Genomic DNA, 56491 nt, shown 5'->3' on the forward strand with positions numbered 1-56491 from the left:
TCAAGGGCCGCTTCATCGGCCCGTTCCTCGCGCCTGGCGAAATCAACGGCAAGATTTACGGCCTGCCGATTGCCGCCTCCGCGCGCGCGCTCTACTACAACAAGGACATGCTCGCCTCGGTGGGCTATCCGAACGGCCCGAAGAGCTGGAACGAGGTGATCGACGCCTCGAAGAAGCTCAAGGCGAAGGGCATTGCCGGGTTCGGCCTGCAAGGCAAGGAAATCGAAACCGATGTGTACTACTACTATTCGCTGTGGACCAATGGCGGCGACGTGGTGGGCAAGGACGGCAAGGCCGCGTTCAATTCGCCGGCCGGCGTGAAGGCCGCCACGCTCTACAAGACCATGATCGACGAAGGCCTCACCGAGCCTGGCGTGACGGGCTACAGCCGCGAGGACGTGCAGAACCTCTTCAAGCAGGGCCGCGTGGCGATGATGATTTCCGCGCCGTTCCTCGCCAAGCAGCTCAAGAAGGAAGCGCCGAACATCAAGTACGGCATCGACCCGATCCCGGTGGGCACGACGCCCGCGACCTATGCGGTCACGGACTCGATCATGATGTTCAAGAACTCGAAGGTGAAGAAGAGCGCGTGGAAGTTCCTCGACTTCCTGTTCACCAAACAGCCGCGCGTGGAGTTCACTAGCACCGAGGGCTTCTTGCCGACGACCAAGGCCGAAGCCACCGATCCGGCGTTCCAGGATCCGGACACCAAGGCGTTCGTCGCGCTGCTGCCGCATGCGCGCTTCGCGCCCACGGTGACGGGCTGGGAAGACACCGCCAAGGCCGTGACCAACGCGATGCAGTCGATCTACCTCGGCAAGGCCAAGCCCGCCGACGCGCTGAACCAGGCCGCCACCGAAGCCAACAAGTCGCTCGGCAAGTAAGCGGCGCCCACGGCCGGAACAGCAGCAAGGCGCTTCATCGCCGCAAAATACCGGCGCGTGGCGTAGCATGGAATTCGCTACGCGGCGCGCCGGTTCGTTCATGCAATGACCGCAACGCGGGACGCAGCACGCCATGACCCCCGGTCCCCTGAAGCAAACGCCGCCAGCCGCTCCGGCGAGCGGCAAAGCGAGCGCTCCGCCCGGCCCGCTTCCACGCACAACAAACCGCAGCCACACGAGTCACACGAGTCACATGAGCCGCTCACATCGCGCCATCGCCGCGCCCCGCGCCCCCTGGCTGCTGATCGTGCCGAGCCTGGCGCTGGCGCTATTCATCATCAGCTACCCGATCTTCAACATCGTGTACCAGTCGCTGCACGAGGTGTCGCGCTTCGGCCAGGTTCGCGGCTTCAGCGGCTTGCAGAACTTCTACAACGTCTTCACCGATCCCGTGTTCCTGAGCGCGCTGAAGAACACGCTGATCTGGACGTTCTGCGTCGTGGTGGGCACGGTGGCGATCTCGGTTCCGGTCGCGCTGATCCTCAATCAGGACTTCTATGGACGCGGCATCGCGCGCACCATCGTCATGCTGCCGTGGTCGGTCTCGCTCACCATGACTGCCGTGGTCTGGCGCTGGGCTTTCAACGACGACTACGGCATGGTCAACGTCACGCTGCAGCGCCTCGGCATGATCTCGGCGCCGATCCACTGGCTCGCCACGCCCCAATATGCATTCCCGGTGGAGATTGCCGTGGGCATTCTCGTGTCGATCCCGTTCAGCACCACGATCCTGCTGGGCGGGCTCTCCTCGGTGCCCAGCGACATCTACGAAGCCGCGCGCATCGACGGCGCGAGCGCCTGGCAGCAGTTCCGCCAGCTCACGCTGCCGCTGCTCAAGCCCTTCATTAACATGGCGATCCTGCTCAATGTGATCTACGTGTTCAACTCGTTCCCGATCATCTGGGTGATGACGCAAGGCGGCCCCGACGACAGCACCCACATTCTCGTCACCTACCTCTACGAACTGGGCTTCCGGCTCGGCCGGCCCGGCGAAGCGGCCGCCGTCTCGCTCGTCATGCTCGTGATCCTGTTCGCGTTTTCGGTGGCTTACCTGCGCGTACAGGCAAGGCGTGGCGGCAGCGCCGAAGGAGACCTCGCATGAACCGCAAGCTCAAACGCTCGCTCTGGTGCTGGCTCGCGCTCTCGCCGCTCGTGGTGGCCGTGCTTTTTCCGTTCGCGGTGATGTTCTTCACCTCGTTCAAGCCCGCCTCCGAGGTGTTCGTCTATCCGGCGCGCTGGCTGCCCATGCACTGGCGCTGGGAAAACTATGTCGACATGTGGCAGGCCGCGAACTTCGGCGTCGCGCTGCGCAACAGCATCGTGATCTCGTGCCTTTCGACGGCGCTCGCGCTGGCCGTCAGCCTGCCCGCGGCCTACGCGCTCGCGCGCTTTCCGTTTCGCGGACGCGGGCTCTACCGGCAGTTCCTGCTCGTCACGCAGATGCTCTCGCCCATCCTGCTGGTGGTGGGCCTGTTCCGGCTCGCCGCGATGATCCCTTACGGCGACGGCAATCTCGTCGATTCGAAGATCGGTGTGATCGTCTCGTATGCGGCGTTCAACATTGCGTTCGCGGTGTGGATGCTGTCTTCGTACTTCCAGACCGTGCCGCGCGACCTCGAAGAGTCGGCCTGGCTCGAAGGGTGCAGCCGCAGCGGCGCAGTGCTGCGCGTGTTCCTGCCGCTTGCCGTGCCAGCCGTGGTGGTCACGGCGATCTTCACGTTCATCAGCGCGTGGAACGAGTTTGCGGTGGTCTACACCCTGATCCGCTCGCCCGAGAACAAGACGCTCACCGTGCAGGTCACCGACATGGTGGCCGGCAAGTACACCGTGGAATGGGAACTGGTGATGGCGGCCACGCTCGCGGCCACGCTGCCGGTCTCCGTGGTGTTCGCGTGGCTGCAGCGCTACATGGTGAAGGGGCTCGCGCTGGGGGCGGTGAAATAAAGCGGTGAAACCGGCGGCGGTCGGCTGGCCATTCGTGTAAGACGAGAAAGTTTTGCAAGAATCCAGGCGAGCAGCTATTCGATGATGAATGGGGCCACTTGCCAACCGCGCCATGAAACGACGGCGCCCGGGCCGTCGTTGCGAGACGCGCATTCCGGATCACGCGTCGTGTTCGCTGCGTAAAGTCGTGCGGGCGCCTACTCGCCGAGTTCGTGTCCGATCACACCACCCGCAACGGCGCCGCCCACCGTGCCCACGGCACTACCGTTGGTCGCCCTGTTGCCAATATAGCCGCCTGCCGCGGCACCGCCCAGCGTGCACGCGCCGGCACCCAGCATCGAGACAGTGGCGGCAACGAGAACACAGGCCCGCAATGCGCGGCTGCGTCGAAGCCAGATCATCGTTCATTCTCCCAATCAGAACCATGACCGAACTGGCGCAAGCAGCGTGCCACCGCGTCGCGCGCAGTGTGGGTGGCGAGCGCAGCGCCTCCACGGCGTCAGCCGTTGTGCAGATGCAGCAGAATCAGCGTGAGCGTGACGAGCGAGCCGAGCGTCGAATGCAGGATCGTGCGCGACGTGACGTGCGCTTCGCGCCGGTAGTACTCCGCAAGCATGAACGGTCCGGTGCCGGTGGGCAGCGCCGCGAGCAGTACCGCGATGTCCACGAGTTGCCCGGGCAGAGCGAACACGTGCGCGGCCAGCCACCATGTGAGCACCGGCTGCGCCACGAGCTTCGAGAACGTGAGCCACGACGACTCGGGCGGCGCTGCGCTTTTCTCGCGAGACTCGGCGAGAAAGAGTCCGAGACTCACGAGCGCGCAGGGGCTCGCGGCGCCGCCCAGCAGCTTGAGGAAGGTCTGGGCGCTCGCGGGCAGCGTGAAATGCGCGCCCGACACGATGGCGCCCAGGGCGGGCGCGACGAGCAGCGGATTGCGCATGAGCGAGCGCATCACCTTGAGCAGCAAGTGGTGCGGGCGGCGCTCGCTTTGCAGACCCGTTTCGATCAGCACGATTGCCAGCGCGAACAACACGCACACCACGAGGATCGTAGCGATGGTCGTGGGCGTGAGGCTCGACGGCCCGAACGCGATCATGCACAGCGGAAAGCCCACGTAGCCCGTGTTCGGATACGAAGCGGCGAGCCCGTCGATGCTGGCATCGGCGAGCGGGCGCCCGAGCAGGACCCGCACGCCCACCACCGCCGCGAACACCGCCAGCCCCGCGAGACTGAACGCCGCCACGAAAGCCGGCTGAAAGAGTTCATGCCACGTTGCGCGCGCAAGGATGTCGAAGAGCAACGCCGGCAGCGCGAGCCAGACGACGAAGCGGTTCAGCTCGGAGGCCGCCGTGGGGCCGAGCACGCCGCAACGGCGGCACGCGAAGCCGGCAAAGATGAGGCCGAAGACGGGAAGCACGATTGAAACGGCAGAGAGCATCGGGGCAAACGTGAATGTGCCGCGCGAGTATGTCGCGCGGCGCGGCGCGAAACGCGCGAAAAATGCGCTGGGACGCCGGAGATCAGTCCATCGCCGCGTGGCTCGCGTCGACCGCCCCGCTGCCCGCCGAGGGCCGGATCAGCACGAGCAGGGGAATCACCAGCAGCGTCGCGACGAACATCATCTTGAAGTCGTTCAGATACGCAATCATCTGCGCCTGCTGCGTGATCGACAGGTTGAGCACGGCGAGATCGTAGCGCGATCCCGTGGCGAGCATCGGCTGGAGCGCCGGGTTGAACGGCGTGATATGCGCAGCGAGATCCGCGTGTGCGATCTGCGTGCCGCGCGTCACGAAAGTCTGCACGATCGAAATGCCGATACTGCTGCCGATGTTGCGCATCAGGCTGTACGTGGCGGTGCCGTCCGCGCGCAGCGGGGCCGAAAGCGTGGAGAACGTCAGCGTGGACAGCGGCACGAACACGAAGCCGAGCCCGAAACCCTGTATCACGCCGGGCCACACGATATCGGAAGCCGAGAGCACGATCGTGTACTGCATCATCTGCCACAGCGCATAGGCGGACACCACAAAGCCGAACAGCAGCATGGCGCGCGCGTCCACGTGCTTGAGCAGGCGCCCCGCGATCAGCATGGCCAGCATGGTGCCCGCGCCGCTGGGCGCCGTGACAAGACCAGTGGTGGCGACCGGGTAGCCCATCAGGTTCTGCAGCATGGGCGGCAGAAGCGCGCGCGTGGCGTACAGCACCGCGCCGATCACGAAGATGAAGAGCGTCCCGGTCGCGAAATTGCGGTCCTTGAGCAGTTGATAGCGAAAGAACGTGTTGGGGCCCGATGTAGCCGTATGCACGACGAAGAACGCGAATGCGATGCACGAGACCAGCGCTTCGATGCGGATTTCGAGCGAGCCGAACCAGTCGAGCTGCTCGCCGCGGTCGAGCAAGGCCTGCAGCGCGCCGATGGCGAGCGCCAGCGTGGCGAAGCCGAATACGTCGAAGCGCGTCTCGCGGCGCGGCGTGCGCGAGGGCATGAACGTGGAGACGCCGAAGAATGCGAACGCGCCGATCGGCACGTTGATGAAAAACACCCAGCGCCAGTTGTAGCTGTCCGTGAGCCATCCGCCCAGCGTGGGGCCGAGCACGGGGCCCACCATCACGCCCATGCCCCAGACGGCCATGGCCTGCCCCTGGCGATCGCGCGGATTGATGTCGAGCAGGATGGACTGTGAGAGCGGCACGAGCGACGCGCCGAACACGCCCTGCAACAGGCGCGAGCCGACGATCTCGCCGAGCGTTTCCGAGAGCCCGCACAATGCGGAGGCCACCGTGAAGCCCGCAATGGCCACGCCGAGCAGCCGCTTCACGCCGAAACGGTCGGCGAGCCACCCCGTGAGCGGCGTGGCGATGGCCGCCGCCACGATGTACGAAGTGAGCACCCATGTGATCTCGTCCTGCGACGCCGAAAGCGTGCCCTGCATGTGCGGGAGCGCGACGTTCGCGATCGTGCTGTCGAGCGTCTGCATCAGCGTGGCGAGCATGATCGACAAGGTGATCATGCCGCGATTGAGCGGCGCGCCCTCACGCTGCGGGGCGGTGCCGTGCGGGACTGCGGTCATCGTGGGTTCGGGCGGCGCGGGTGGCGTGACAACCAGGTGGCGAAATAATAAGCCTGCTTATTATACGACTCGCCGCACCCGGCACAACCCGAAAGAAAGGCCCGCGCTCGCGAAGCGCGTCGCGGGGCCCCGGCCGCGCGGCGCACCGTATAATCGCGCGATGACTACTGACCTGGAAAAACGCTTCGGCTTTCTCGTCGTCGACGTGGGCAGCCTGTATGGCAAGCGTTACGACGAGCTTGCAAAGTCGTCGCTCGAACTCACGCGCGCGCAGTGCCGCACGATCGCGTATCTCGCGCATTACGGCGACATGAACCAGGCAAGCCTGGCCGAGCGTCTCGAAGTCGCGCCGATATCCGCTGGCAGGCTGCTGGAAAGAATGGAGGAAGGCGGCTGGGTCGTGCGCGCCCCCAACCCCGAAGACCGCCGCGAGTGGCTGGTGAGCCTCACGCCCAAGGCCGAAAGTGCGCTCAGCGGCGCGCGCCGCGTGGGCGACGAGGTGCAGGCCGAAGCGCTGGCCGGCTTCACGCCCGAAGAAGCCGAGCAGTTCAGTCGGATGCTCCAGCGCGTGCGCGCCAATCTGGGCGCGCTCGTCGAGCGCTGATTCAACCCATCACGTGAATCGCTCGCGCGCTTGCGAGCGCCGCCCGCCGGCAAGCTTGCGCCTGCCGTGCGGGCTCGCCCGTCTTTTTTAGCGCAGCCGCACGAGTGTGGACTTCAGCTCCGTGTACTTCTCGAGCGCATGAAGCGACTTGTCGCGGCCATTTCCCGACTCCTTGAAGCCGCCGAACGGGAAATTCATGTCGCCGCCTTCGTCATAGCAGTTGACCCACACGGTGCCCGCGCGCAGGCGGCGCGAAATCTCGTGCGCATGCGTGAGGTTCGCCGTCCACACCGCCGCCGCCAGCCCGTAATCGCTGTCGTTGGCGATGCGCACTGCGTCGTCGATCGTGTAGAACGTAATGACCGAAAGCACCGGGCCAAAAATCTCCTCGCGCGCGATGCGTGCGTCGTGGCGCGTATCGAACACGGTCGGCTCCACGTAGAAGCCGCCGCTCGATGCATTCACGCGCTCGCCGCCCAGCAGCAGCGTGGAATCCTTGCGCCCCGCCTCGATATAGCCGAGCACGCGCTCGAGTTGAGCCTTGTCGACGATCGCGCCCATCGACACATCGGGATCGAGAGGATTCCCAGGCTTGTATGCCTTCGCCGCTTCGAGCAGCTTCGCGAGGAACACGTCCTTGATGTCGCGATGCACTAGCAGGCGCGAGCCCGCTGTGCACATCTCGCCCATGTTGTAGAAGATTGCACCGGCTGCGGCTTTTGCCGCACGATCGAGGTCCGGGCAATCGGGCAGCACGATGTTGGGCGACTTGCCGCCAAGTTCGAGCCACACGCGCTTGAGGTTGGACTGGCCCGCGTACTGCATGATCTGCTTGCCCACGTTGGTCGAGCCCGTGAAGGCGAGGCAGTCCACGTCGCGATGCAACGCAAGCAGCTTGCCCGGCTCGCCGCCGCCCGGCAGCACGTTGAACACGCCCGCCGGAATACCCGCCTCGTGCGCGAGTTGCGCCACGCGAATGGCCGTGAGCGGCGACTTCTCCGAAGGCTTGAGCACGACGCTGTTGCCGGCGGCCAGCGCGGGCCCGAACTTCCACGACGCCATCAGGATCGGGAAATTCCATGGCACCACGGCCGCCACCACGCCGATGGGCTCGCGCGTGACGAGGCCCACGAGATGATGGTCGGCGGGCACGACCTCGCCGCCCACCTTGTCGATGGCCTCGGCGAACCATTCGACGCAATAGGCCGCGCCCGGCACGTCCACCGTGGTGGTGTCGCCAATCGGCTTGCCCGCATCGAGCGTTTCGAGGAGCGCGAGTTCGTCCAGGTGCTCGCGCATGAGCGCGGCCCAGCGCAGCAGCACCGCCTTGCGCTCGCGCGGATTGCGGCCTGCCCACACGCCGTGCTCAAAGGCGCGGCGCGCAGCGGCCACGGCGGCATCGACATCAGCCGCGCCGCAATCGGCCACGCTCGTGAGCACACGGCCGTCAATTGGGCTCACGCAATCGAAGGTACGGCCCGAATACGCGTCGCGCACCGCACCGTCGATGAATGCACGCCCTTCGATCGAAAGCGATGCGGCCTTGTCCTGCCAGTAAGCGAGAGTTCTCTTTTCCATGAGGATGCCTCAATGATTTGCGATCCACTTCGCGTGCCGCGGATGCCGCCGAATTTCAGGCGAAATTCAGCCTGAATTCAACATAAGGGCAGCAGGAAGCGAATCTGATATGCGCGAGTCAGAAGGTGGGCGGCGAATTGGCCGACACCACCTCGCAAACATCGCTCGCGCTGGGATTGCGAAACCGGTGCGGAAGACGGCTTTCGAAGTAGTAGCTGTCGCCGGGGTCGAGCAGCCAGGTGGTGCCGTCCACGCTCAGTTCGAGCTGGCCGGACACCACGACGCCGCCCTCGTGGCCCGCATGCGAGAGCATTTCGGCGCCGGTGTCGGCGAGCGGCTGATACACCTCGCGCATGATGCCCATGTTGCGGTCCTTCACGTTCGCGCCGGCGAGATAGAACTCGATGGACGCGTTGCCGAGATTAGGCATCTCGTTGCGGCGCGACACCACGCTCGCGCCCTCGTTTAGATCGAAGGTGAAGAACTCCGCAAGACTCATGGGAATGCACTCGAGCAGCTTCTTGAGCGAGCCCACTGAGGGACTGACACGACTTTGCTCGATCAGCGAAATCGCGCCATTGGTAACGCCCGCGCGCTTGGCGAGCTCGCGCTGCGACAATCCATAGCGTTTGCGCACGTAGCGCAGACGTGTTGCGACTTCAGTAGAAGCGGATGCGGACTCGGTCACGTTCGAAAGCCGGTTGATCAGGAAGCGCGCCAAAAAACCACTGCGGACGACTGCGAACCGCAATGAGCGACGGACGAACAACAACAAAAACGGCACGTCGGTGTGTTGAATATTCTAATCAGTTTGCAAGATTTTGCGCTAGTGGAAACCCCTGTAAGTAAATCGAAATATAAAAGCATCCGGGCATATTTCGTGTTTGTCGGGGTTCACAGAACGCCCTCGGGAAAGTGCTGACACAAAAAAACGTAAAAAATAATTGACGGCCTTTTTGGCTCGTATATGCTGAAACACAGGTTGATCGAACGATGACCGCAAGCATGAAATGGTCCCGCAATACACCATTCATGCAATGCACATTGAACGACACCAATGTTCAGATTGATGCAGTGCGAAGTATTCATTCCGCACTGAATAAATCGGGCAATTCTTCAACCACCCAGTCGAGTGTAATTGTGAGAGTCCGTGGCCCTCTGGTGAGATGGGAACGAAGTCATGCGAGGTGTCTTCGCAGTGACTGCGCCGCCATCGCCGACGGCGTTCGCGGCAGGCTTGCCTCTCGCCTGCTTCCATCCGTCTTCACCATTCTTTCCCGCCGGTCCGTTCGACGCCATAACGCCGTCTCGGCCCGCGCCTTCATCGCCGTTCATACCGACGAAGTCGCGTCGCTGCTGCCCTAGCGCCTCTCCTTCCTGCGCTGTTCGTTTTCATCGCCGTTTGTGTCGCCGCTTTTATCGCCGTCCATTGCACGCGAGCCGCATTGCTGCGCGCCCGCGGCGCGGTTGCGCACGCCTTTGCACGGTGTCGCCGCATAACGGCCGGAAACGAACCGCCTACATGATCTCCACCCGCGGCGCCATGCGTTAGCAACGCTCGCGCGCCACACCTAAGGTTTGCGGCCTTGCCTCGTGCAGGGTTGCAAGGTCATGTCACGTCCGGGCCTTACTGCAAAATCTTTTTGCATATGCATTGCCCGGGCAAAAGAAGTGAAACATTAGTCATGCGAACCAAGCCATTGATTGGAGTCACCGCCGATCGCACGATGATGGGACCGCACGCGTCGCACGTGGCCGGCGAGAAGTACATCGCCGCCGCCGTGGACGGCTCGGGCGGGCTCGTGGTGGTGCTGCCGGCGCTCGGCGCGCGACAGGCCACGGCCGACCTGCTCGAAGCCGTTGACGGGCTGCTCTTCACCGGCAGCTACTCGAACGTGGAGCCGCATCGTTACGGCGGCGCGGCTAGCGCCGCAGGCACGTTGCACGACCCCGAGCGCGACGCCACCACACTGCCGCTGATGCGCGCGGCCATCGACGCGGGCGTGCCCGTGCTCGCCATCTGCCGCGGCTTTCAAGAGATGAACGTGGTGTTCGGCGGCACGCTGCATCAGCAGGTGCATGCCGTTGACGGCTTCGACGACCATCGCGAGAACAAGGCCGACACGCTCGATACGCAATATGGCCCGGCGCACACCATCGCGCTGGCCGAGGGCGGCTTGCTGCAACGGCTCGCCGGCGGCACAGGCGAGACTCGCGAAGCCCGGGTGAATTCGCTGCACGGGCAAGGCATCGAAACGCTCGGCGGCGGACTGGTTGTGGAAGCAACGGCACCCGACGGCCTGATCGAAGCAATCAGCGTGGCCAATGCGGCGAGCTTCGCGCTCGGCGTGCAATGGCACCCGGAATGGCAGCACGCGCAGAACGCGCTGTCCACCGCGATTTTCCGCGCCTTCGGCGAAGCCTGCCGCGCCCGCATGCTGGCCCGAATACCGTGCGGAGCCGGGCGCCAATCCATGCACGCATGACGCCGGCTCATACAGAACAGAGAGAAATCATGAACGACATCGACGACTTCCTGAAGAAGCACCACATTACCGAAATCGAAGCGATCATCCCCGATATGGCGGGCATCGCGCGCGGCAAGATCATCCCGCGCAGCAAGTTCGAATTCGGCGAAAACATGCGGCTGCCGCAAGCGGTGATGATCCAGACCGTGACCGGCGACTATCCCGAGGACGGCAGCCTCACCGGCGTCACCGACCCGGACATGGTGTGCGTGCCCGACGCCTCGACCATCCGCATCATTCCGTGGGCCGTCGATCCCACCGCACAGGTGATCCACGATTGCGTGCACTTCGACGGCACGCCGGTCGAGATCTCGCCGCGCCGCGTGCTGCGCCGCGTGCTCGAACTTTACGAAGCGAAGGGCTGGAAGCCCGTGATCGCGCCGGAACTGGAGTTCTATCTCGTCGACATGAACAAGGACCCGGATATTCCGCTCACGCCGCCGGTGGGGCGCACGGGCCGTCCGGAAACGGGCCGCCAGGCGTATTCGATCGAGGCGGTCAACGAGTTCGACCCGCTCTTCGAAGACATCTACGAGTACTGCGATATCCAGGGCCTCGAAGTCGATACGCTGATTCACGAAGTGGGCGCGGCGCAGATGGAGATCAACTTCCTCCATGGCGACCCGCTCAATCTCGCCGACCGCGTGTTCCTCTTCAAGCGCACCGTGCGCGAAGCCGCGCTGCGCCATCACATGTATGCAACCTTCATGGCCAAGCCGATGGAGAACGAGCCGGGGTCGGCCATGCACATTCACCAGAGCATGATCAGCGCCGAGAGCGGCCAGAACCTCTTCACGGGCTCGGACGGCAAGGCCACGGACATGTTCTACGCGTACATCGCGGGCCTGCAGAAGTACACGCCCGCGCTCATGCCGATCTTTGCGCCGTACATCAATTCGTATCGCCGTCTCTCGCGTTTCATGGCCGCGCCCATCAACGTGGCGTGGGGCTATGACAACCGCACCGTGGGCTTTCGCGTGCCGTATTCGTCGCCGGCCGCGCGCCGCGTGGAGAACCGCATTCCGGGCGTGGACACGAACCCGTATCTCGCGATCGCGGCCACGCTGGCCGCCGGCTATCTGGGCATGACGCAGCACCTCAAGCCCACCGAGCCGCTCGTGAGCGACGGCTATTCGCTGCCGTATCAGCTGCCGCGCAACCTCGAGGAAGGCATCTCGCTGATGGCCGCGTGCGAGCCGCTCAAGGACATCCTCGGCGAGAAGTTCGTGCGCGCGTATCTCGCGCTCAAGGAAACCGAATACGAAGCGTATTTCCGCGTGATCAGTTCGTGGGAACGCAAGCACCTGCTGCTGCACGTGTAATAGAAAGGAGAAACGAAACATGAGCTATCGAATCGACGCCCCCGCCAGCGCAGTGCAAGAGCTGCCGACGACGCTGCGCGCGCAATCGACGCAAGCGGCACAGCCTGCGCGCTCGACCGCCGAATACCGCGCGCTCGACGCCGCGCATCACATCCATCCGTTCTCCGACATGGGCGCGCTCAACAAGGCCGGCAGCCGCGTGATCGTGAAAGCGAAGGGCGTGTACCTGTGGGACTCGGAAGGCAACCAGATCATCGACGGCATGGCCGGACTCTGGTGCGTGAACGTGGGCTACGGGCGCAAGGAGCTCGCCGATGCCGCCTACAAGCAGTTGCAGGAGCTGCCCTACTACAACACCTTCTTCAAGACCACGCACCCGCCGGTGATCGAGCTCTCGGCGCTGCTCGCCGAGGTGTCGCCCGAGCCGTTCAATCACTTCTTCTATTGCAACAGCGGCTCGGAAGGCAACGACACCGTGCTGCGCATCGTGCACCAGTACTGGCTCACGCGGGGCTTGCCCGCGAAGAAGGTCGTCATCTCGCGCAAGAACGGCTATCACGGCTCGACCATCGCGGGCGGCACGCTCGGCGGCATGGGCTACATGCACGAGCAGATGCCCTCGAAAGTCGAGAACATCGTTCACATCGACCAGCCGTACTTCTTCGGCGAAGCCGAAGGCAACATGACGCCCGGGGAGTTCGGTCTCGCGCGTGCACAACAGCTCGAAGCGAAGATTCTCGAAGTGGGCGCGGAGAACGTGGCCGCGTTCATCGGCGAGCCGTTCCAGGGCGCGGGCGGCGTGATCTTCCCGCCCTCGACCTACTGGCCGGAAATCCAGCGCATCTGCCGCAAATACGACATCCTGCTGTGCGCCGATGAAGTGATCGGCGGCTTCGGGCGCACCGGCGAATGGTTCGCGCATCAGCACTTCGGCTTCGAGCCCGATCTGATCACGATGGCCAAGGGCCTCACGAGCGGCTATGTGCCGATGGGCGCGGTGGGCCTTCACGACCGCATCGCGAAGGCGCTCATCGAAAACGGCGACTTCAATCACGGCCTTACTTACTCGGGCCATCCGGTGGCGGCAGCCGTAGCGGTCGCGAATCTCACACTGCTGCGCGACGAGAAGATCGTCGAGCGCGTGAAAACGGACACCGGCCCGTACTTCCAGCAGCGCCTGCGCGAAACCTTCGGCAATCACCCGATCATCGGCGACATCTCGGGCGCGGGTCTCGTCGCGGGCCTGCAGCTCGCCGAAGATCCGAAGGCACGCAAGCGCTTCGCGAACGGCGGCGACGTGGGCACGATCTGCCGCGACTTCTGCTTCAACGGCAATCTCATCATGCGCGCCACCGGCGACCGCATGCTGCTCTCGCCGCCGCTCGTGATCACGCGCGCCGAGATCGACGAAATCGTGTCGAAGGCGAAAAAGGCCATCGACGCAACCGCGCAACAACTGGGACTTTCGTAACGCTGAAAACGTCAGGGCAGGCGGCGCACGACGGGGTGCGTGCGCCGCCTGCCAATCCTCACCTTCCAGGGATACCAACATGAGTGTCAGTCATCTTCGTCACGCTGTCGCGCTGGCCGCGCTTGCCGCCTGCGCGGGCCTCACGGCCACGTCGAGCGCGCCGGTGCACGCCGCCGATAATCAGCTCAATGTCTACAACTGGTCCGACTACATTGCGAAAGACACGATCCCGAACTTCGAAAAGCAGTCGGGCATTCACGTGAAGTACGACAACTACGATAGCGACGATACCTTGCAGGCCAAGCTGCTCGCCGGCAGCTCGGGCTACGACATCGTGGTGCCCACCTCGAACTACATGGCCAAGCAGATCCAGGCCGGCGTGTACCAGAAGCTCGACAAGTCGAAGATCCCCAACCTCGCGAACCTCGATCCCGTGCTCATGCACATGATCGCCGACGCCGATCCGGGCAATCAGTACGGCGTGCCCTGGGCCTTCGGCACGGACGGCATCGGCTACAACCAGGAGGCCGTCGAGAAAGCCATGGGCGCGAACGCGCCCGTGGACAGCTGGGCGCTCGTGCTCGATCCCGCCAATCTCTCGAAGCTCAAAGGCTGCGGCGTGTCGTTCCTCGATCAGGCCGTGGACGTGTTCGCGGCGACGCTGCAATACATGGGCAAGAACCCGAACAGCACGAACCCGGCCGACTATCAGGCCGCCTATGAAGTGCTGAAGAAAGTCCGCCCGTACATCACGCAATTTAATTCGTCGGGCTACATCAACGACCTCGTGAACAACGATGTTTGCGTGGCTGTCGGCTGGTCGGGCGACGTCGGCATCGCGCACCGCCGCGCCGAGGAAGCCAAGCGCCCGTATCACCTCAAGTTCTCAAACCCGAAGGAAGGCGGCCTGCTCTGGTTCGACGTAATGGTGATTCCGAAGGACGCGCCGAACGCCGAGAACGCGATGAAGTGGATCAACTACATCGAAGATCCGAAGGTCAACGCGGCCATTACCAACGAAGTTTTCTATCCGACCGCGAACAAGGCCGCGCGCCAGTTCGTGACGGCGAGTGTCGCGCAGGACCCGACGGTCTATCCGCCCGAAGACGTGCTCAAGAAGATGACGCTGATGAAGCCGATGCCGGCCGATATCCTGCGCCTCGAAAACCGTCTCTGGTCGCAGCTGAAGACCGGCCGCTGATCGACCGAGCAGCGTAGCCATTCGCCCCTGAAGGAAACCGAAGCAGAAGGAAGGAGACAACGCGCGGAAGAGGGATCGCTCGACCCCTCGCCGCCAGATGTTCGCTGTTTCGAAGTCCGGCTGAGTGCGTCGCCTTGCTTTTTGAAACCGGCACGCCCCGCCTCCAACGAGCTCAGTTCGTAGTACTGATGTCCGCGAGGCGCTTTTGGCGCCCCGCGCGGGGCAACTCGCACCCGCGTTTCGCCAAACCGCGCAAGGACATGCCAGTGCCGCGATCAGAAAGGAACCCAGTTACACCATGAATCCGACGTCCAAAGTCAACGCCTCCGAAGCCGCTCGCGCCCAAGCCGCGGCCAGCTTCCGCGACGCTTTCGTGCGCATCGAAAACGTCGTCAAGAAGTTCGGCGACAGCGTCGCCGTCAACAACGTGAGCCTGAACATCGCGAAGAACGAGCTCTTCGCGCTGCTCGGCAGCTCCGGCTGCGGCAAGTCCACGCTGCTGCGCATGCTCGCGGGCTTCGAGACGGCCACATCGGGCAAGATCTTCGTCGACGGCGAAGACCTCGCGACGCTGCCGCCGTATCGCCGCCCGGTCAACATGATGTTCCAGTCGTACGCGCTGTTTCCGCACATGAGCGTGGAATCGAACGTTGCGTTCGGCCTCAAGCAGGAAGGCGTGCCGAGAAATGAGATCCGCGAACGCGTGGCCGATGCGCTCAATCTCGTGCAGATGGGCCGCTACGCGAAGCGCAAGCCGCATCAGCTTTCGGGCGGCCAGCAGCAGCGCGTCGCGCTCGCGCGCTCGCTCGTCAAGCGGCCGAAGCTGCTGCTGCTCGACGAGCCGATGTCGGCGCTCGACAAGAAGATCCGCCAGAAGACCCAGCTCGAACTCGTGAACATCATCGAGAAGGTCGATGTCACCTGTGTGATGGTCACGCACGACCAGGAAGAGGCGATGACGATGGCCAACCGCCTCGCGGTGATGAGCGAAGGCCGCATCGTGCAGGTCGGCGCGCCCGGCGAAGTCTACGAATTCCCCAATAGCCGCTTCTCCGCCGAGTTCATCGGCTCGACCAATCTGTTCGAAGGCAAGGTCGTCGAAGACGAGCCCGATCACATCTACGTCGAAAGCGAAGACCTCGAAACGCGCATGTACGTGAGCCACGGCGTTACCGGGCCGCTCGGCATGCCGGTGGGGATCTCCGTGCGTCCGGAGCGCGTGCGCGTCACCCACGAAAAGCCCGGCACGCCGCACAACTGGGCGCGCGGCGTGGTCACCGATGTCGCCTACATGGGCAGCTACTCGCTCTATCACGTGCGTCTGCCCGGCGGCAAAACGATCGTCTCGAACCTCTCCAGCTCGCAGCTCATGAACGAAGGCGCGCCGGCATGGAACGACGACGTCTACGTCTCGTGGTCGCCCGCCAGCGGCGTCGTGCTCACGCAATAAGGGAGAGGCCGAGATGAGTACCCCTATGTCTTCCACGTCGAGCGCCGCCTCGCGCGGCGCGCTCGGACGCATGCTTGCGCGCGTCCTGCCCTCGGGCCGCACGACGGTGATCGGCGTGCCTTTCCTGTGGCTCACGCTGTTCTTCGCGCTGCCGTTCGTGCTGGTATTCAAGATCAGCTTCGCCGACCAGGCGATGAGCATCCCGCCGTATTCGAGCCTCGCCGAGATGAAAGACGGCATGGTGCACCTCGCACTGCAGCTGGGTCACTACGCCTTCCTGTTGCAGGACAGCCTCTATATCGCCACCTATATCAGCTCGCTGAAGATGGCGGCGGTCTCGACCTTCTTCTGTCTGCTGATCGGCTATCCCATTGCCTACTACATCGCGCGCTCGAATCCGGCCACGCGCAACATCCTCATGATGGCCGTGATGCTGCCGTTCTGGACCTCGTTCCTGATCCGCGTCTACGCATGGATCGGCATTCTCAAGGACGACGGCCTGCTCAATCACGCGCTCATCGCGATCGGCCTGATTCACTCGCCGCTGCGCCTCTATCACAGCGATGCGGGCGTCTATATCGGCATGGTCTATTCGTACCTGCCCTTCATGGTGATGCCGCTCTACGCGCATCTCGTGAAGATGGACCTCACGCTGCTCGAAGCCGCCTACGACCTCGGCGCGAAGCCGTGGGTCGCGTTCACGCAGATCACGCTGCCGCTCTCGAAGAACGGCATCATCGCGGGCAGCCTGCTGGTGTTCATTCCGGCGGTGGGCGAGTACGTGATTCCCGAACTGCTCGGCGGCGCGGACACGCTCATGATCGGCCGCGTCATGTGGGATGAGTTTTTCAACAATATGGACTGGCCGATGGCCTCGGCGGTCACCGTCGCGATGGTGGTGCTGCTGCTCGTGCCGATGGCGGTCTTTCAGTACTACCAGGTCAAGGAACTGGAGGAAAGCAAATGATCAAGCCCAATCGCACTCTTTCCACGGGCGTTCTCGCGCTGGGATTCCTGTTTCTCTATATCCCGATCATCAGCCTCGTGGTGTACTCGTTCAACGAGTCGAAACTCGTGACCGTGTGGTCGGGCTTCTCGCTCAAGTGGTACGCCGCGCTGCTGCAGGACGACGAACTGCTCACCGCCGCGTGGCTGTCGCTGAAGATCGGCCTCATGACGGCGTTCGCCTCGGTCGTGATCGGCACGTGGGCCGGCTTCGTGCTCGCGCGCTTCGGACGCTTTCGCGGCTTCACCCTGTTTGCCGGGATGATCAACGCGCCGCTCGTGATTCCCGAAGTGATCCAGGGCATCTCGCTGCTGTTGCTGTTCGTCGCCATGGAGCAGCTCATCGGCTGGCCGAAGGGCCGTGGCGTGATCACGATGTGGATCGGTCACGTGATGCTGTGCGTGTCCTATGTGGCGATCGTCGTGCAGTCGCGCGTGAAGGAGCTCGACAAGTCGCTCGAGGAAGCCGCACTCGATCTCGGCGCCACGCCGCTCAAGGTGTTCTTCGTGGTCACGCTGCCGCTCATCTCGCAGGCGCTGCTCTCGGGCTGGCTGCTCTCGTTCACGCTCTCGATCGACGACCTCGTGCTCTCGGCGTTCCTCTCCGGCCCCGGCTCGACCACGCTGCCGCTCGTGGTGTTCTCGCGCGTGCGCCTCGGCCTGAATCCGGAAATGAACGCGCTGGCCACGCTCTTCATCTGCGCGGTGACGATCGGCGTGATCGCGGTGAACCAGATGATGTCGGCACGCGAAAAGAGGCGCATGCGCGACATGCAAATGGCCTTCGTGCAGCCCGATCCCTCTGAAGCCATCCAGAGCGCGGCACCGGGCGCGCCGGCCGGCGCAGTGGGCTCGCCGCTCGGCCGGCGAGCCGCTTGATGATCTGATCGCAGTCCACAAAGGCAGCGCGTGCTGCCGGCAACGCGCTGCGGCACAGGGGATTTTTATGCCGCTGCGCCTGCAATAACGACCCACTCGGAGAATTTCAATGAAGAAGAAGTTAATCTGTTTGCTGGTGGCCGGGGCATTGCCAGGGCTCGCCTTCGCGGACACGACTAGCGACCAGATCAAGGCCCTGCAGGCGCAGCTCAACGCGCTGCAAAAAGAGGTGAAATCGCTCAAGAGCGAACTCGCGGCGTCGAACCATGCCGCACAGGGCACGGCGAAAACCGCCACGGCATCGGCCGGCGGCGCGTCCTCGGGCGCGGCAGGCGCCACGCTCGTCGCAGCGCCCGCTGTGGATCCGTCCTCGCCCGACTATGGCAAGCAGCCTGCCCAGTTGACCAACGACCAGGTCGACCAGATGAAGCAGCAAATCGCGAACCAGCAAATGAAGGTGGATTCGCTCACCGACGCGGCCACGACCGGACCGCTCGCAGGTCTGTCGGTCACCGGCTATATCGACCCGACGTATATCTACAACCGCGCGCCGGGCACCTCATCGTTCCTGTTCGCGAACCATACCGGTTCGTACAACTACTTCAACAGCACATTCGGCGACGTCTACCTCGACATCAAGAAGACCTTCGGCGTCGGCCCGATGGCGCCTTCGGCCGAAATCACGCTCATGCCCAACCGCGGCAACGGCATCACGCTGCTGCAGAACGAGCATGGCGAGATCGGCAACAACATCCTGAACACGGCGGTCATCACGGTGCCGGTGACCTCCACCGGCACGTTCGTGGCGGGCCTCATGTCGAGCTTCGGCGGCTACGAGGTGCAGCAGTCGAACCAGATGCTCACCCTCACCCACAACCTGCTCTACGACTTCTCCGATCCGGGCAGCTATGTGGGCGTGGGCTGGAACTACTCGCCGAGCGGCAGCCAGTGGGCGTTCAAGTTCATGGTCGGCAACGAGCAGTACCGCACCTTCGGCGCCGTCACGCAGATCGGCACGAACGCGTTGGGCGACCCGATCACCACCAGCAACAAGATCCCGACCTTCACGGCGCGCGCCGACTACACGTGGTCGAGCGCACTCGATATCGGCGGCTCGTTCAACGTCGGCCGGCAGACGCTGTCGAGCGCGATCGACTCCACGACCGGCCAGACCGTCTATGGTCCGGGCGGCCAGGCATCGAGCTCGGGTGGCTACTTCTTCTTCGGCGAAGTCGATGCCAGCTACACGCTCGCGGACATCCAGTACAACGCCGAAATCGACTACGGCCAGCAGCAGCGCGCGGCGTTCAACGGCGGCAACGCACAGTGGTATGGTCTCTCGCTGCTCGCGCACCGCAAGTTTTTCGCGCCGGTGGTGGGCCGCATGGGCGTGACCGCGCGCTACGACGTGCTCGCCAACGGCAAGAACGGCGGCGGCGGCGGCGGCATCGTGCTCAACGGCAACGGCATGGATCCGTACAACGGCTTCGGCATCGGTTCGGACTGCCTCGCGAACTCGAAGGCGAGCGGCGGCTACGGCTTCGAATGCCACGGGGCTACGCGCCAGGACATCGCGCTCGACGTGCTGTTCTACGCGACGCAGCAGATCACCGTGAAGGTCGAATACCGCCACGACTGGGCCACGCAGAAGGTGTTCCTGCGCGACGACGGCTCGTACAGCAAGAGCAACGACCTGCTGGGCGCGCAGTTCATCTACTCGTTCTGACGAGTGCGCAGCGGGCGGCGGCGCGCATGCCGCCGCCCGCTTTTTTTGTATCCCCTATGCTCAAATTCGCCAATCAGCCTCATGCGCCGTCGTGGTACGCGGCCAGCATCAATGACACGACCCGCCACCCCGTGCTGCAAGGCGCGCTGGACGCCGATGTCTGCGTGATCGGCGCGGGTCTCACGGGCGTTTCGGCGGCGCTCAATCTTGCCGAACGCGGCTATCGCGTCGCGCTGCTCGAAGCTTCGCGGGTTGGCTGGGCCGCGAGCGGACGCAACGGCGGCCAGCTGATCGGCGGCTTCGCCTGCGGCTTGCACACGTTCGCGCAATTCATGAATGAAGACGAGATCAAGCAGATCTGGGCGATGGGCCTCGAAACGCTCGACATCGTGAAGTCGCGCGTGGCCCGGCACCAGATCGATTGCGCGCTCACGCCGGGCTACTTCACCGCCGCGAACAAGCCGCGCGACGTGGACGACCTCAAGCGCTCGCGCGACGAAGCCGCGACGCGCTTCGGCTACGACCGGTTCCGTTACGTCGATGGCGAAGGCGTGGGCCGGTACGTGAATTCGGCGCGCTATCGCGGCGGCCTTTACGATCCTGATAGCGGGCATCTGCATCCGCTCAACTACACGCTCGGACTCGCACGGGCGGCGCGCGAAGCGGGCGTGCAAATCTTCGAGGACAGCGCGGTCACGCGCATTCGCGACGAGCATGGCGGGCACGTCGTCGAAACGGCGCAGGGCCAGGTGCGCGCGAAGTTCGTCGTGCTCGCGTGCAACACGTATCTCGGTGCGCTGGCGCCGCAACTCGCGCGCAAGATCATGCCGGTCGGCACCTACGTAATCGCCACCGAAGCGCTCGGCGCGCAACGCATGGCGGCGTTGATGCCGGCGCAGGCCGCCGTGTGCGACAGCCGCTTCGTGCTCGACTACTTCCGCCCCGCGCCCGACACGCGGCTCCTGTGGGGCGGCAAGGTCAGCTATTCGAAGCTCGCTCCGCACAACCTGGGCGTTGCGATGCGCGCCGACATGCTCAAAACCTTCCCGCAACTCGCCGACGTGAAAGTCGACTACGCGTGGGGCGGCTTCGTCGACATCACGATGAACCGCGCGCCGCATTTCGGCCGCCTTTCCCCTACCGTGTATTTCGCGCAAGGCTTCTCCGGCCACGGCGTGAACACCACGGGCCTCGCAGGCACGCTGATTGCCGAAGCGATTCACGGCCAGGCCGCGCGCTTCGACCTGTTCGGCAAGATCCGCCACCGCGACTTTCCCGGCGGCGCTACACTGCGAACCCCTGCCCTCGTGCTCGCGATGGCATGGTATCGAATGAAGGATTTGCTCTGATGACTCTCGACCTCGACGCCCAGGCGGACCTGCTCGCCCGCGACTCGTACTACGAAGCCACCGCCACGCGCCCCGCCGACGACGACCCCGTGCTGGAAGGCATGATCGACGCCGATGTTTGCGTGATCGGCGCAGGCTTCGCGGGACTTTCGGTGGCGCTGGAGTGCCGCGCGCGCGGGCTCTCGGTCGCCGTGCTCGACGCGCATCGGCCTGGCTGGGGCGCCTCGGGGCGCAACGGCGGCCAGACGCTGGTGGGCTTTGCGAAAGACGAGGTGCTGGAAATACAGCTTGGCGACATGGGCATACGCGCGGCATGGGCGCTGTCCATCGAGGGCGTGGCGCTGGTGCGCGAGCGCATCGCGCGCCATGGCATCGACTGCGATTTCACGCCGGGCTATGTGACGGTCGCCACGAAGCCCAAGCGCGTGCCTCACCTGCGCGCATGGATGGACGCCGCGCGCACGCGCTGGGGCTACGACAAGCTCGAATGGCTCGACACCGACGCCACGCGTGCGCGCGTAAATTCGCACAGCTATCTGGCGGGTGTCCACGATCCGTTCTCGGGGCATCTGCATCCGCTCAAGTACTGCCTCGGCCTCGCCGATGCGGCGCGCAACGAAGGCGCGCGACTGTTCGCCCACTCGCGCGCACTCGATGTGGCGCGCGGCGCGCGGCCGGTCGTGAGGACCGCGCGCGGCGAGGTGCGCTGCCGCTTCGTGGTGTCGTGCTGCAACGCCGCGCCCGGCGGCGTGCTGCCCGCGCCCATTGCGGCGCGCATCGCGCCCATCGCTTCGTACATCATCGCGACTGAACCGCTCGGGCGGGCGCGCGCGCAAGCGCTCATTCCCGGCCGCGCGGCCATTTGCGACAACAACTTCTTTCTCGACTATTTCCGCCTGTCCGCCGATGTCCGGCTGCTGTTCGGCGGCCGCGCCGATTCCACCGGCGCGGCGCCCGCACAACTCACCGAGGCGATGAAGCGGCGCATGACCGACGTGTTCCCGCAACTCGAAGGCGTGAACGTGGACTACGCATGGGGCGGCTTCGTGGACGTCACGCGCAATCGCGCGCCCGACTTCGGTGCGGTCGACCCGAATTATTACTACGTGCAAGGCTTTTCAGGGCACGGCGTGGCGCTCACGGGCATCGCGGGGCGCGTGGTTGCCCAGGCGATTGCGGGCGAGCGCGCGGCGTTCGATCTGTTTTCGCGCGTGCGTCACGCGCGCTTCCCGGGCGGACCGTCGTGGCGCAGGCCCGCACTCGAGATCGGCATGATGTATCACCGGGTGATGGAGATGCTTTAGAGCGTGTTCACGTTATCCGAGTTCACCCTCGACGAGCGCGAAATATCAGGCGGCTGCGCGCGCTCGATCCCGGCGAACTTCTTCCGCCCTAAAAAGCCACCTCCGTCATCAGTTGCGGCCAGAGTGCAGCAGACTGGAAATCCATATCGCGCCGCACGTGGTCTTGTGGCCGCCGGCTTCGAAGTGGCCGCTGTGGCTGGTCGCGTCTCTCACGCGAATGATGCCTCTCATGATTCGTGTCTCCTGGTTCACCACGACCAGCCCTGCTGGCCATACTTCGTGTCGTAGCGGCGGCCCCACCACGGCAGATAGGCGTTGTTCTCGCCGCGTGCGCGGAACCAGTCCGCGTCGGGGTCGATCGGCACGATCTGGGGCGGCGGCGTCACGACCACTGCAACGGGATGCCCCGCGTCTGTGGTGCCAGCCACGAGTACAGTTTCGCCCAAGTGGTTCGCGCGGCTGATTGCCAGCGCCACATCGGTGAGCGCGGTGCCCGCGCCCATTTCGCCGAGCAACGCCGGCGTGTTGAAGGTCTGTTTTTGGAAATCGAACTCCAGCATCGTTTCGGTCAGAGTGCGACCGAGCGGGCCGATGCGTGACGAGGAGGCATCGCTGCCCTTGCCCGCATCGTGGATCGTGTAGCGGATATCGGGTACCGATACGTTCGCGTTGTGCGCGGCTGTGGCGATGGTTGCTTTCCATGCCTCGACCGCGCGCGTCGTGCCGACCTTCTTTTCGAAATCCTGAACGTTTCCGGTGGCTGCGCGGCCGATCCAGGCCAGCGGCGCGCGTTCGGTCTTCATCTGCGGGCCCGCGAGGAACAGCAGCACCATGTTTTCGTTGGTCTGGGCGTCTTTCGGCGGAAAGCTTGGCGCGTCCCAGTTCATCACCCAGACGCTTTTGTCGGGGTTCGCCTCGAGGTAGTCCAGCGCGTTGTTCAATGAGGTGAAGCCGGCGTTGGCGCCGCCGGGGGTTACGCGCACGTCGGGGGGCGTGTCGCGGCTCCAGAGGCTGGGGAAGGATTTGTTCCCGATGTTGAACATGCCGATGACGCTTTTGCGCAAGTAAGTCTGCGCTTCGACGGGATCCAGGCGATCGGGAATGGCGAACTCGACGTGAATTCCCGCCAGTTCCCGCCAGTCCTTCCTGTTGTCGGGTTTGACCGTGTAGAAGTACTTCGCGTGCATCACGTAGCGGGTGCCAAACTTCCCAAGCAACTCGTCCACATATTTGTGGTAGTAGCCTTTGAAAGTTTCCGTGCCGCGATTGCCGTAGGCAACTCCGGCTACCGACTGCAGCGTGGTGAATGACTTCGGATCGGTCCGCACCATGTCGTCGTTCCTGTTCGCCCCGACCAGCTTCAGTGCCCACAGCAACTGCCACTCGGTCGGATAGTCGCGACGCTGCAGCGGATTCAGCCATTCGATCCCCATGACCTGCGCCATTAAGGGTTTCGCGGAAGCCGCCGGCGCCGCATCAGCGCTGGGCGTGGCCGCCCGGGCGGGCATAGGCATCATGGCGGACGTCGTGAAGGCAAACATCGTAAAGGCCATCAAGATGGGGATTGCAACCAGTCGTTTCATCCATTCTCCTGTAGTCAATGCTGAGGCCGGCGGGTTGCCGGATTCGATACTCCATACGAACATGATGACGGCACCCAGAATCATCACCAGCGCGGCGAGAACCAGCCGGCGCTGCCACGTCGAAATCAGCGCGCTCATACCAGGGCTCCGAGATTCAGATAGAACTGGCCCTCGCGTTCGTCGATGATCTTCTCCGGCATACGCCCCTCTTCGTCATTCGCGAGCCATTGAGTCAGCGAGTCACCACCCATAACGCCTTTGTAGAAATACTCCCAGTACTTCTTGTTTAGATTGGCATCATCCATCCCCTTCCCAAACCGCCAGTCCGCTTCGCGTCGCAAGTCGGTCATCTGCTCGGGCGACAGGTAGCACAACCCGACTGCCATGTCATATGCAAGCGCCTTCCTCGCATGCATCGGGTTCGTCATGATGGTCGAGTGGTTGGTCGGGTTGTTGTTCCGGCTGTCGTCCAGGATTTGCGTGACCTGCTCGTTGCGCCACTCCGCGTAGCCCTCGGGCAAGGCGCTCTTGCCGTCCTCGCCGATCACGTTGCCGTCGCCGTCGATCCACGCTGAATTGCGATCGGCGCGCACGCGCATGCGCAGGATCGCGTGGTCCTCGTAGCGCTGCGACGCCTCGCTGCTGACGTTGCCAGCCGCCTTCTGATCGGCCTGCACGGTCTTGTAGTTGTCGTAGGGATCGTCAGCGTTCCTGTCCAGCTTGTTCGCATTGCGGGCCGCTGCGGGCGGATCGTTATCCTCGTTGAAATTGCTTTGGGCGTCGCCATCGCTGACGTGGACCGGCTTGCCGTACCGAAGCGCCCGTGGCGCAAACGTCTCGTCGAGCGGCGGCGCATCGGCCGTGACCATCCAGCCCTTCGGCGGATCGGCGTTGACCGGCAGCAGGTTGAAGGCCGACGTCGCCAGCGTCACGATGTAAAGCAGTGGCGCGGTTGCGGTGGTGGCGAGCTTCGCCACGTAGTTCTCGTTGGCGCTCCATGCGCGTTTGATGCCATATTTCGCCGTCGGTGAAGCCGGGAACCAGAACCCCGACGTCTTCGCGCCGGTGTGGCGCCAGTCGTTTTCCCAGTAGTGATACTCGGCGTGCTTGCCTACTTCGAAGCCGCTTGCGAATACGCGCTGGGTCAACACCCCCTGTGCGCCGATATCAGCCAGTTCGTCATTGGGCATGGCCTTGTGCGGGTCGATATCCTTGTTGTATTTGTTGCTCACGCGCCCCAGTCCGCGCCAGCCGATGCCCTGAACCGTGGAGGCCGAAATCACCTGGTCATGCGGGCAGCAATACAGCGTGACCCGGCCATAGGTGTAGCCATTCAGTCCGTGGGCAGCGCGGTCGGCGGCGGCCGTGTACGGTTTGCCGCCCGACTCCGACGTGCGCGTGTTGGCCATGTCCTCATCGACCTTGTCGGGCGGCATTTCGAAGGCGGTGCGCGCACGCATGATGTCGAGGAAGGCCCGCAGCGTTCCGGTGCGCGCCTCGTAGGTCTGCCGGCCGTTGCGTTTCTGGGCGTCGCGCATTTCACGTTGCGACCAGCTTTCGAGACCTGTGCCGGTGTTCGCGACGCTTACTGTGGCAGACGATCGTGATCGGCACATTGGCCTGCATCTTCCGGATCGACTGCACGAGCCGCGCGAGCCGCGCGAGCCGCAGCGCCGCGAGCACGCCGTAGGTGCGCGGCGGGGTGCGGTATATGGCGCGCGGCGTCGGATTCATGGCCTGCACGGAAAGAAACCCGAAAATGCGGTCGTCGAGGCCCTCGCTCCACAGGTCAGGCAGGCTGGAACAGCCGTTGACGAACGGGCCACCGCCCCAGTAGTCCTGCTCGTTCAGGAAGATCTTGTCGCCATACTCTTTCAGTTCTTCCGGGTTGGCCTTGTAGCCCCAACGGAAATGAATGACAGGCGAGAACGATGGGTCGGGTTTGATGTAGGTTTTAGCCCACAGTTTGGGATTGAGAAAACCTTCCGGCGTCAGGCTTTCGGTATACGCGACGGGTGAGAGTTGACCGCCGACGACACCCTTGTGCTTCATCTGGTCGTCCAGCCGGGCGAGCCGGCGGTTCAACCCCTCACACAGCCCCTGCTCGGCGCCTTCGAACCACTCGCCCTCGGAGTTCACGCCATGCACGAAGATGACGACGCCGTGCAGCGGCTGTTGCTTCACGCAGATCAGTTCGCTCGTGAGATCGAAGACCAGCGGGCCTTACCCCGAGCCAACGATAATGCGCGGCGGCAAGCTTTGCGCGGATAAGTTCGATGCTGAAGCCGTACCGGATTGCGCGGCATCTGGCGATGGGGTGTCGGGATTCAGGAGTGGGTCGGTCATATTGAAACGATTTTCTTGATTATATGCACTACCAAGTGATTGAAATGAATTCGTGAAATGCAGTAGTGAAGAATCAATCAATCCAGATGGCGCGCTTGCACGACGCAGGATTTAAAACAGGATTATTCAGGCGGACAATCGCGAAATGTCATGGAGCAATTTCGCTATCAAGCAGGATTGAAATTGAGTTATAAAATGAAATTCTGATATTCAAAGTCTCATCTAAAAATACTACATCATTAGACACTAACTGTTATTGACATGGCGCACGACCCACACGGCATCCGATGCTGAAATCCAGCACGCATTCAAGTCGTATCGGCAGATCAGGCATCGCCATGCAGAACGGTGCGGCAATGTCAGCCTGAAAAACCTGCAGGTGCTAAATGCAATCCTTTACGTTGCCGATCACCGCTGCAGATGATGCGGACTATCCAGGCGATTCGCGCCGATACCACACGACTCACGCTCGATGAGATCGAATAGCGTGAACACGCATCCAGGGCATCACCGTTGAAAGCATCTCCTCCAACACCCCCGCCAGCGCCGCCATGAGCGCGTCCGATGCCTCGGGCGTGGCCTCCGCATAGCCGAGCAGGAAGCCGTTATAGCGGACCGCGTCGCGCCCCTCCTCGCCATCGAGGCAAAACGCGCTGAGCGGCGAAAGCGCGAGACCATGCGCACGCGCCGCCTCGCTCACGGCCACGTCGGCGAGCGGCGCATCCAGGCGCACGCTCAGGTGCATGCCGCCCGCATCGGCGGACACCGTCATGAGGCCCGCGAGATGTTTTTCGATTGCGGCCACAAGGCCGTCGCGGCGCGTCTCGTAGAGCTTGCGCATGCGGCGCAGATGCCGCGCGTAGCGGCCGCTTTCGATGAAGTCCGCAAGCGCCGCCTGCTCGGCCACGCGGCCCTGGCGCATGAGCGTGCGATGCGCCGCCGCGACCTGCGCCACGACCTGGCGCGGCACGATCATGAAGCCGAGGCGCAGCGCCGGAAAAAGCGTCTTGCTGAAGGTGCCCAGGTAGATCACGGGCGTGTCGTCCGCGAGGCCCTGAATCGACGGCAGCGGCGGGCCATCGTGGCGCAGCTCGCTGTCGTAGTCGTCTTCGATGATCCACGCTCCACACGCGCGCGCCTGCTCGATCAGCGCGAGACGCCGTTCGACGCTCAACACACAGCCGAGCGGATATTGATGCGAGGGCGTGAGATACACGAGACGCGGCGGCGCGGCGCGCCAGTCCTCGTCGCGCGCGGCCATGCCCGCGGCGTCCACCGGCACCGGCACGAGTGTGAGCCCGGCCGCCACCATCGCCACGCGCGCGCCCAGATAGCCCGGATTTTCGATCCACACGCGCTCGCCTTCGTCGGCGAACAAACGCGCGCACAGCGCGAGGCTCGTTTGCGTGCCGTCCGTGATGAACACCTGCTCGGGCTGGCAGCGCACGCCGCGCGACACGCGCACGTATTGCGCGATGGCATGGCGCAGCACCGGCAGGCCCGCGCTGTCGCCGTAGCCCAGTTCGCCCGGGTCCACCTCGCGCATCGCGCGCTCGACGCTCGTGCGCCACTGCGCAAGCGGAAACGCGTCGAGCGCGGGCGTGCCGGGCCGCAACGCCGTCACGCCGTCGCCCGATGCCCGGCGCGGCGGCAACTCGCGCACGCGGCGCGACAGCAGCGGCGCGGCGGCGGCGTCGTGCGGCGGCACACGCGTGGCAGACGGCGCAATGCCGGGCTTCACGCCGTTGACGATGGAGCCATGGCGCGTGGCCGTGATGAAGCCTTCCTCCACCAGCCGCTCATATGCATAGAGCACCGAGTTGCGGGCGATGCCCAGCTCCTCGGCCAGCGTGCGGCTGGAAGCGAGGCGCGTGCCGCACACGATGTCGCCGTCGAGAATCGCGCGGCGCAAGCTCTCGTAGAGCAGGTCTTGTTGCGTGAGGCGTCGTGAAGCGCTCGCGCGCGCACGGCGCTCGTAAGCGGCCATCATCAGCGCGTAGTCCAATCTCGTGGCTCCATGTTTTGTGGCTTGAGTGGGACCAACAATGGTGCCACAAATCGCATACGCTGATGCTGCGGCCCCCCCACCCCAAGGAGAACGAATTTGAGTCCGACGATCCACGTACGCGAAGTCACGCCCGCCGACTACGACGCATGGCGCCCGCTCTGGGACGGCTATAACCACTTCTATGGCCGCTCAGGCCCGACCGCGCTGCCCGAGGCGATCACGCAGACCACCTGGACGCGCTTCTTCGACGGCTACGAGCCCATCCACGCGTTCATCGCGCTGCAAGGCGAACGCGTGGTGGGTCTCGTACACTTCATCTACCACCGCAACACCACGCTCGATGGCCCGATCTGCTATTTGCAGGATCTGTTCACGCGCGAGGACGCACGCGGCAAGGGCGTGGGACGCGCGCTGATCGAAGCGGTGTATGCGCACGCGAAGGCCTCGAACTCGGCGCGCGTCTACTGGCACACGCACGAGACGAATCACACGGCCATGCGCCTTTACGACGGCGTGGCCGACAAGCCGGGCTTCGTCATGTACCGCAAGAACGTGTGAGGCGCATGAAGCGCGAAGGGCTTCGAAGCCTCAATCGAGATCCTTCAGGAGCGCGTCGCGCACGTCGCAGTCGATGATCTGGTCGGGCACGCGATAGTTCGGATGATCGCAGCCGATCATGAGCGCCGCGCCGTCGCGCAGGCGCTTCTTCATTTGCGGCGTGAATTCGAAGCGTACGAAGTGCACCGCCGAGGTCTTCTCGGCATTGTCGCGCTCGAGGTCTTCGTCGGCGATGGCGTAGACGGGCGACTCGCCCTCCACCTGCAGAAAAACGCGATCTTCAATGCCGATAAGCCGCGCCAGCGCCGCGCGTCGTTCGATCTCGTTCTCGTACTCGATCTGCATCGTGGCCTTGAGGTTGCTGCCGTCTGGCACCAGCGGCAGATAGGCATCGAGCTCGCCCTGAATGCCGTCTTCCTCGAAGATCTTTTCAATGTGCAGCATCTCCTGGATCTGGTAGCGGATCGTCGCTTCGTCTTCGAAGAGAAAGGTCAGGTGATTGCCCAGCGCCACGGCGCGGCGCTTCTTGTGCTCGATGATGCGGTTGCGCATCTCGCTGCGCTGCTTCGCATAGGCTTCGAGCGAGAGCAGCGAATTTCTTGCGATCGTCATCAGGTTTCCTCATCAAATTCCATAGGCACGGCGCAGCAGCGTGAGCGGATGCGCGAGCGGCGGGCCGCCCTGGGCGTTGCCGAGCTTGTTCTCGTCGATGCCCTGCGCGATGTGATGCCCCGCGAGCTGGCAATCCGAGGAGATGAAATCGGGCTCGCCCTGCGCCATCTGCTTGAACACGGGCGTGCCGATCTTCATCGCCATCGCGTGAAATTCCCTCTTCACGCCAAATGTGCCCGCATGGCCCGAGCAGCGCTCGACCACGTTGACTTTGGTTTCGGGCACGAGCGAGAGCAGGTCGGAGGTCTTGCGGCCGATGTTTTGCACGCGCGCGTGGCAAGGCACGTGATACGAGACGTTGCCGAGCGGCGTGCGGAAATCGGTTTTCAGCAAGCCGTCGCGGTTGCGCGCCACGAAGTACTCGAACGGGTCCCAGAACGCTTCGCTCACGGCGCGCGTGTCGGCGTCGTCGGGGAACATCAGCGGCAGTTCGTGCTTGTACATCAGCACGCAGCTCGGCACCGCGCCCAGCAGCGCATAGCCTTCGCGCGCGTACTGCGCGAGCACCGGCATGTTTTCGGCCTGCTTCTTCGCCACGCCTTCGAGGTTGCCCTGTTCGAGCAGCGGCATCCCGCAGCACGCCTCGCTCTTCACCAGCACGTAGGGGATGGCGTTGTGATCGAGCACCGCCAGCAGGTCGTGGCCGATGCCCGGCTCGTTGAAGTTCACGTAGCAGGTCGCGTAGATCGCGACCTTTCCCGGCGTGCGCTCGCCGTCGCGCACCTCGCTCGCCGTGGCCTTGCTTGCTGCGCTGCGGAACTTGCGCGCGGCAAACGACGGCAGCCACGCGTGGCGGTCCACGCCCAGCGCGTCTTCCATCACCGCGCGCATCGCCTTCGTGCCGTTGACCGCGTTGACGGTTTGCGTGACCACCGGAATGCCCGCGAGATGGCCGAGCGCGTCGGTGTTCGAGAGCACGCGGTCGCGCAGCTGCACCTCGCCGTTGCGGTAATGAATCGCCTTCGCGCGCAGCATCAGATGCGGGAAATCCACGTTCCACGGATGCGGCGGCACATACGGACACTTCGTCATGTAGCAGAGGTCGCACAGATAGCACTGATCGACCACTTTCGAAAACTGCGTCTTGTCGACGTCTTCGGCTTCGCCGGTGTCGGTTTCGTCGACGAGATCGAACAGCGCCGGGAACGCGCCGCAGAGCGAAACGCAGCGCCTGCAACCCGCGCAGATATCGAACACGCGCGCGAGCTCGGTGTCGAGCTGCGCCTGGTCGTAGAACGCGTCGGATCGCCAGTCGAGCGGGTGGCGGGTCGGCGCTTCGAGACTGCCTTCCTTGTGGGGCATGACGTCTCCAGTTCTAGTTGTTTCTTTTGGTTATCAGGGTGCGTTCGCGCGGGCGCACGAGAAACGCACGAGATGCAGCGCGCGCGGGCGAGCCTCGCGCGCGCAATGGCGCCTTGCCCTGACCGCGGCCCTAGTCGGCCAGCGCTTCCAGCGCCTTCGTATAGCGGTTCGCGTGGCTGCGCTCCGCCTTGGCGAGCGTCTCGAACCAGTTGGCGATTTCGTCGAAGCCTTCGTCGCGCGCGACCTTGGCCATGCCGGGGTACATATCGGTGTATTCGTGCGTTTCGCCCGCGATCGCCGACTGCAGATTCAGACGCGAACTGCCGAACGGCAGGCCGGTCGCCGGATCGCCTACGGCTTCCAGATACTCGAGGTGGCCGTGCGCGTGGCCGGTTTCGCCTTCGGCGGTCGAGCGGAACAGCGCGGCAACGTCGTTCTGGCCTTCCACATCGGCCTTGGCCGCGAAATAGAGGTAGCGGCGATTCGCCTGCGATTCGCCCGCGAAGGCGTCCTTGAGGTTTTGTTCCGTCTTCGAGCCTTTGAGCTGTGCCATCTATGCCTCCTTCAATCTTCCGGATTCGGGGGGACGCGGCGCTGCGCATCTTCGTGCGGTGCAGCAGGGCATGAGCGCGGTCTACGCCGCTCTATCAATCTAGGAAATGTCGTTTGTGTTCCCAATTGTGATTTTCAATCCCGCCGATAGCCGGACGGCCTTTGGCCCGGCGACGCCTTGCCGCACACGCTGGACACCCTTATGCGGCGGGCCTGTGCGACCGATCTATCCCAATATTTGAATAAACGCCTTGAACACCGAATCTTCCGACCTAGACTTAGGTTTCGGCCAGATTCGCGCGCCCGCCCGCGCGCCCTTTCGAAGCCATTTCGGAGCTCACATGCGATTGACTATTTTGATCAACGGTCCGGACCCGACTGTGAACCACGACTTTGCCGTGCTCTGGCTCGACACCGACCAGCAACGCTGGTCGCGCGAGTCGCACGAAGGCATCGACCTTCCCGCATGGGGAGAGATGCGCGATGCAGACGGTGTGACGGCGCTATGCGCGCCGCTCGACGATTCCCCGCTCTGCACCCTGCGCGGCCTGCATGTAAACCGCCGCCAGGAGATCAGTTCAGCCCACGGCGACGCCACGTGGTCATGCGAAACCTCGCACGCGCACATGGAAGGCCAATGGCGACTGCAGGCCGTGGACCGCCAGATGGTCCACGCCGAAAACGCCCTGTTCGCGGACTGATGCATCGCGCGTAGCCCGCGCGTTTCACCCTTCCTGTTCCCCTGTCTTGCGGCGTCGCCTTTCTGGCGGCGCCGCATTGTTTTGCTGCGCGCGCACCTGAGCTCGAGTTGGCCGCGCCCAGTCTCGCCCGCTATACTCTCACGCCCTTACAGGTCCTTTCACGAGCGCGACGGCGCGCGCACGATGCGCGCACGGCTAACGCGTTCGCGGGCCATCCCCGACTCGCTGATTTCCCGATTTGCCGATGAAGAAGCTGTTTGCCTGCCTGAGCGCGGCTCTGACCCTGGCCCTCCCTGGCCATGCGTTCGCTGCGCCTGCCGTACCCGCGACGTCCGCCTGCGCCCAATTCGTTCCCGGCGGCCAGTTCCCCACGCTCAGCAATCCGCGCATGGCGCCGAAAACGCGCATGCTCTGCTACTCCGATTACGTGGTGCTGCACTCGGGCGTCACCCATGGACCGCTCTGGTCGGCGGAGCACCTCACGCGCGATCATCTCGAAGCCGCGAAGGACATGACACGCACGAACCGCTTCTTCGAAGACGAGCGCCTGCCCGCCGGCGAAGGCGCGACGCTCGCCGACTACAAGCGCAGCGGCTTCGACCGCGGCCACATGAGCCCCGCCGGCAACCGCTGGAACCCCCAGGCGATGGCTGAATCGTTCTCGCTCGCGAACATCGTGCCGCAGAACCGCGAGAACAATCAGCGGCTGTGGTCGCATATCGAAACGGCGGTGCGCAAGCTCGCTACGAAATACGGCGATGCTTATGTCGTGACCGGTCCGCTCTTCGCTGGCGCGCAGTTGCAGACGATCGGCGCGTCTCGCGTGCTGGTGCCCACGCAGATCTTCAAGGTGGTTTACGTGCCCTCGCAGCAGCTGGCGTTCGCCATCGTCGCGAACAACGCGAGCGACGATCGCTATGAGGTGCGTTCGGTGCGCGATCTCGAAGCGCAAAGCGGCATTGCATTCCCGGGCATTCCCGCAAACGTCGCCGCGCAGACGAAGGTGTCGTTCAACGGCGGCACATTTGCCGTGCGCAAATGGGGCTGGTAAGAACCGCGTGACGGAAGCCGGCGCAGCGCGCGCCGTTATAGATCCAGCCGCGAAACCTTGGTGCCTTCGAGCGAAGCGCCCGCCATCAGGCCGGCATTGGTCAGCACAAAAGCCTCGATCGGATTGACGGCGGTGGTCGTGTCGATCTGCCCGTTCACGCCCATCTTCACGAGCGCGACGGTGGCGTCCGCGCCCGCCTTCCAGCCGCTGCTGCGCTTGAAGCGCTCCAATGCGCCCCGGGTCATGAACGCATAGAAAACGGCGCGCGACTGCGCGCCGACCTGAAAGCCGAACGAGCCCGCCGTGGTGCTGAAGTAGCCGATGGAGCGGCCGTCGGCGCGCAATGCGCCTCGCCCGTATTCGCCGCCCACGCCAAAGGCCGCGCCCACCACCTCGGGAAACACCAGCACCGCGCTAGCCTTGCCCACCAGCTCGCGCGAGCCCTTCACCGTGCCATAGAGACGCGCCAGCGCGGCATCGACATTCGTATCGATCTCGCGGCGCAAGCGGGCGTTCTTTTCTGCCGCATCTAGGGCATTGCCGGGCCCAGTCGTCGTGCATGCGCCCAGCAGCGTGAGCGATGCCAGCGACGCAGCGGCCCGCCCACCCGCCGCAATGAATTGCCTTCTGTTCATTTGCTTCGCACTCTCGTTGAACTACGGTTGCTTGCGCGGCAGTTGCGCAACCGGATCGACCGGTTTGCCGTTCTCGCGCATTTCGAACAGCAGCGCGCCCACCCCCACCCCGTCCGCACCGCTGGTGGCGATCTGCTGGCCCAGCTTCACGGTGTCGCCCTGCTTCACGAGCAGCCTGCCGTTGCGGCCATACGCGGTGATCAGGTGCGCGTCGTGCTTGACGATGACGAGCTTGCCGTAGCCCTTGATGCCGCTGCCGGCGTACATCACGCGCCCCGCCGCGGCCGCTTTCACGGGCGCGCCCGGCGCACACGCGATGACGATGCCCCGCTGCTTGCCAGGCGCGAACGGCGTGACGACGCTCCCGTTCACCGGCCAGGCAAGGCGCGCATTGGCACGTGCATTGGAACGCGCCTCGGCGCGCCCATCGGCACGCCCAGCGGCGGCGGGCTGCGCTGGCGCAGCCGGGGCCGAAGGCGCGGCGGCCGGCGGCGATGCGCTGGCCGCCAGCCCCTTCGCAGGCGCTGGAGCGGACGCGGGTGTGGGTGCCGCGACAGCGGATTTCGCGGGCGGCGCGACGCGCAGCAGTTGCCCTACCTTCACGGTGCCCGAGGCGGGCAGCGTGTTCCAGGCGGCGATATCGGCGGCGCGTTGCTTGTGGGCGGCGGCAATGCGGCTGAGCGTGTCGCCGGCCTTGACGCGATAAAACTCGGCGGAGGCGCTCGACGGCGGCACCTCGGCCACGACAGCCGGAGCCGGTGTTTCGATCGGCGTCGCGCTCGTGGCGGACGAAGACGCGGCGGCCTCGCTGGCGGCAGCCGGCGCGTCGTCGGCCACGGGCGCGGACGCATGCCACGGCGTGACCGTGCAGGCGCCGAGCATTGCAGCGGACGCGGCGACGATGGCCACGGCCACGGCAATTCCGGCACCCTCGTATAAAGTTCTCATGACGCGCTCCTTGTTCGACCGGCAGGAATGTCTGCGCCGCGCGGCGCAGGAGCGTCATGATCAAGGGTTTGTCGCGAAGCGCAGCGGATTCGCGCGCCAGTTCTGATTCACGTCAATTTGAACGGCGCGCGGCGCGCCATCCACGACGCCCCGCCCGGAGACACGCCGGATTTTCGGGAAGATGTTTGATGGCGTAGCGGGCTGCTTCTTATAATGCGGGCCCGCGCATCGCGCTCAAGGAGGAACCGAAGGTGTTCGACGCATACGCAAACGACGACGATGTCCTGAACGTGCAGGGCGACGCGCTCACGCTCACGAACGGCACCACGCGCGTGACGCTCGCCGGCACGCTCGAACTCACGCGCGACAAGCGCGGCCTTGCCGCCGCGCTCGCGCTGAAGGCCGCGCTCGACGCCGTGGTCGCGAAGCTCCAGGGCGACCCGCACTTGCCCGCGCAGGTCAAGGACGAGCCGGACGCGAAACCCGGCGTCGTCGACAACCCGTTCAACTGATCGCCGCGCGGGCCGCCGCAAACGCGCGGCCCGCGCGCCGGCTGCGCCTCAGAACGGCTTGCCTTCGCTCGTCTTCCACGCGGCCATGAGCGTGTTGGACGGCAGCGTTTCGTCGAGCAGCTTCTTCGCGCTCGCGGCGCCCGCGATCGGCAGCCCGGTCGGATCGATCGCGCCGATCTGCGCGAGCACCGACGCCTGGTCCCAATAGATGTGCTCGTTATAGAGCTTGCTGCCGCGAAAGCAGATCACGGCGAGCATCGGCACCTCGAAGTACTTGCCGGTGGGCGCGAGGCCGGGCAGCAGCCAGTCGATCTCGCGGTCGTGCGTGCAGCAGAAGATGAACTCGTCCACTACGCGGTCCGAGCCGATCGTGCGCGAGATCGGAATCAGGCGCGTATCGGCGGGATTCGAATGCACGAAATGGTGCGTGTAGAAGCGCTTGAGTTCGTCGTGGCCCACGCCGCCCGTCATCGTCGGGATGTGGTTGACGTAGGGCTGTGCCACCATCGTCGGCATGACGTCGCTGGGGTTGCGCGTGACGAACTCGTGGTAGCAGTGCTGCTCCCACAGCGCGTTGAAGTCGTAGATGGGGCCGAGCACGCGCCGCAGCATCGCGAGCGAACGCGAGTACGCCATCATCGCGGCGGGCTTGTCGAATTGGGGCCGCGCATTCGACGCGAATGCGTGATCGCAGCCCGGATACGTGTAGAGCTCGACGCCGGGCTTGCCCGCCAGCGCCTGCGTGATGCGCGCGCGCGTGGCCGCGTCGCACCAGCCGTCCTCGGCAGCGAAATGCAGCATGAGCGGGCAGTGGATCTTGCCGGCTTCGTCCAGATAGTTTTCGAGCGCCACGGCGTAGTAGCCGATCGCGCAATCGACGTCAGTGCGCGCCGCCGCCAGATACGCAAGCCGCCCGCCCAGACAGTAGCCAAGCGCTCCGACCTTGCCGCGCTGCGAGGGATGGGCGCGCAGCGCCGCGAGCGTCTGCGCGATGTCGTCCATCGCGAGATCGACGTCGAAGCGGTCGTAGAGCGCGAGCGCCTTCGCCATGTCGGCGCCCTCGTAGCCCAGATCGACGCCCGGCTCGAGCCGCCAGAAGAGATCGGGCACCATCACCACGTAGCCCTCTTCCGCATAACGGTCGGCCATCGCGCGCATGGATGCGTTCACGCCGAAAATCTCTTGCAGCAGCACGAGGCCCGGGCCGCTGCCCTCCGGCGGCAGCGCCGTGTAGGCGCGGAATTCGCCGCCGGCGCGCGACTTCACCTGGGTCCATTGTCCAGTCATGGGATTGTCTCCTTCTGTGCGTGTATCCACGGGCCGGCCTTCAGCCGGGTCGAAGCGTCTGCCGCGCGGATGCTACGCCACCGCGCCAAATCCCCCTCCAGCCGCAAGCGGCGGCAGCGCGGCTTCACCGCGTATCCACGCGTGATTCGCGAGCTGGGCCATTTCGCGGTCGCCGCGGCTGTCGCCATAGGCATAGAGCGTCGCGGGCGCGTGCTCGCCCCACCATGCGCGCAGCCGGGCGACCTTTTCCGGGCCCCAGCAATTGCGGCCCACGAGCCGCCCAGTGTAGCCCCCCTCGCGCCATTCGAGCTCGCTTGCGAGCACCGTGCCGATGCCCACGCGCGGCGCCCACTTGCGCAGATAAATCGAAGGCGACGCGCTCACGAGCACCACCTCGTGCCCGAGCGCCTGATGCTCGCGGATGCGCGCGAGCATCTCGGGGCGCAGCATCGCAGGCAGGCGCGTGTCGACGAAGCGCTGTGCGGCGGCGTCGAGTATTTCGCGGCGCACCGGGCCGAGCGCCGCATAAAGAAAGCGTGCCTTGGTGCGGCCCCGGTCGGACCAGCCGGGCGCGATGCCCGCGAGCCACGGCAGGCAGCGCAGCACGGCGAGCGCGAAGCGCGCGTTGCCGGCGGCATCGAGCATGAAGGCGCGGAAACTGTCGGACGTGGTAATGGTGCCGTCGAAATCGAAGGCGGCCACAACACGGTTATTGCGGTTGTTCATGAAGCGGAATCGGAAAGCGCCACGGTCAGAGGCGTGGGGTTATGGGCGGCAAGCCGGCGTCATTGTCGGTGCAAACGGCGCGCTGCCGCAACGGCGCAGCCATGCGCCACACGGGCAGTCTTGCTTGATGTATCGATGTTGATGCTATCAATCAATGTCGATACAGGCGCGTCGCGGCGCTGCGAGGCCATCACAACGTCATAATCCGTGTGGAGACAACGAGGCGCTCATGAGAAACCTGACCGATCAGCTCACGCAGTACGCCGAATACCATCGCGACGCCCGCAACATCGCCACGCACTGCATCGGCATTCCGATGATCGTGCTCGCGCTCGCCGTGCTGCTGTCGCGCCCCGTCTGGGGGCACCTCGCGGCGTGGCCGCTTTCGCCCGCATGGCTGCTGTTCGGCGCCGCGACGCTCTATTACCTCGTGCTCGACGTGCCGCTCGGCCTCATGATGGCCGTCGTCTCGGCGGCCTGCCTCGGGTTCGGCGCGTGGCTCGCGCAGCAAGGCACAGTGGCCTGGCTCGCAGGCGGCATCGGACTTTTCGTGGTGGGGTGGGTGTTCCAGTTCGTCGGGCACATCGCGTGGGAGCACCGCAAGCCCGCGTTCGCCGACGACCTGATCGGACTCGTCATCGGCCCGCTTTTCGTGCTTGCCGAGGCGCTGTTCGGGCTCGGCTGGCGTCCGGCCTTGCGCGCGGCCATCGAGGCCAAGGCGGGGCCCACGCGCATCAATCCTCCGCGCGGGCACGCGGCCCGGCCGTAACCGGATCATCCCGCCGATAGCTTCACCAGCCGCGCGCCATGAACGGCCGTCAGCGCGACGGCAATCCAGATCGGCACGTAGGTTCCCAGCTCGCGCAGCCCGAACGGCTCGCCCAGCAGCACCACCGAGACGATCACGAGCAGCACCGGCTCGACATAGCCGAGAACGCCGAAGAGCGCCATCGGCAGCAGGCGGCTCGCCTTCAGATAGCACGCGAGCGCCACGGTGCTGATCACGCCCAGTCCCGGCAGCAGCAGCCACGCCAGCAGCTTGTGCGAGCCGAGCAGCGCGAGCGAGCCGCCCGCGTGCACTTCGATGGCGGCCACCGGCAGCAGCAGCACCATTTCGATCGAGAAGGTCACGAGCGAATCCGCGTGAATCTTGCGGCGCAGCACGAAGTACGGCGGATAGCCGAACGCGACGAGCAGCGTCGGCCACGAGAACGCGTGCGTCACCCAGAGCTCGTGCGCGACGCCCACGGCCGCGCACGCGACCGCGATCCATTGCAGCGCTTCGAGCCGCTCGTGGTAGTAGTAGCGGCCCACCAGCACCATCACGAGCGGCAGCATGAAATAGCCGAGCGAGACTTCCAGCAGGCGTCCGTGCAGCGGCGCCCAGAGGAACACCCACAACTGCAGGCCGAGCAGCCCTGCGCTGGCCACGAGCATGAGCGCGATGCGCGGCTCCCTGAACGCGCGCACGAGCAACTCCACGAGCTGCGGCGCGCGCGAGCGCAAGATCACCAGCGCGAGTGCGCCGGGCGCCGTCCAGATCACGCGCCAGGCGAAGATATCGAGCCCGTCGAGCGGGGCCAGCAGCAGGGTGTAGCTGGACATCAGCGCGAACAGCGTGGACGCCCCCACGGAAAGCGTGATGCCGCGCCTGGGTTCGTACGTATTCACCGACATGGCGAGGCGCCGCGCGGGCGTGGAGAAAACGCCGCGCAAGTGCGCGCGCTCAAATTGCGCCGCACGGCGAAACGCACGCCGGCCTCCATGAAAAGCCGGGGAAGCGTTGGAAAAAATATTGTCATTTGAATCGGCTATTGAATTAGCGGCCGAGGGCGTTGCCACGCCGTCAGCCCGATTCTAATGTGCCGCGCACCGCGCCGGGGCGGCGGGCACGGGCAATGCGGCGTCCGCCGGAGCAGCGAGATCCGCAACATAGTCCGTGAAATGTCTGCTGCAATGGACTAGAACGTAAATCTTTCCACGGAGCCGCCCTGCAGCCGCGCGCGCGAACGAGACCTTCTGCGCAGCAGCCGCCAGCCGTCCAACGCACACAGGAGTGCGCATGACCCAATCCGCGTCCCGTCCCGCCCGTTCCTCCCGTTCCAATGCGCAGCCGAATGCGCTTTCCGGCTTCGCCGCCGATTTTGCCGCCGAGGTCCGCGCAGGCCTCACCCACGCGCCGCAAAAAGAACTGCCGTCGAAGTACCTCTACGACGAAGTCGGCTCGGCGCTGTTCGAGGTGATCACGGTGCTGCCCGAATACGGCGTCACGCGCGCCGAGGAACGCCTGCTCACGCGCCACGCCGCTGAAATCGTCGAGGCACTGCCCGCCGATGTCATCGTCGCCGAACTCGGCAGCGGCAGCGGACGCAAGACGCGCCGCATTCTCGAAGCGCTTTCGCGCAAACGCCCGACCTCGCCCACGTCGTATTGCCCGATCGAGATCTCGCGCAGTGCCTTGCAGCTATGCCGGCGCGAACTCGCCGACATCGAGCGCATCTCTATCGTCGGCTACGAGCGCGATTACCTGGCCGGGCTCGCCGAGGTGAGCCGCCAGCGCAAGCAAGGCGAGCGCCTGTGCGTGCTGTTTCTCGGCAGCACGATCGGCAATTTCGCGCGTCTCGCGGCGACGCGCTTCCTGCGCGCCATCCGCGCGATGCTGCGTGAGGGTGACACGCTCTTGCTGGGCACCGATCTCGTGAAACCCGTGCCCACGCTGATCGCCGCCTACGACGACGCCATCGGCGCGACCGCCGCGTTCAACCTGAACCTGCTCGCGCGCATCAACCGCGAACTCGACGGCGACTTCGACCTGCACGACTTCGAACACGTCGCGCGTTTCAATCCCGATGCGCGCAGCGTCGAGATGCATCTGCGCGCGCGGCGGCGCGTCTCGGCGCGCGTGGGCGCGGCGCGGCTCGCGGTCGAGCTGGAGGCGGACGAGACGATCTGGACCGAGAGCAGCCACAAGTACCACGCCGACGAAATCCCCGCGATCGCAGCGGATGCGGGCTTCGAATGCGCGCGGCAGTGGGTCGAGAAGGAATGGGGATTCGCGGAGAGCCTGCTGGCTGCCGCGTGAGGTTGCGGCGGAGGCGCAGCAGGGCCGGGCCGCCTCAGTGCTGCTCGAAACGCTCGTAGCGTTTCTCGGTGCGCCGCTCCTCGCTTTCCACCGAACTCACGCGCGCGGCGGGCGGGCCGTGGCGCAGCCAGGACAGCATGCGGTCCACCTGGTTCGCGCTGCCCTGGATCACGGCCTCCACCGAGCCGTCCTCCATGTTGGCGACATAGCCGCGAATGCGAAGCGCGTGCGCCTGGCGCACCGTCGCGTGGCGAAAGCCCACGCCCTGCACCGTTCCGCGCACGCGCACGTAGTACGTTTCAAGGCGTGCATCCAGATCCGGTTCGCTCATCGTTCGTTCTCCCTTTGCGGTGCGTCCTGCGGTGCGTCCCGCATGCGTCCATTACGCCAGGCATTGTAGACGCCGCGCCGTGACTCTGCCGCCGCGCGCCACGTACAATCCCTGCCACGCCAGCGACGCACCGCGCCGCTCTTCGAACCCGCAAGCAAATCCAGAATGACCGACACCTCCCGCGCCAACAAGGACCTCGTGCTGATCACCGGCGCGTCCGGCTTCGTGGGCTCGGCCGTCGCCCGCATCGCGCAGGACAAAGGCTACGCCGTGCGCGTGCTGGTGCGCGCGACGAGCCCACGCAAGAATCTCGAGGCGCTCGACGCCGAAATCGTCACCGGCGACATGCGCGACGCCGCTTCGATGCGCAAGGCGCTAACCGGCGTGCGCTACCTCTTTCACGTCGCCGCCGACTATCGGCTCTGGGCACCCGACCCGCACGAGATCGAGCGCGCCAATCTCGAAGGCGCCGAAGCCACCATGCGCGCCGCGCTCGACGCAGGCGTGGAGCGCATCGTCTACACGAGCAGCGTGGCCACGCTCAAGGTCACGAGCTCGGGCAACTCCGCCGACGAAACCTCGCCGCTCACGGCGGACCAGGCCATCGGCGTGTACAAGCGCAGCAAGGTGCTCTCGGAGCGCGCCGTGGAGCGCATGATCGAGCGCGACGGCCTGCCCGCCGTGATCGTCAATCCGTCCACGCCGATCGGCCCGCGCGACGTGAAGCCCACGCCCACGGGCCGCATCATCGTCGAGGCCGCGACGGGCAAGATTCCCGCGTTCGTCGACACGGGGCTGAACCTCGTGCACGTCGACGATGTCGCGAACGGCCACTTCCTCGCGCTCGAGCACGGACGCATCGGCGAGCGCTATATCCTCGGCGGCGAGAACCTGCCGCTGCAGCAGATGCTGGCTGACATCGCGGGCATCGTGGGGCGCAAGCCGCCCACGATCGCGCTGCCGCGCTGGCCGCTCTATCCGCTCGCCATGGGTGCGGAGGCCGTGGCGCGCTTCACGAAGCGCGAGCCGTTCGTGACCGTCGACGCGCTCAAGATGTCGAAGAACAAGATGTACTTCACGTCGGCGAAGGCGGAGCGCGAGCTCGGCTACCGTGCGCGGCCTTATCGCCAGGGCCTCGAAGACGCGCTCGCGTGGTTCCGCGAGGCAGGGTATCTGGGCGCGAAATAAGCGCCGCGCGCCGCGCGCCGCGCGCCACGCACTGGCGGAGCAAATTGTTACAACTTTTGTTGCGACCTCATTACAACGTCGCGCGGGACACCCGCGTGCGCTGTAGGTAAAATCGCGGGTCTTACCAGAGAAGCCTCGCATGAATCTTCAAGATCAGATTGGCGCGCTCGACGCAGGCGTCGATCAGCTTATTCAGGCCGCCAGCGCCGCGCTTGCCTCTCGCGCAGCCGTTGCGGCAGCTCCCGAACCTGCTCTCGCGACGGCGCTTGCCGAGCCGCAAACGCCCGCCGTTGCGGCAGCGCCCGTGCCCGAGCCGCAGGCCGAACCCGCGGAATCTGCCGAACCCGCGGTGCAGGAAGCCCAAGCCCCGACGCCCACGCTGGAAGTCGGCCGCCCCTCGGCGAACGAGATCACGATGACGATCGGCGGCCAGACGGTATCGCTGCATCCGATGCAAGTGGGCCAATTGATCGAGGAGCTCGCGAACGCGCGCGCCTCGATGCAGCCCGAGCCGCCGCCCGCGATTCCGCAGGGCTGGCGCTTTGCTTCGACGAAGAACCCGATGATCGCCGTGCAGAAGCAGTCGAACGGCGACCGTCTGCTGGTCATGCGGCACACGGGTCACGGCTGGGTGCCGTTCGTGTTCTCGCCCGACATGATCGTGCAGATGTACATGATGCTGACGCAGCGCTGAGCGGCGGCGCCGGCATAGGTTCAGCGGCGGCGCAGCAGCACGGCGCCGGCCGCAACAATGACGCCCGAAATCGCGAAACTCAACGCAAGCAACAGACCCGCGACAACGGCTTCATGCCCTTCGATACCCACGGCGCCGAACAGGCCGAACTGACTTGAGGTTGTAAAAGCACTGCGCCGGCATTGCCGCTCCTGTCCGTCACGATCGCGCCAAGTTAAGTCGATACGCGTGTCGCAACAACAGAAGAAGCCAGATTTACCCCACCCACGTCAAAAACGACGAGACCCGCCCCGCTCGCTCACCGCCCCTGCACCGGCGCCTGCACGCGCGCCTTCCACTGCCCGCCCTTGCCGCGCCAGAAGCGCCACGCCGAAGCGAACGTGGCCCCCACATAAAACAGCGCGACGAGCGGCAAAAACGGTGCCCACAGCGGCGAACGGCGATAGTACGCGAGCATCGGCGCATAAGCGCAGCACATCAGCGCCCATGCCATCCACGCGGGCCAGCCGAGCGGACCGAGCACGAGCGCGACCACGGGCGGCGCGAGGTAGATCACCGTCATGCCGAGGATCGTGCCTGCGAGCTGCCACGCCGAGTAATGAAGCTGCGTGAACGCCGTGCGCGCGATCATGTTCCAGATGTCCTTCCAGGAATCGTAGGGGCGCAGCGAGACGCTCTTCGCCGCCACGTCGAGGCGGATCGGATGATGGCCTTCGCCGCGATGCTTGATGCGCGCGGCCAGACTGCAATCGTCGATGAGCTCGGCGCGGATCGACTCGATGCCGCCCGCTTCCTCCAGCGCCTTGCGGCGCACCAGCATGCAGCCGCCCGCCGCCGCCGCCGTCTTGTTGCGCGGATTGTTGACCCACGAGAACGGGTAGAGCTTCGCGAAAAAGAACACGAATGCCGGGATCAGCGCCTTCTCCCAGAACGAGTCGCAGCGCAGGCGCACCATCAGCGAGACGAGGTCGCGCTGCTCGGCCTGCGCGCGCACCACGAGTTGCGCGAGGGCCTCGGGCGGATGGCCGATGTCGGCGTCGGTCAGGAGCAGATAGTCGGCGTTCAGGCCCAGCGTGCGCACCGCCTCGATGCCCTGCGACTGCGCCCACACCTTGCCGGACCAGCCCGCAGGCAGCGGCTTCGCGCTCACCACCGTGAGCTTTTCCGGGCATTGCAGCGCGAGCGCGGCGGCGCGTGCGGCTTCTGCAGTGCCGTCGGTGCTGTGGTCGTCGATCACGATGACGTGAAACTCGCCGCCGTAGTCCTGCTGGAGCAGCGATGCGACAGCCTCGCCGATCGCGTCCGCCTCGTTGCGCGCCGGCACCACGGCGCACGCCGCCGGCCAGCCCGCCGCGGGCTCGACCAGGGGCAGCGGCGCGGCGGGACGCGCGCGCCAGAAGCCGCCCCGCGCGAACAGCAGCACGAGCCAGATCAGCAGAGAAAGACAGGACACGGCAAAGAGGATCGTTGTCATCATGCGTTGTTGCTCTCTATCGAAGGCGCCCCCAGGCGGCGCGACAGCCACATTGCGCCGGTGCGCAGCAGCACCACGGCCCAGTCGGCCGCGCCCAGCCGGGGCCGCGCGCGAAACACGTCGTAGCCGCTGCGCTCGATGATCTCCAGCATGCGCAAGCCGCCATGCACGACGCTGCACAACTCGAGCCCGAAGCGGCCCGGCACGCGCAGCGCGAGCGGCGCGCCGCTCAGCATGAGCGCGCGCGCGTGCGCCACTTCGTGCGCCATCAGCGCGCGCCAGGCGTCGTCCACCCGGCCCGCGGCGATCTGCGCGTCGCTCACCTGCATGCGCTCGCGGTCGGCCTGCGGGAGATAGATGCGGCCCCGGCTCCAGTCGGCCCGCACGTCCTGCAAGAAAGTGATGAGCTGCAAGGCGGTGCAGATGGCGTCGGAATCGGCGAGATTCTCGGGCGTGGCCTCGTCGATCAGGTGCAGCATCAGGCGCCCGATCGGGTTGGCCGAGCGGCGGCAAAAATCGAGCAGATCGTGGCGGTCGGCGTAACGCGTGGTGCGGATGTCCTGATCGAACGCCGAGACCAGGTCGTAGAACGGCTCCAGCGGCAGCCGGCATTGGTACATCACTTTCGCGAGCCGCGCGAACAGCGCGGGGTGCACGGGCGCGAGACGCCCTTGCGCCACGGCGTCGAGCCCGGCGCGAAAGTCGGCGAGGCGCAGATGGCGCTCTTCGACGCTCCAGTCGCCTTCGTCGGCGATGTCGTCGAGGGTGCGCGCGACATGGTAGATCACGCCGACAGGCGCTCTGAGCGCCTTCGGCAGCAAAATGCGCGCTACCGGAAAATCGTCGTGTTGGTCGGGTTCCATGAAGCGTCCAGATTGGGGTCGGTCCCGCACGACGCAGGCCGGCCGATGCGCGGGGACGTTAGTTTAAGGGTTCCCGCATCATGTTGCACTGCGCAAGGTAGCCGAGGCCGCCATGGGCCGTCTAGCGGCAAGGCCTTCGCGCCGCCGAAAAGCGCATGAAAAAAAGGGGCCACGCTGATTGGCGTCGTATGCACGCCGCACCTTCCCGCGCGCCGCGCAGCAAAGCGGCGGCGAAGGGGTTAAAATGCGCGTCTGGTTTTTTCCGCCCCGCCTTTCTGCGGATACGTGCGGATCTCAGCACCTTATTAATATGATGGCCGCGGCGAACGGGTCTTTCACGGCTTGTTCGAAAATCCGCGGCAGTCGGAGTTCGCCACCTTATGCGAGTCATCCTTGCTCAACCCCGCGGCTTTTGTGCGGGGGTTGTCCGCGCTATCGAGATCGTCGACCGCGCATTGCAGAAACACGGCGCGCCGGTCTACGTGCGCCATGAAATCGTCCACAATCGCCACGTGGTCGAAAACCTGCGTAACAAGGGCGCGCGTTTCGTGGAAGAGCTCGACGAAGTGCCCGAGGGCGCGGTCGCCATTTTCAGCGCCCACGGCGTGGCCAAGACGGTCGAGCAGGCCGCCGACGAACGCGGCCTCGACGTGCTGGATGCAACCTGTCCGCTCGTCACCAAGGTTCACGTGCAGGGCCGCCAGTACGTCGCGGCTGGCCGCACGCTGATCCTGATCGGCCACGCCGGTCACCCGGAAGTGGAAGGCACGATCGGCCAGATTCCCGGCACCGTGCTGCTGGTGCAGAGCGAAGCCGATGTGGCGAAGCTCGACCTGCCGCTCGACGCGCCGCTCGCCTACGTGACGCAGACCACGCTGTCGGTGGACGACACGCGCGGCATCATCGACGCGCTAATCACCCGCTTTTCCGACATCGTCGGCCCGGACACGCGCGACATCTGCTATGCCACGCAAAACCGCCAGGCCGCGGTGCGCGAATTGTCCATCCAGGTGGACGTGCTGCTGGTGGTGGGCGCGACCAACAGTTCGAACTCGAATCGCCTGCGCGAGATCGGCAGCGAAACGGGCGTGGCGAGCTATCTCGTCGCAGACGGCTCGGAAGTGAAGCCCGAGTGGTTTGCCAACGCGCAAACCGTGGGCATCACGGCCGGTGCGTCGGCGCCCGAGGAAATGGTGGAAAACGTGATTGACGCGCTGCGCGCGTTGGGGCCTGTCGAGGTCTCGACGATGGCGGGCCGTGAAGAAAAAGTCGAATTCAAGCTGCCGTCGAAGCTGTTGCAACCGCTCGTCGCGCGCGAAGTTTAAGGAGGACACGCTTTGTCTATTCCGCTGCTACAAAAAGTCCGCGTTGGCTCGTACATCTTTCGCCAGCATTTCAGCGGCAACAAGCGCTATCCGCTCGCGCTGATGCTCGAGCCGCTGTTCCGCTGCAACCTGGCCTGCAACGGCTGCGGCAAGATCGACTATCCGGATCCCATCCTGAACCAGCGCCTGTCGCTGGCAGAGTGCCTGGAAGCCGTCGACGAGTGCGGCGCGCCGGTCGTCTCCATTGCAGGCGGCGAGCCGCTCCTGCACAAAGAAATGCCGCAGATCGTCAAGGGCATCATGGCGCGCAAGAAGTTCGTGTACCTGTGCACGAACGCGCTGCTGATGGAAAAGAAGATGGACGACTACGAGCCGAGCCCGTACTTCGTCTGGTCGGTGCACCTCGACGGCGACCGCGAAACGCACGACCACATGGTTTCCCAGGAAGGCACCTATGACAAGGCCGTCGCGGCCATCAAGGAAGCCAAGCGCCGCGGTTTCCGCGTGAACATCAACTGCACGCTGTTCAACGACGCCGTGCCCGAGCGCGTGGCGAAGTTCTTCGACACGGTCGGCGAGATCGGCGTCGACGGCATCACGGTGTCGCCGGGCTATGCGTATGAGCGCGCACCGGACCAGCAGCACTTCCTGAACCGCGAGAAAACCAAGAACCTGTTCCGCGAGATCTTCAAGCGCGGCAACAACGGCAAGAAGTGGTCGTTCAGCCAGTCGAGCCTGTTCCTCGACTTCCTGGCCGGCAACCAGACCTACGAATGCACGCCGTGGGGCAACCCGGCGCGCACGGTGTTCGGCTGGCAAAAGCCCTGCTATCTGGTCGGCGAAGGTTACGTGAAGACCTTCAAGGAACTGATGGAAACGACCGACTGGGACAAGTACGGCACGGGCAAGTACGAGAAGTGCGCGAACTGCATGGTTCACTGCGGCTTCGAGGCCACTGCCGTGCTGGACACGGTCTCGCATCCGCTCAAGGCCATGAAGGTCGCGATGAGCGGCCCGAAGACCGAAGGCGCGTTCGCCAAGGACATCCCGCTCGACGGCCAGCGTCCGGCCGAGTACGTGTTCTCGCGTCACGTCGAGATCAAGCTCGAAGAGATCAAGAACGCGGCCAAGACAAAAAAAGCCGCGACCGTCGCGGCAAGCTAAGCGGCCCAGACTCAGTGCTCGAAAGGGCGCAACGGTTCACACCGTTGCGCCCTTTCTGTTTTTGTTGCGGCAGATCGCAGCGGCGCGAGAACAGGCGTTTTCGGGATGGTGAGGCGGCCACAATGCCGGGTTTCCCATCTACCGGACGCCGCGCCCGGTCCCGCGATGCGCCCGCGCGCGCCGCCGGCCCGGCCCCGCCGATCGCCACCATGGCTCCACTCTACGACGACACCCTCGCCGCCTGGCGCACCGGGCAGCTGGCCGAGGCCGAGCAGCACTGCCGAGCCTTGCTCGCGCAAGCGCCGGGTCACGCGCAGGCGCTGCATCTGTCCACCCTGATCGCGCACCAGCAAGGCCGCGCGGCCGAAGCCGCAGCGCTGTTGCGCGAGGCGCTCGCGCCACACCAGGATGCGCAGCGCCTCGTCGATCTCGCCCACGCCTTGCGCTCGCAAGGCCGCATCGACGACACGCGCGCCGCGCTGCGCCGCGCGCTCGCGCTCGATCCCACGCTGGCCGCCGCGCACTTCTACCTGGCCAATACCTTCGGCCCCGACGACGCCGCGCAAACCGACGCCCATCTGCGCGCGGCCATCTGCCTCGATCCGGCGCTCGCGGAAGCGCACAACAACCTCGGCAATCTGCTGCGCACGACGCAGCCCAAGGAAGCGCGCGCGGCGTTCGAGCAAGCAATCGCGCTGCGCCCCGATTTCATGCACGCGCATTTCAACCTCGGCACGCTGCTGGTGTCGATGCAACCCGAAGCCGCCGAAGCCGCCGAGGCCGCGCTACGCCGCGCGCTCGAACTCGATCCGGACTTCGCCCCCGCGTGGAACCGTCTCGGGAAACTGCTTTCCGTGGCGCATCCCGACGAAGCCGAAGCCGCGCTGCGCCGCGCGATCGAGCTGGACCCCGCGCTGGCGGCGGCGCACTTCAACCTTGGCAACCTGCTCTGCGAGCGCCGCCCCGACGAAGCGGCGCAGGCCTTCCAGCGCGCGGTGGCGATCAAGCCGGATTTCGCCATCGCGTGGGTCAATCTCTCGCACTTGCTGGCGAAGACGGAACCCGGGCAAGCCGAAGCAGCGGCGCGCAAGGCCATCGCGCTCGACCCCGGGCTCGCGGACGCGCATTACAACCTCGGCACGCTGATCGGCGTCACGCACCCCGACGAGGCCGCCGACGCACTGCGCCGCGCCGTTGCCCTACAGCCCGACCATCTGCTCGCGTGGCATCACCTCGGCCTCGTGCTGAAGGGCGAGCGGCTGGGCGAGGCCGAAGCCGCACTGCATCGCGCGATCGAGCTCGATCCTGCCGACCCGGCCGGACACGCGGCGCTCGGCAACGTGCTGCTCGACATGGGGCGGCTCGACGAATCGGTGGCTTCGTACCAGAAGGCGGTGGCGCTCGCGGCAGCGCAGGAATCCGCAGGCAAGGACAACCGCAACGGCAGCGACAGCGACAGCAACCGCGACGCCGTCATCGCGCATGGCGACCTGATCTTCACGCTCGCCTTTCAGACCGACGACCCGCAGGTGCTGCTCGACGAATGCCGGCGTTTCGCGGCGCGCTACGAGCCGTCGCTGCTCGAGGCGGCGCGCGCGCAGCCGCCGCATGCCAACGACCGCGCACCCGGGCGGCGCTTGCGCATCGGTTATGTTTCACCCGATTTTCGTTCGCATTGCCAGGCGCTTTTCACGGCGCCGCTGTTCTCGCACCACGACCGCGCGGCGTTCGAGATCGTCTGCTATGCGAGCGTCCCGAAGCCCGACGCTCTGACACAGCACCTCAAAAGCTTCGTCGATGTCTGGCGCGACGTGCACACGCTCGGCGACGCGGCGCTCGCGCAGCAGATCCGCGAGGACCGCATCGACATCCTCGTCGACCTCACGATGCATATGGCCGGCGGACGGCGCCTGCTGTTCGCGCGGCGGCCCGCGCCAGTGCAGGTCGCGTGGCTCGCGTATCCGGGCACGACCGGCAGCGCGGCGATGGATTACCGGCTCACCGACCCGTGGCTCGACCCCGTCGGCGAGCCCGGCCGCGACGCGCTCTACAGCGAGCGCTCGCTGCGCCTGCCGGATGCATTCTGGTGCTACGACGCGCAGGCCGCCGGGCTCGAAGTCAACGCATTGCCGGCGGCGGGCGGCGCGCCGTTCACCTTCGGCTGCCTGAACAATCCGGCCAAGATCAGCGACCACGCGCTGCGCCTGTGGAGCCGCGTGCTGGCCGCCGTGCCGCACGCGCGCCTGCTGTTGCTTGCGCCCCCGGGCGCGCCGCGCGAGCGGCTCAGGACGCGCGCGCAGGAGCGGGGCATCGACGCGGAGCGCATGGCGTTCGTCGGCCATCAGGCGCGCCGGCTATATCTGGAGACCTACCACCGCATCGATATGGCGCTCGACTCGTTTCCGTATAACGGGCACACCACGAGCCTCGACGCGTCGTGGATGGGCGTGCCCGTCGTCACGCGCACGGGACGCTCGGCGGCGAGCCGGGGCGGTTTAAGCATCGCGGCGAATCTCGGCCTGCCCGAGCTCGTCGCGCACACCGACGCAGACTTCGTGCGCATCGCCGTCGACCTCGCGCGCGATCTGTCGCGTCTGGCCGCGTTGCGCGCGGGGCTGCGCGCGCGCCTGGAGGCGTCGCCGCTCATGGATGCGCCGCGCTTTGCCGCGAATATCGAAAACGCGTATCGGCAAATGTGGCAGGCCTGGTGCGACGCTCAGGAAGCGCGGCGAGCGGCGCGCGTGTCATCGCCGGAATAGCTCGCCGCATCGCGGCGGCGCGGCGCCGCTTTCACTTCGGTCACTTCGACTTCGCTCCGAAGGGCGAAACCAGCAGCGCCTTCGCCGCTTTCATCACCTTCATCGCCTTCGCCACGGTCTTGGTCAGGGTCGCGCTCGTACCCGTAACCGCGCTCGTGCGGGTCGCGGTCATGACCGTGGCCGTCACCGGCGGCGTCCAGCGGTACACCACGATGCTCGTGCCGTTGTAGTTGTCCTTGGTCACGACGTACTCGCCGGTCGAGCGGAGATACGCGCGCAGACCATACATCGAATCCACGTCGTTGCCCACGTAGACCGTGTTCGTGCTGCTGTCGATGAGCGTGGTGTCGAGCGCGCCTGTGGTGAGGTTGAAGGCGTCGATGTTGGGCACCGTGTGCACATAGCCCACGAACAGCTCGTTGCCGGCGGCCGTGATCGACTTGGGATTCGCGCTCGTAAGGGTGATCACCGGATTCGGCGCGCCCGTATTGCCGGCGAGCCAGCCGTGATAGACCTCCACGCGCGAGCCCACCGCGGTCCAGTCGGTGCTGCCGGTGATGCCCGCGAGCACCATCGTGTCGCTTTCGGGCAGGTAGATGATGCGCGTGAGGCGTCCAATCGTGCTCGGGATCGGCGTGGTGATCGCGGCGGCGCCCCACAGCGGCTTGCCGTTCGCATCGAAGCCGGTCAGCGGATAGTGGGATATCACGTTGGTCTTGTCGAGCCCCACCCAGAGATCGCCCTTGCTGTCGAGGCAAAAGCCATTACGAACCGGCGCCGTCGTATTGAATGCCGGCCCCGGCAGCGTGTAGTCGGGAATGGCGATATAGCCGCTCGCTGCATTGAAATGGAAGAAGTAGAACGTATCGGGGTTCTGGCCGGCGGCCACGAGAATGCGCTGCCCATTCACGCTCGCAACCTGTGCGAAATGTTCGCCGCGCGCAGGGTCGGCGAGATTGATGCGCGGGTCGTTCGGATACGTGATCGGGTCGATCGTGTTGGCCACGAAGGTGCCGCCAGCCGTGCCCGCGTAGAGGTTCATGCCGCCGTAGAAACGCGCGCCGTCGGTGGCCGGGTCGGGCGCGCCGTTGCCTTCGAAGTTGAGCGACTGGAGCATCCAGCGCAGATTGCCCGCGCCATCGTAGGCGTGAAGGTCGGTGCCGCCGTTGCGGCCGAGATCCCACGAGCCGCCCCAGGGATTGTTCAGCACGTACAGCGTGCCCGCGGTGTCCTTGCCAATGCCGGCCACGCGCGTGAAGCGTTTGGCGCCCACCTGGCCCTTGATGCCGGTGGTCGTGTCGAGATAGCCGCCCTGCACGCCGAAGGTGCCCGCGAAAGAAGGCGCGCCCGTGACGCTGTAGATCTTGATGTTCATGTCGGGGCCGGAGTCGCCGATCATCAACTGCGCGTTCTGCGCATCGAAATACAGCGACGACGGCCGCGCGCCGGAAGCCAGCTGAATGGTATTCAGCAGCTGGCCGCCGGGGCTGAACTCGAGCACCGCGCCCGCACTCCTTTGCGCGACCCAGAGATTGCCGAGCGCGTCCACCGCCAGCGCGCCCGGCCCCGTCACGCCGATGTCGCTTTGCCAGACGCCGGCCGTGGTGTACACGCGCACGCGGTTGCCGGGGAAGTCGCTGGCGTAGAGCAGCGAACCCGAGGTCGCGAGCCCGGTGACGACATCGGCGAGCTTCTCGGTCGTGTCGGCGCTCACGCCGATGAGCAGATCGCGCGCACCGCTAGAGCGGTTGTATCGCCCGACGCTGCCGCTGCCGTAGCTCGCGTTGTACTGCATCGCGACGAACAGCGACGTGGCGTTGCCCGTGATCGCACCGCCCTGGAAATCGGCGTGGCCGCCAATCGAGCCTGCGCTCTGGCCGTTCTGATAAATAGCCACGCCGCCTTCGTTTTCGTCCCACATCGACGCGGTGTAAATCACGCCTTCGGGCGCGACCCACATCGAGCGGGCCACGTTGCCCACGCGCGTCGTGCTGGTGCCGTAGGTGTTGGCCACCCAGTCGGTCGAGTATTGCGCTTCGCAAACGGGTGCAACCGTTGCGGCGAGGATGAGCGCAAGCCATGCGGCGCCCAGTCGGTGCAGGATCATGAGAGATTTCTTTGTGCAACGCCGTGCTGTACAGGCGTTCGAGGTGAGGTGTTGCCGTCCCCGGCAAGCTTGCAATCCGCTTCCCGACGATTCGAATCAGGGCACGACGTTGGGTACGCCATGACACATCGAATTGGTGTGGAATCTGGTTCAAGTTAACGGCGACGGACAGCAGGAGTTGAGCGTATCGAAGCATAAAAAAAGCGCGATGGATTTTGCCATCGCGCTTTTTGACGAGCATCGCCAGCTCGTCGAACGGGTTCGCTCAGCCAGTCTTCAGCAGCATTTCCCCGCGCCTGAACCATAGCGCGCGTTCTGCCGCTCGCGGAAAAACTCCTCGTAGGTCATGACCGGCCGGTCGGGATGCGTCGCGCGCATGTGCGCGACGTAGCCCTCGTAGTCCGGCAGCCCCACCATCAGGCGCATGGCCTGGCCCAGATAGCGGCCCGCCGTCTGCACGTTGTCGCGAAGTCCCGAGAACATGATGCGCTCCTTGCGGCCAGGGCCCTAGTGCACGCCGTGCCGTGCAGCGATGGCCGCACCGCCTGCCGGCATCGCCTCGTACGGCGTTTCCTGCGCGGTCGGGCGGTCGCTGCGGCGTGCGCGCGCAATCGCAATCAGCCCGTACACCACGATGCTCGCCACCACGAAGATGAACAGGCCGGACAGCGCCGCGTCCACGTAGTCGTTGAAGATCATGCGCTGCATCTGCTCCAGCGACTTCGCGGGCGCGACGATCTTGCCGTCGGCGAGCGCCGCCGAGAGCTTCTGTGCGTGCGCGACGAAGCTCACCTTCGGGTTGCTGTCGAAGATCTTCTGCCAGCCGGCCGTGAGCGTGCAGATCAGCAGCCAGAGCGTGGGCAGCGCCGTGACCCAGGCGAACTTCTCGCGCTTCATCTTGAAGAGCACGACCGTCGCGAGCATCAGCGCAATGCCGGCGAGCATCTGGTTCGAGATGCCGAACAGCGGCCACAGCGTGTTGATGCCGCCGAGCGGATCGACCACGCCCTGATAGAGGAAGTAGCCCCACGCAGCCACGCACAGGGCGGTAGCAACGAGGTTCGCGACCAGCGAATCCGTGCGCTTGAGCGACGGGTGGAACGTGCCGAGCAAATCCTGCAGCATGAAGCGGCCCGCGCGCGTGCCCGCGTCGACGGCGGTCAGGATGAACAGCGCTTCGAAGAGGATGGCGAAGTGATACCAGAACGCCATCATCGCTTCGCCGCCGATCACCTGGTGCAGGATCTGCGCCATGCCCACGGCCAGCGTGGGCGCGCCGCCCGCGCGCGCGATGATGGTGGTCTCGCCCACGGCTTGCGCGGTGTGCGTGAGCATGTCCGGCGTGAGCGCGAAGCCCCACTGGCCCACGGTTTGCGCGACGGCGTCCGGCGTCGTGCCGAGCACGGCGAGCGGCGCGTTCATCGCGAAGTACACGCCCGGCTCGATCACCGAAGCGGCCACCAGCGCCATGATCGCGACGAACGATTCCATCAGCATCGCGCCATAGCCGATGAAACGCGCGTTGGTTTCGTTATCGAGCATCTTGGGCGTGGTGCCCGACGAGATCAGCGCATGGAAGCCCGAGACCGAGCCGCACGCGATCGTGATGAAGAGGAACGGGAACAGGTTGCCCGACCAGACCGGGCCGGTGCCGTCGATGAACTTCGTGAAGGCCGGCATCTTCAGTTCCGGCGCGACGATCAGAATGCCGATCGCGAGCGCGAGAATCGTGCCGATCTTCAGGAACGTCGAGAGGTAATCGCGCGGCGCGAGCAGCAGCCAGATCGGCAGCACCGATGCCACGAAGCCGTAGCCGATCAGGATCCACGTGAGCTGCGTGCCCGTGAACGTGAACCAGGCCGCGAGCGTGGGCGAATCGTGCACATGCTGGCCGAACGCGATGGCGGCCATCAGCAGCACGAAGCCGATGATCGAGATCTCGCCGATCTTGCCCGGGCGGATGTAGCGCACGTAGAGGCCCATGAAGATCGCGATGGGAATCGTCGCGGCCACGGTGAACGTGCCCCACGGCGAGTTCGTGAGCGCCTTCACCACGATCAGCGCGAGCACCGCGAGAATGATGATCATGATGAGGAAGGTGCCGAACAGCGCGATCACGCCGGGGATGGGGCCGAGCTCCATCTTCACGAGGTCGCCGAGCGAGCGGCCGTCGCGGCGCGTGGAGAGGAACAGCACCACGAAGTCCTGCACCGCGCCCGCGAACACCACGCCCGCGAGAATCCACAGCATGCCGGGCATGTAGCCCATCTGCGCGGCCAGCACCGGGCCCACCAGCGGGCCCGCGCCCGCGATGGCCGCGAAGTGGTGGCCGAACAGCACGTACTTGTTGGTGGGCACGTAGTCGAGCCCGTCGTTGTGGCGCACGGCCGGCGTCATGCGCAGGCCGTCGAGCTGCACGACGGCGGTGGCGATGAAGCGGCTGTAGAAGCGATACGCGATCAGATAGACGCACACCGCGCAGATCACGATCCACAGTGCGCTGATGCGCTCGCCGTGCGCGAGTGCGATGGTGCCGAACGCGAATGCGCCGAGCAGCGCGACTAGTGTCCAGACGATCAGGCTGGTTGTCCGACTCATGCCGTCTCCTGTCTTATGGTTGGTTTTAAGCCCATGGGGGCGATGCCCGCTGAGGACCGCCACCCGTCATGCATCGACGACATGTGGCGCGCAGCATGGCGCACTGCGCCATGTAATGGCCGTGTAGTATTCGCCTTCGCGCCGCGCGCCACAACCGGACAACTACGTAAGCAATCTACGTACAACTACGTAGGTTAGTCGAAGTTAGTCCAAGCTCAAGGACAGGTGTAGCCCAACCGCAAGGCCTCGCGCACCGGCGCCATCTGCCGTGGAGAGTCCGCCAGCACCGCATCCACGCCCGCGCAGGCCGCTGCGCGGTAGTCGGCTTCGTTGTTGACGGCGATCGCCACGATATGCACGCCGGGGTTCGTGCGGAAGCACCGAACCGCGTCGGGCGACCAGAGCGTGGCGTCCGCCACCGTCGAACGCGCTTCGCCGAGTGTGAACTGCTCGACGAGATCGACCTGGCGGCGCCATTCGAAGCCGGTCCACGCATTCGCGGGCGGCGGCGCCTCGCAGCGATGCGCGAGCGCGGCAGTGGCAAGCCGCCCGCGCGTGGCGTCGCGCGACTCGAACAGGCGCGCGCGCGGCCACGCGGCAAACGCCTGCTGGTAGCTCGCATCGGTCGAATAGATCTGCACACGCTCCCACGCGCCGGCCTGATCGAGCACGTGCGCCACGGCGGCTGCCTGCGGCGCCGCGGGCAAGGCCTTCATGTCGAGCATGACGGGCACCTCCGGCGGTATCGCCGCGAGCGCGTCCGCAAGCGTGGGAATGCCGACGGGTGCGCTGCGGTACGGGTAGGCGTCGCGGCCGGACGCGTCCAGCGTCTTGAACTGCCAGCCCGCGTTGATGTGCGCGAGCTCCGCAGCACTTTTCGAAGCGACCGTGCCGCGCGCGTCGGTCAGCGCGGAAAGATCGGCGGGGCGGTAGAGGACTGGCACGCCATCGCTGCTCAACTGCACGGTGAGCCAGATGGCGTCGGCGCGATTCGCGAGCGCGGTACGGATGGCGATCATCGTGTTCTCGGGCGCGTCGCCGGTGCCGCCGCGATGGGCGATCAGTTGCGGAACGGCAACCTCCGTGTGCGTGATCGTGCGGGCCTCGGAGTTGCCGCCGCAGGCGTTGAGCAACAGCGCGGCGCAAGCGGCGACGCTCGCGAGCAGAGAGCGGATCAGTGGGGTCTGTCGAGTCATGGTGCGTCAGGTTCAAGGCCGCTCGGAACGGGGAAACAGCCAGCGCGACGGGGCAGGAGCGGTGCGGCCCTCGTTCGCCGCCGCATCATCGCCCGTAGCACAATCTCGAAAAATTCAGGTGCGCACCGCACTTCGTGCGCAGCCGTTATGCTTGCACACTTGGTATCCGAACGCCGCCATGCCCGCCCCATTTTTCTTCAACGACCGCCTGAAGACGAAGATCTTCCTGCTCGCGGTCGTGCCCTTTCTCGCCGCCATTGCCAGCATCGGCATCGGCGTGCGGCAGCAGGCGACCGCGCTCGCGCGCACGCAACACGCCACGATGCAGGCGGCGTTTCTGTCGAGCAAGGAAGTCGAGCTGCGCCATTACGTCGAGCTCGCCACGAGCGCCATCGCGCCGCTGTACGAAGCCAGCGAGAGCCGCACCACAGGCGCCGCCGATAGCATCGCCAGCAG

Annotated in this window: 50 protein-coding genes and 1 pseudogene (2 of these 51 running past the window's edge); 27 read left to right on the top strand and 24 right to left on the bottom strand. The window is 65.3% G+C overall.

Going from position 1 to position 56491, the window contains the following annotated elements; translation table 11 throughout:
* The 3 genes from P5W99_RS16255 to P5W99_RS16265 all read left to right on the top strand — a co-directional run.
* Positions 1–884, top strand: partial view of an ABC transporter substrate-binding protein gene (locus tag P5W99_RS16255; protein WP_421026209.1) — the 3' portion only. 361 nt of this gene lie to the left of the window's left edge; only the last 884 of its 1245 coding nucleotides appear in the window; the start codon falls outside the window, past its left edge; the stop codon is at positions 882–884.
* A gap of 253 nt (positions 885–1137) precedes the next feature.
* A complete protein-coding gene (locus P5W99_RS16260; protein ID WP_421026210.1) occupies positions 1138–2046 on the top strand; it encodes a carbohydrate ABC transporter permease in 909 nt (302 codons plus the stop codon).
* Positions 2043–2888 carry a carbohydrate ABC transporter permease gene (locus P5W99_RS16265; protein ID WP_421026211.1) on the top strand — a complete coding sequence of 282 codons (846 nt, stop codon included), beginning with the start codon at positions 2043–2045 and terminating at the stop codon, positions 2886–2888. The genes P5W99_RS16260 and P5W99_RS16265 overlap by 4 nt, the downstream gene beginning before the upstream one ends.
* A 197-nt stretch (positions 2889–3085) precedes the next feature.
* Here the strand turns inward: P5W99_RS16265 and P5W99_RS16270 are convergent, their stop codons facing one another.
* From P5W99_RS16270 to P5W99_RS16280, 3 genes are all read right to left on the bottom strand, one after another.
* Entirely contained in the window at positions 3086–3289 is a 204-nt protein-coding gene (locus tag P5W99_RS16270; RefSeq protein ID WP_421026212.1) for a glycine zipper 2TM domain-containing protein, read from the bottom strand.
* A gap of 98 nt (positions 3290–3387) precedes the next feature.
* Positions 3388–4326 (bottom strand): AEC family transporter, encoded by a 939-nt coding sequence (locus P5W99_RS16275; protein WP_434663816.1) that lies wholly within the window; start codon positions 4324–4326, stop codon positions 3388–3390.
* An 82-nt stretch (positions 4327–4408) separates the two neighbouring features.
* Positions 4409–5956: a DHA2 family efflux MFS transporter permease subunit gene (locus tag P5W99_RS16280; RefSeq protein WP_421045394.1), complete on the bottom strand. Its 1548-nt coding sequence runs from the start codon at positions 5954–5956 to the stop codon at positions 4409–4411.
* Between the two features lie 160 nt (positions 5957–6116).
* Here P5W99_RS16280 and P5W99_RS16285 point away from each other — a divergent pair, with 160 nt between their 5' ends.
* Positions 6117–6560, top strand: coding sequence for a MarR family winged helix-turn-helix transcriptional regulator (locus tag P5W99_RS16285; RefSeq protein WP_175195556.1), 444 nt, complete (start codon positions 6117–6119; stop codon positions 6558–6560).
* A gap of 87 nt (positions 6561–6647) precedes the next feature.
* On the opposite strand, the gene P5W99_RS16290 is transcribed toward P5W99_RS16285, so the two are convergent.
* Positions 6648–8138, bottom strand: coding sequence for an aldehyde dehydrogenase (locus tag P5W99_RS16290; protein WP_421026215.1), 1491 nt, complete (start codon positions 8136–8138; stop codon positions 6648–6650).
* 118 nt (positions 8139–8256) lie between these two features.
* A complete protein-coding gene (locus tag P5W99_RS16295) occupies positions 8257–8826 on the bottom strand; it encodes a cupin domain-containing protein (RefSeq protein ID WP_421027045.1) in 570 nt (189 codons plus the stop codon).
* Between the two features lie 452 nt (positions 8827–9278).
* Between P5W99_RS16295 and P5W99_RS16300 the strand changes: the two genes are divergently transcribed.
* The 11 genes from P5W99_RS16300 to P5W99_RS16350 all read left to right on the top strand — a co-directional run bounded on the left by P5W99_RS16300 (position 9279) and on the right by P5W99_RS16350 (position 22373).
* On the top strand, positions 9279–9503 hold the full coding sequence (locus P5W99_RS16300) for a hypothetical protein (protein ID WP_421027046.1): 225 nt from the start codon (positions 9279–9281) through the stop codon (positions 9501–9503).
* 320 nt (positions 9504–9823) lie between these two features.
* The gene (locus tag P5W99_RS16305) at positions 9824–10624 is read left to right on the top strand and encodes a gamma-glutamyl-gamma-aminobutyrate hydrolase family protein (RefSeq protein WP_421026216.1); all 801 of its coding nucleotides are present in this window, start codon (positions 9824–9826) and stop codon (positions 10622–10624) included.
* Between the two features lie 29 nt (positions 10625–10653).
* Positions 10654–11988: a glutamine synthetase family protein gene (locus P5W99_RS16310; RefSeq protein ID WP_421026217.1), complete on the top strand. Its 1335-nt coding sequence runs from the start codon at positions 10654–10656 to the stop codon at positions 11986–11988.
* A 19-nt stretch (positions 11989–12007) separates the two neighbouring features.
* A complete protein-coding gene (locus P5W99_RS16315) occupies positions 12008–13459 on the top strand; it encodes an aspartate aminotransferase family protein (protein WP_421026218.1) in 1452 nt (483 codons plus the stop codon).
* 79 nt (positions 13460–13538) lie between these two features.
* On the top strand, positions 13539–14660 hold the full coding sequence (locus tag P5W99_RS16320; RefSeq protein WP_421026219.1) for a polyamine ABC transporter substrate-binding protein: 1122 nt from the start codon (positions 13539–13541) through the stop codon (positions 14658–14660).
* A gap of 298 nt (positions 14661–14958) precedes the next feature.
* Positions 14959–16110 carry an ABC transporter ATP-binding protein gene (locus P5W99_RS16325; protein ID WP_434663822.1) on the top strand — a complete coding sequence of 384 codons (1152 nt, stop codon included), beginning with the start codon at positions 14959–14961 and terminating at the stop codon, positions 16108–16110.
* A 13-nt stretch (positions 16111–16123) separates the two neighbouring features.
* Entirely contained in the window at positions 16124–17077 is a 954-nt protein-coding gene (locus P5W99_RS16330) for an ABC transporter permease subunit (RefSeq protein WP_421026221.1), read from the top strand.
* Positions 17074–17994, top strand: a complete 921-nt coding sequence (locus tag P5W99_RS16335) for an ABC transporter permease subunit (RefSeq protein WP_421026222.1) — start codon at positions 17074–17076, stop codon at positions 17992–17994. The genes P5W99_RS16330 and P5W99_RS16335 overlap by 4 nt, the downstream gene beginning before the upstream one ends.
* 109 nt (positions 17995–18103) lie before the next feature.
* Complete coding sequence (locus P5W99_RS16340) at positions 18104–19720, top strand: DUF3138 family protein (protein WP_421026223.1); 1617 nt, start codon at positions 18104–18106, stop codon at positions 19718–19720.
* Positions 19721–19776: 56 nt separating this feature from the next.
* On the top strand, positions 19777–21069 hold the full coding sequence (locus P5W99_RS16345) for an NAD(P)/FAD-dependent oxidoreductase (RefSeq protein ID WP_421026224.1): 1293 nt from the start codon (positions 19777–19779) through the stop codon (positions 21067–21069).
* On the top strand, positions 21069–22373 hold the full coding sequence (locus P5W99_RS16350) for an NAD(P)/FAD-dependent oxidoreductase (protein ID WP_434663826.1): 1305 nt from the start codon (positions 21069–21071) through the stop codon (positions 22371–22373). Before P5W99_RS16345 ends, P5W99_RS16350 begins: the two co-directional genes overlap by 1 nt.
* A 108-nt stretch (positions 22374–22481) precedes the next feature.
* Here the strand turns inward: P5W99_RS16350 and P5W99_RS16355 are convergent, their stop codons facing one another.
* The 4 genes and pseudogenes from P5W99_RS16355 to P5W99_RS16370 all read right to left on the bottom strand — a co-directional run bounded on the left by P5W99_RS16355 (position 22482) and on the right by P5W99_RS16370 (position 28307).
* Entirely contained in the window at positions 22482–22604 is a 123-nt protein-coding gene (locus tag P5W99_RS16355) for a hypothetical protein (protein ID WP_421026226.1), read from the bottom strand.
* 17 nt (positions 22605–22621) lie between these two features.
* Positions 22622–24094: a virulence factor gene (locus P5W99_RS16360; RefSeq protein ID WP_434663829.1), complete on the bottom strand. Its 1473-nt coding sequence runs from the start codon at positions 24092–24094 to the stop codon at positions 22622–22624.
* Positions 24091–26173 (bottom strand): annotated as a pseudogene (locus tag P5W99_RS16365) (T6SS effector phospholipase Tle3 domain-containing protein). The gene P5W99_RS16360 and the pseudogene P5W99_RS16365 overlap by 4 nt, the downstream one beginning before the upstream one ends.
* Before the next feature lie 592 nt (positions 26174–26765).
* The gene (locus tag P5W99_RS16370) at positions 26766–28307 is read right to left on the bottom strand and encodes a PLP-dependent aminotransferase family protein (protein WP_434663832.1); all 1542 of its coding nucleotides are present in this window, start codon (positions 28305–28307) and stop codon (positions 26766–26768) included.
* 99 nt (positions 28308–28406) lie between these two features.
* Here P5W99_RS16370 and P5W99_RS16375 point away from each other — a divergent pair, with 99 nt between their 5' ends.
* Complete coding sequence (locus P5W99_RS16375) at positions 28407–28868, top strand: GNAT family N-acetyltransferase (RefSeq protein WP_421026229.1); 462 nt, start codon at positions 28407–28409, stop codon at positions 28866–28868.
* 30 nt (positions 28869–28898) lie between these two features.
* On the opposite strand, the gene P5W99_RS16380 is transcribed toward P5W99_RS16375, so the two are convergent.
* From P5W99_RS16380 to P5W99_RS16390, 3 genes are all read right to left on the bottom strand, one after another.
* The gene (locus P5W99_RS16380; RefSeq protein WP_421026230.1) at positions 28899–29480 is read right to left on the bottom strand and encodes a DUF3501 family protein; all 582 of its coding nucleotides are present in this window, start codon (positions 29478–29480) and stop codon (positions 28899–28901) included.
* Positions 29481–29492: 12 nt separating this feature from the next.
* The gene (locus P5W99_RS16385; protein WP_421026231.1) at positions 29493–30842 is read right to left on the bottom strand and encodes a heterodisulfide reductase-related iron-sulfur binding cluster; all 1350 of its coding nucleotides are present in this window, start codon (positions 30840–30842) and stop codon (positions 29493–29495) included.
* 130 nt (positions 30843–30972) lie between these two features.
* Entirely contained in the window at positions 30973–31395 is a 423-nt protein-coding gene (locus tag P5W99_RS16390) for a rubrerythrin family protein (RefSeq protein ID WP_421026232.1), read from the bottom strand.
* 340 nt (positions 31396–31735) lie between these two features.
* Between P5W99_RS16390 and P5W99_RS16395 the strand changes: the two genes are divergently transcribed.
* Together P5W99_RS16395 and P5W99_RS16400 are read left to right on the top strand one after the other, a co-directional pair.
* Positions 31736–32095 (top strand): DUF3564 domain-containing protein, encoded by a 360-nt coding sequence (locus tag P5W99_RS16395; protein WP_421026233.1) that lies wholly within the window; start codon positions 31736–31738, stop codon positions 32093–32095.
* A gap of 244 nt (positions 32096–32339) precedes the next feature.
* Entirely contained in the window at positions 32340–33146 is an 807-nt protein-coding gene (locus P5W99_RS16400; protein WP_421026234.1) for a DNA/RNA non-specific endonuclease, read from the top strand.
* A 35-nt stretch (positions 33147–33181) separates the two neighbouring features.
* Here the strand turns inward: P5W99_RS16400 and P5W99_RS16405 are convergent, their stop codons facing one another.
* On the bottom strand, positions 33182–33781 hold the full coding sequence (locus tag P5W99_RS16405; protein ID WP_434663839.1) for a BPSL1445 family SYLF domain-containing lipoprotein: 600 nt from the start codon (positions 33779–33781) through the stop codon (positions 33182–33184).
* 21 nt (positions 33782–33802) lie between these two features.
* Complete coding sequence (locus P5W99_RS16410; RefSeq protein WP_434663842.1) at positions 33803–34729, bottom strand: peptidoglycan DD-metalloendopeptidase family protein; 927 nt, start codon at positions 34727–34729, stop codon at positions 33803–33805.
* 251 nt (positions 34730–34980) lie between these two features.
* Here P5W99_RS16410 and P5W99_RS16415 point away from each other — a divergent pair, with 251 nt between their 5' ends.
* Entirely contained in the window at positions 34981–35241 is a 261-nt protein-coding gene (locus P5W99_RS16415; RefSeq protein ID WP_421026237.1) for a hypothetical protein, read from the top strand.
* A 48-nt stretch (positions 35242–35289) separates the two neighbouring features.
* On the opposite strand, the gene P5W99_RS16420 is transcribed toward P5W99_RS16415, so the two are convergent.
* A complete protein-coding gene (locus P5W99_RS16420; RefSeq protein ID WP_434663845.1) occupies positions 35290–36528 on the bottom strand; it encodes a dienelactone hydrolase family protein in 1239 nt (412 codons plus the stop codon).
* 72 nt (positions 36529–36600) lie between these two features.
* Positions 36601–37254: an HAD family hydrolase gene (locus P5W99_RS16425; RefSeq protein ID WP_421026258.1), complete on the bottom strand. Its 654-nt coding sequence runs from the start codon at positions 37252–37254 to the stop codon at positions 36601–36603.
* Positions 37255–37483: 229 nt separating this feature from the next.
* Here P5W99_RS16425 and P5W99_RS16430 point away from each other — a divergent pair, with 229 nt between their 5' ends.
* On the top strand, positions 37484–38023 hold the full coding sequence (locus tag P5W99_RS16430; RefSeq protein WP_421026259.1) for a DUF962 domain-containing protein: 540 nt from the start codon (positions 37484–37486) through the stop codon (positions 38021–38023).
* Between the two features lie 5 nt (positions 38024–38028).
* On the opposite strand, the gene rarD is transcribed toward P5W99_RS16430, so the two are convergent.
* Positions 38029–38931 carry an EamA family transporter RarD gene (gene rarD, locus P5W99_RS16435; protein ID WP_421026260.1) on the bottom strand — a complete coding sequence of 301 codons (903 nt, stop codon included), beginning with the start codon at positions 38929–38931 and terminating at the stop codon, positions 38029–38031.
* Between the two features lie 385 nt (positions 38932–39316).
* Between rarD and egtD the strand changes: the two genes are divergently transcribed.
* Positions 39317–40336, top strand: coding sequence for an L-histidine N(alpha)-methyltransferase (egtD, locus tag P5W99_RS16440; RefSeq protein WP_421026261.1), 1020 nt, complete (start codon positions 39317–39319; stop codon positions 40334–40336).
* 34 nt (positions 40337–40370) lie between these two features.
* On the opposite strand, the gene P5W99_RS16445 is transcribed toward egtD, so the two are convergent.
* A complete protein-coding gene (locus tag P5W99_RS16445) occupies positions 40371–40667 on the bottom strand; it encodes an acylphosphatase (protein WP_421026262.1) in 297 nt (98 codons plus the stop codon).
* A gap of 165 nt (positions 40668–40832) precedes the next feature.
* Between P5W99_RS16445 and hpnA the strand changes: the two genes are divergently transcribed.
* Together hpnA and P5W99_RS16455 are read left to right on the top strand one after the other, a co-directional pair.
* Entirely contained in the window at positions 40833–41855 is a 1023-nt protein-coding gene (gene hpnA, locus P5W99_RS16450) for a hopanoid-associated sugar epimerase (protein WP_421026263.1), read from the top strand.
* A gap of 139 nt (positions 41856–41994) precedes the next feature.
* A complete protein-coding gene (locus tag P5W99_RS16455; protein ID WP_434663851.1) occupies positions 41995–42549 on the top strand; it encodes a hypothetical protein in 555 nt (184 codons plus the stop codon).
* A 298-nt stretch (positions 42550–42847) separates the two neighbouring features.
* Here P5W99_RS16455 and P5W99_RS16460 read toward each other — a convergent pair whose 3' ends face one another.
* On the bottom strand, positions 42848–44026 hold the full coding sequence (locus P5W99_RS16460) for a glycosyltransferase (protein WP_421026265.1): 1179 nt from the start codon (positions 44024–44026) through the stop codon (positions 42848–42850).
* The gene (gene hpnC, locus P5W99_RS16465) at positions 44023–44886 is read right to left on the bottom strand and encodes a squalene synthase HpnC (RefSeq protein ID WP_421026266.1); all 864 of its coding nucleotides are present in this window, start codon (positions 44884–44886) and stop codon (positions 44023–44025) included. The genes P5W99_RS16460 and hpnC overlap by 4 nt, the downstream gene beginning before the upstream one ends.
* Before the next feature lie 380 nt (positions 44887–45266).
* Here hpnC and ispH point away from each other — a divergent pair, with 380 nt between their 5' ends.
* The 3 genes from ispH to P5W99_RS16480 all read left to right on the top strand — a co-directional run bounded on the left by ispH (position 45267) and on the right by P5W99_RS16480 (position 50134).
* A complete protein-coding gene (ispH, locus tag P5W99_RS16470; RefSeq protein ID WP_421026267.1) occupies positions 45267–46211 on the top strand; it encodes a 4-hydroxy-3-methylbut-2-enyl diphosphate reductase in 945 nt (314 codons plus the stop codon).
* A 12-nt stretch (positions 46212–46223) separates the two neighbouring features.
* A complete protein-coding gene (hpnH, locus tag P5W99_RS16475; RefSeq protein WP_421026268.1) occupies positions 46224–47375 on the top strand; it encodes an adenosyl-hopene transferase HpnH in 1152 nt (383 codons plus the stop codon).
* A gap of 209 nt (positions 47376–47584) precedes the next feature.
* On the top strand, positions 47585–50134 hold the full coding sequence (locus P5W99_RS16480) for a tetratricopeptide repeat protein (protein WP_421026269.1): 2550 nt from the start codon (positions 47585–47587) through the stop codon (positions 50132–50134).
* A gap of 40 nt (positions 50135–50174) precedes the next feature.
* Here the strand turns inward: P5W99_RS16480 and P5W99_RS16485 are convergent, their stop codons facing one another.
* From P5W99_RS16485 to P5W99_RS16500, 4 genes are all read right to left on the bottom strand, one after another.
* Positions 50175–52241, bottom strand: a complete 2067-nt coding sequence (locus P5W99_RS16485; protein WP_421026270.1) for an SMP-30/gluconolactonase/LRE family protein — start codon at positions 52239–52241, stop codon at positions 50175–50177.
* Positions 52242–52517: 276 nt separating this feature from the next.
* Positions 52518–52724, bottom strand: a complete 207-nt coding sequence (locus P5W99_RS16490; protein WP_321911701.1) for a YbdD/YjiX family protein — start codon at positions 52722–52724, stop codon at positions 52518–52520.
* 24 nt (positions 52725–52748) lie between these two features.
* Entirely contained in the window at positions 52749–54839 is a 2091-nt protein-coding gene (locus P5W99_RS16495; RefSeq protein ID WP_421026271.1) for a carbon starvation CstA family protein, read from the bottom strand.
* A 215-nt stretch (positions 54840–55054) separates the two neighbouring features.
* Positions 55055–56035 (bottom strand): glycerophosphodiester phosphodiesterase family protein, encoded by a 981-nt coding sequence (locus P5W99_RS16500; RefSeq protein ID WP_421026272.1) that lies wholly within the window; start codon positions 56033–56035, stop codon positions 55055–55057.
* Positions 56036–56213: 178 nt separating this feature from the next.
* On the opposite strand from P5W99_RS16500, the gene P5W99_RS16505 reads away from it, so the two are divergent.
* Positions 56214–56491: the beginning of a cache domain-containing protein gene (locus tag P5W99_RS16505; RefSeq protein WP_434663859.1), read on the top strand. 1267 nt of this gene lie beyond the right edge of the window; 278 of the gene's 1545 nt are visible here — the first part of the coding sequence; the start codon lies at positions 56214–56216; the stop codon falls past the right edge of the window.

The sequence above is a fragment of the Paraburkholderia sp. A3BS-1L genome (genome assembly GCF_051125215.1).
GTDB lineage: Bacteria > Pseudomonadota > Gammaproteobacteria > Burkholderiales > Burkholderiaceae > Paraburkholderia.

What these genes read in the sequence shown, in the direction of transcription:
- P5W99_RS16360 (WP_434663829.1), bottom strand. Translation starts at nt 24,094, where the DNA reads ATGAGCGCGCTGATTTCGACGTGGCAGCGCCGGCTGGTTCTCGCCGCG.
- P5W99_RS16385 (WP_421026231.1), bottom strand. Translation starts at nt 30,842, where the DNA reads ATGCCCCACAAGGAAGGCAGTCTCGAAGCGCCGACCCGCCACCCGCTC.
- rarD (WP_421026260.1), bottom strand. Translation starts at nt 38,931, where the DNA reads ATGTCGGTGAATACGTACGAACCCAGGCGCGGCATCACGCTTTCCGTG.
- P5W99_RS16290 (WP_421026215.1), bottom strand. Translation starts at nt 8,138, where the DNA reads ATGGAAAAGAGAACTCTCGCTTACTGGCAGGACAAGGCCGCATCGCTT.
- hpnC (WP_421026266.1), bottom strand. Translation starts at nt 44,886, where the DNA reads ATGGAACCCGACCAACACGACGATTTTCCGGTAGCGCGCATTTTGCTG.
- P5W99_RS16485 (WP_421026270.1), bottom strand. Translation starts at nt 52,241, where the DNA reads ATGATCCTGCACCGACTGGGCGCCGCATGGCTTGCGCTCATCCTCGCC.
- P5W99_RS16345 (WP_421026224.1), top strand. Translation starts at nt 19,777, where the DNA reads ATGCTCAAATTCGCCAATCAGCCTCATGCGCCGTCGTGGTACGCGGCC.
- hpnA (WP_421026263.1), top strand. Translation starts at nt 40,833, where the DNA reads ATGACCGACACCTCCCGCGCCAACAAGGACCTCGTGCTGATCACCGGC.
- P5W99_RS16270 (WP_421026212.1), bottom strand. Translation starts at nt 3,289, where the DNA reads ATGATCTGGCTTCGACGCAGCCGCGCATTGCGGGCCTGTGTTCTCGTT.
- P5W99_RS16330 (WP_421026221.1), top strand. Translation starts at nt 16,124, where the DNA reads ATGAGTACCCCTATGTCTTCCACGTCGAGCGCCGCCTCGCGCGGCGCG.
- P5W99_RS16380 (WP_421026230.1), bottom strand. Translation starts at nt 29,480, where the DNA reads ATGACGATCGCAAGAAATTCGCTGCTCTCGCTCGAAGCCTATGCGAAG.
- P5W99_RS16305 (WP_421026216.1), top strand. Translation starts at nt 9,824, where the DNA reads ATGCGAACCAAGCCATTGATTGGAGTCACCGCCGATCGCACGATGATG.
- P5W99_RS16340 (WP_421026223.1), top strand. Translation starts at nt 18,104, where the DNA reads ATGAAGAAGAAGTTAATCTGTTTGCTGGTGGCCGGGGCATTGCCAGGG.
- P5W99_RS16410 (WP_434663842.1), bottom strand. Translation starts at nt 34,729, where the DNA reads ATGAGAACTTTATACGAGGGTGCCGGAATTGCCGTGGCCGTGGCCATC.
- P5W99_RS16355 (WP_421026226.1), bottom strand. Translation starts at nt 22,604, where the DNA reads ATGAGAGGCATCATTCGCGTGAGAGACGCGACCAGCCACAGCGGCCAC.
- P5W99_RS16280 (WP_421045394.1), bottom strand. Translation starts at nt 5,956, where the DNA reads ATGACCGCAGTCCCGCACGGCACCGCCCCGCAGCGTGAGGGCGCGCCG.
- P5W99_RS16335 (WP_421026222.1), top strand. Translation starts at nt 17,074, where the DNA reads ATGATCAAGCCCAATCGCACTCTTTCCACGGGCGTTCTCGCGCTGGGA.
- P5W99_RS16315 (WP_421026218.1), top strand. Translation starts at nt 12,008, where the DNA reads ATGAGCTATCGAATCGACGCCCCCGCCAGCGCAGTGCAAGAGCTGCCG.
- P5W99_RS16390 (WP_421026232.1), bottom strand. Translation starts at nt 31,395, where the DNA reads ATGGCACAGCTCAAAGGCTCGAAGACGGAACAAAACCTCAAGGACGCC.
- P5W99_RS16325 (WP_434663822.1), top strand. Translation starts at nt 14,959, where the DNA reads ATGAATCCGACGTCCAAAGTCAACGCCTCCGAAGCCGCTCGCGCCCAA.
- P5W99_RS16445 (WP_421026262.1), bottom strand. Translation starts at nt 40,667, where the DNA reads ATGAGCGAACCGGATCTGGATGCACGCCTTGAAACGTACTACGTGCGC.
- P5W99_RS16495 (WP_421026271.1), bottom strand. Translation starts at nt 54,839, where the DNA reads ATGAGTCGGACAACCAGCCTGATCGTCTGGACACTAGTCGCGCTGCTC.
- P5W99_RS16455 (WP_434663851.1), top strand. Translation starts at nt 41,995, where the DNA reads ATGAATCTTCAAGATCAGATTGGCGCGCTCGACGCAGGCGTCGATCAG.
- P5W99_RS16425 (WP_421026258.1), bottom strand. Translation starts at nt 37,254, where the DNA reads ATGAACAACCGCAATAACCGTGTTGTGGCCGCCTTCGATTTCGACGGC.
- P5W99_RS16400 (WP_421026234.1), top strand. Translation starts at nt 32,340, where the DNA reads ATGAAGAAGCTGTTTGCCTGCCTGAGCGCGGCTCTGACCCTGGCCCTC.
- P5W99_RS16310 (WP_421026217.1), top strand. Translation starts at nt 10,654, where the DNA reads ATGAACGACATCGACGACTTCCTGAAGAAGCACCACATTACCGAAATC.
- P5W99_RS16265 (WP_421026211.1), top strand. Translation starts at nt 2,043, where the DNA reads ATGAACCGCAAGCTCAAACGCTCGCTCTGGTGCTGGCTCGCGCTCTCG.
- P5W99_RS16480 (WP_421026269.1), top strand. Translation starts at nt 47,585, where the DNA reads ATGGCTCCACTCTACGACGACACCCTCGCCGCCTGGCGCACCGGGCAG.
- P5W99_RS16430 (WP_421026259.1), top strand. Translation starts at nt 37,484, where the DNA reads ATGAGAAACCTGACCGATCAGCTCACGCAGTACGCCGAATACCATCGC.
- P5W99_RS16285 (WP_175195556.1), top strand. Translation starts at nt 6,117, where the DNA reads ATGACTACTGACCTGGAAAAACGCTTCGGCTTTCTCGTCGTCGACGTG.
- P5W99_RS16350 (WP_434663826.1), top strand. Translation starts at nt 21,069, where the DNA reads ATGACTCTCGACCTCGACGCCCAGGCGGACCTGCTCGCCCGCGACTCG.
- P5W99_RS16490 (WP_321911701.1), bottom strand. Translation starts at nt 52,724, where the DNA reads ATGTTCTCGGGACTTCGCGACAACGTGCAGACGGCGGGCCGCTATCTG.
- P5W99_RS16395 (WP_421026233.1), top strand. Translation starts at nt 31,736, where the DNA reads ATGCGATTGACTATTTTGATCAACGGTCCGGACCCGACTGTGAACCAC.
- P5W99_RS16405 (WP_434663839.1), bottom strand. Translation starts at nt 33,781, where the DNA reads ATGAACAGAAGGCAATTCATTGCGGCGGGTGGGCGGGCCGCTGCGTCG.
- P5W99_RS16460 (WP_421026265.1), bottom strand. Translation starts at nt 44,026, where the DNA reads ATGATGACAACGATCCTCTTTGCCGTGTCCTGTCTTTCTCTGCTGATC.
- ispH (WP_421026267.1), top strand. Translation starts at nt 45,267, where the DNA reads ATGCGAGTCATCCTTGCTCAACCCCGCGGCTTTTGTGCGGGGGTTGTC.
- P5W99_RS16260 (WP_421026210.1), top strand. Translation starts at nt 1,138, where the DNA reads ATGAGCCGCTCACATCGCGCCATCGCCGCGCCCCGCGCCCCCTGGCTG.
- P5W99_RS16320 (WP_421026219.1), top strand. Translation starts at nt 13,539, where the DNA reads ATGAGTGTCAGTCATCTTCGTCACGCTGTCGCGCTGGCCGCGCTTGCC.
- P5W99_RS16420 (WP_434663845.1), bottom strand. Translation starts at nt 36,528, where the DNA reads ATGACTGGACAATGGACCCAGGTGAAGTCGCGCGCCGGCGGCGAATTC.
- egtD (WP_421026261.1), top strand. Translation starts at nt 39,317, where the DNA reads ATGACCCAATCCGCGTCCCGTCCCGCCCGTTCCTCCCGTTCCAATGCG.
- P5W99_RS16500 (WP_421026272.1), bottom strand. Translation starts at nt 56,035, where the DNA reads ATGACTCGACAGACCCCACTGATCCGCTCTCTGCTCGCGAGCGTCGCC.
- P5W99_RS16275 (WP_434663816.1), bottom strand. Translation starts at nt 4,326, where the DNA reads ATGCTCTCTGCCGTTTCAATCGTGCTTCCCGTCTTCGGCCTCATCTTT.